Here is a 56549-nt window from a genome sequence, read left to right on the forward strand (position 1 = left end):
CCCCCGCCGCGCGGCCGGGCGGGGCCGTCCGGGCCCGGGGCCCCCCCCCCCGGGGGGGGGGCGGGGGGGGGGGGGGGGGGCCCGGGGGGGGGGGGGGGGGGGCCCCCGCCCCCCCCCGCGGGGCGGCTCACGGCCAGTCGATCTGCGGGGAGCGGGTGAACCCGATGCCCGCCGCCTCCCAGCGCGGTCCCTGCTGCGCCAGCCGCGCCCGGAACGACTCCCAGTCGTGGGTGGCCGCGGGCGACCAGCCCAGCTCGGCGATCGCGGGCAGCCGCGGGAACGCCATCAGCTCGACGTGCTCGGAGGTCTCCAGCGTCTCCGTCCACATCGGAGCCTCCACGCCGTGCACCGCCTCGGCGGGCACGCCCGGCAGGTGCGTCGCCGGGTCCCAGCCGTAGGCGTCGGCCACCTCGACGTACCCGGCCCAGCTCAGTCCCAGCTCGGTGGACTCGTCGTACTTCATGTCCAGGTACGACCGGTCCGCGGGCGACAGCAGGATCCGGTTGCCGCGCTCGGCGGCGGCGGCCATCAGCTCCGCGTCGGCGCCCTCGGTGCCCCAGTACTGCACGACCGACCCGGCGGCCGGTTCGGCCTTGGCGTACTCGTGCCAGCCCACCGCGGTCTTGCCGTACTTCGCCACGATCGGCAGCGCGCGGTCCATGAACGCGCGGTACTGCTCGTCGGTGGTGGCGTCCGCCTCGTCCCCGCCGATGTGCAGGTACGGGCCGGGGGTGAGGGCGGCGATCTCGCGGATCACGTCGTCCAGGAACTCGTAGGTCACGTCCTCGTCCACGCACAGCGAGCTGAACCCGACCTCGATGCCGGTGTACAGCGGCGGCGCCACCCCGTCGCAGTTGAGCTCCGCGTAGGAGGACAGCGCCGCGTTGGTGTGCCCCGGGGTGTCGATCTCCGGGATGAGGGTGATGTGCCGGGACTCGGCGTGCGCCACGATCTCCGAGTAGTCCTGCTGGGTGTAGAAGCCGCCGGGACCACCGCCGACCTCGGTGCTGCCGCCGTGCTCGGTCAGCCGCGGCCAATCGGTGATCTGGATCCGCCAGCCCTGGTCGTCGCTCAGGTGCAGGCGCAGGAAGTTCACCTTGTACCGCGCGAGCTGGTCGATGTAGCGCTTCACCGAGTCGACGTCGAAGAAGTGCCGGGCCACGTCGAGCCCGGCGGCGCGGTGCTCGTAGCGCGGCCGGTCGGTGATCTCCCCGCCGGGCACGGTCCACGGCACGTCCTGCACCTGCGGGCTCTCGATCTCGGCCGGGAGCAGCTGGCGCAGCGTCTGCACGCCGTGGAACAGGCCGGTGTCGGTGGCGGCGTGCAGCGTCACCGCGTCCGCGGTGACCTCCAGCCGGTAGCCCTCCGGCCCGGTCTCCGGCTCGTCGAGGCGCAGCGCGAGGTCGCCGCCGTCGCCGACCGCCAGCGGGAACCCGGTGGCGGGCCGCAGCACCTCGGCGACCAGGTCGGCCACCTCGGTCGCGCCGGGGTCGGCGGTGATCGCGCTGTCGGCGGTCAGCTCGAACGCGACGCCGGGGGCTTCCCGCACCGCTTCGGGAGCCGGGACGACCTGGTGCAGCCGCGCCTGCGGATCCGCGGCGGCGGCGGGGGTGAGGGTGCTCAGGACTCCGGCGGTGAGCACGCCGGTCAGCAGGGCCGCCGTCGCGGCGCGCACGGGGGTGAGGGGCATCGGCAACTCCCGGTCGGAAACGAGGTCCTAAAAGGTATAGACCACCCATCCGGCGCGGACAGCACCCGAACGGACCCAAAACGCCGCCTGCCCGCCCCCGATCAACGCCGGATGAACGGCCTGCCCGCCCGGGCGAACGGGCCGATCAACTCGGTCGCTGCCCGCGCAGCGCGCTTCGGAGGGCGTCGAGCACCGCCGGGTCCTCGATGGTCGAGGGCACCTTCGCCTCGCCGGTGTCGGCGATCTCCCGCATCGACTTGCGCAGCACCTTCCCCGACCGCGTCTTCGGCAGCCCGTCCACCACGTCCACGTCCCGGAACGCCGCGACCGGCCCGATCTGGTCCCGCACCGCGGCCACCAGCTCTGCCCGCAGCTCCGCCGGGTCGACCTCGACGCCGGACTTGAGCACCACGAAACCGCGCGGCACCTGGCCCTTGAGCGCGTCGTGCACGCCGATCACCGCGCACTCCGCCACCGCCGGGTGCGCCGCGAGCACCGCCTCCATCGATCCGGTGGACAACCGGTGCCCCGCCACGTTGATCACGTCATCGGTGCGGCCCATCACGAGCACGTAGCCGTCCTCGTCCACGTGCCCGCTGTCGCCGGTCAGGTAGTAGCCGGGGTACCGGGACAGGTAGGACTCGCGGAACCGCTCGTCGTCGCCCCACAGCGTCGGCAGCATCCCCGGCGGCAGCGGCTGCTTGATGCAGATCGCACCGTCCACTCCCGGCGGCACCTCCGCGCCCGCTTGGTCGAGCACCCGCACGTCGAACCCGGGCACCGGCACCGTCGGCGATCCCGGCTTGATCGGCATCGGTTCCAGGCCGCGCAGGTTCGCGCAGATCGGCCAGCCCGTCTCGGTCTGCCACCAGTGGTCCACCACCGGCACGCCGAGGGTGCGCACCGCCCACTGGTAGGTCTCCGGGTCCAGCCGCTCCCCGGCGAGGAACAGCGTGCGCAGCGAGGACAGGTCGTAGTGCGCGAGCTCGGCCGCCTCCGGATCGACCCGCTTGATCGCCCGGAAGGCGGTCGGCGCGGTGAACAGCGCCTTCACCCCGTGCTCGGCGATGACCCGCCAGAACGCTCCCGCGTCCGGGGTTCCCACCGGCTTGCCCTCGTAGACCACGGTGGTCGCCCCGGCCAGCAGCGGGCCGTAGACGATGTAGGAGTGCCCGACGACCCAGCCCACGTCGGAGGCGGTCCAGAACACCTCCCCGGGCCCGATGTCGTAGATGGCGCCCATCGACCAGCGCAGCGCCACCGCGTGCCCGCCGTGGTCGCGCACCACGCCCTTGGGGCGGCCGGTGGTGCCGGAGGTGTAGAGCACGTACAGCGGGTCGGTGGCCGCCACCGGCGCGCAGTCGGCGGGCTCGGCGGCCGCCAGCGCCTCGGCGGCGTCGGCGTCGTCCGGGCCGAGCTCGGCGCGCGCCCGGTCGCGCTGGAACACCAGCACGCCGCCGGCCGGGCGGTGCTCGGCCAGCCGCAGCGCCTCGTCGACGATCGGCTTGTACTCCACGACCCGGTTCGGCTCCAGCCCGCAGGAGGCGGCCACCACGATCGCCGGGAGGGCGTCGTCGATGCGGGCGGCGAGCTCCTTCGGCGCGAAGCCGCCGAAGACCACCGAGTGCACCGCGCCGATCCGCGCGCAGGCCAGCATCACCACCAGGGCTTCCGGGATCATCGGCAGGTAGACGATCACCCGGTCGCCCTTGCCGACGCCGCGCGCCCGCAGCGCCCCGGCGAAGCGGGCGGTGCGGTCCAGCAGCTCGCGGTAGGTCCAGCGGGACACCTCGCCGGTCATCGCCGAGTCCCAGATGACCGCGGCCTGCTCGCCCCGCCCGTCGCGCACGTGCCGGTCCAGCGCGTTGAAGCAGGTGTTGAGCACCCCGTCCGGGAACCAGCGCCCGGACTCGTCCAGCGCCCTGCTCGGCGCCCGGTCCCAGTCGATGCCGGTCGCGGCCTCCAGCCAGAACCCGTCGGGGTCGGCGAGGCTGCGCCGGTGCGCGTCGGCGTGGGCACCCATGGTCGAGACCTCCCGCGGTATGTGTGGGACGGATGCCGGTGGTCTACCCGAAGGGGGCCGTTCGCGCCAGCACCCACGCGGCGCCGGCGAGCGGTGGCGGCGACGCGCCGGGTCCGCGGACGTGGCGCCCGCGTGCCCGACAGTCCACAATGGTCGATCGACGGGAGGGGTGGTTTCCGGTGCGGCGACCGAAGATCGCGGGTTCCTGCGACGAGCGGTCGGTCGCGTTTCGGCCGCGCCGAACCCGTGCACTTTCAAGATCATCCATTCGGCGTCGGGTCGCTCCCGCTGGGCGCAGGCCAGGCGGATTCGGCGGAACTCCCGGTCGCCGGTCGAACACAATGCGTGGGGATGCGTGGGTGGGGAGGCGGTCGGTCGACGAAGGGGTCGGTCCGGCCGACGACCGTGATGGAGGTGTCAAGCTTTGACCAGCGTGGAGACGACTCACCGGGACGGCATCACCGACGGTGACGACGACGCGGCGGAACTGCCCACCACCCCGTGCAGCGTGGTGTGGAGCGGTGGGCACTCGTTCGTCCTCGAAGGCGTGGGCGGCCGCGCCCGCTGGGCCGGCGTGGACGACCGCGGCCGGGCCCGCTTCCTGACCGACGCCGAGATGCGGCGCCGCGGCTGGAGCCACGACCGCCGCTGACCGGCCGCGCACCCCTGGCCGCCCCGGCCACCGCGAGGGGGGTGTGGCACCCTGATCGGTGCGGGCGCCTCCGGGTGCCCCGGAGCCGCAGGCGCAGGTGAGCGCTTCGCGGCGGAACGCACAACCGCGTCAGGGGAGGGCTGTGGTGCAGGACGCCGACGGCACCACGGCCGGATCCGAAGGCCGAGGTGGAGCGGGCGATCCCGCGTCCCCGGAGCCGGACGGCCCGCGGATCGGCACCGGCGGGCAGCCCGGGACCGAACCGGCCGCGGAGCCCGCCGCGGGCCGGGGCGAGGACCCCGCCCAGCCGCCCGACCCGGGCATCGCCCGGATCAAGGAAGTCGCCGCGAGCGTCTGGGACGACCCGTGGCTCACCTGGCCCAACCTGCTGAGCGTCGTGCGGCTCGCCGGGGTCCCGCTGTTCCTCTGGCTGCTGCTCGGCCCGCAGTCCGACCTGCTGGCGCTGCTGGTGCTGGTGGTCAGCGGCGCGACCGACTGGCTCGACGGCAAGCTCGCCCGCTGGCTCGACCAGTACAGCCGCGTCGGCGAGCTGCTGGACCCGGCGGCCGACCGGCTCTACATCGTCGCCACCCTCGTCGCGTTCGTGCTCCGCGACGTGATCCCGTGGTGGGCCGCGGCCGCGCTCATCGGCCGCGACGTGGTCCTCACCCTGTGCCTGCCGGTGCTGCGCTGGCACGGGTTCGAGCCGCCGGAGGTGCACTACCTCGGCAAGGCCGCCACGTTCTGCCTGATGTACGCGTTCCCGCTGCTGCTGCTCGTGCAGGAGGACTTCGCGTTCGCGGGCGTGGCGCGGCCGATCGCCTACGCGTTCACCTGCTGGGGCGGCGCGCTGTACGTCTGGGCGGGGGCGCTGTACCTGGTGCAGGTGATCGCCGCGGTGCGCGCGGCCCGCACGCTGAAGACCTGATCGTTCCAGGTCCGGCCGGTGCCGATCCGATCACGCTCGGCCGCCTTGCGGCCGGGAGCGGCCCCGACCTAGGCTCGCCTGGCCCGTGGCGATCATCGCGCGGGTGCGGCGGCACCTCGCCCCGCCCACGGCACGACGAGGAAGGCGGGACCCCAGTGGCCCCGGACGGGATCAAGTACACCCAGGAGCACGAGTGGGTGCGGCGCACCGGCGACGACACCGCGCGCATCGGGATCACCGACTACGCCCAGCAGCAGCTCGGTGACGTGGTGTTCGTGCAGCTGCCCGAGGTGGGCGAGACCGTCGAGGCCGGTGGCGGCATCGGCGAGGTGGAGTCGACCAAGAGCGTCTCCGACATCTACGCCCCGCTGGCGGGGGAGATCGTCGCCCGCAACGACAAGCTCGACCAGGAGCCGGAGCTGGTCAACTCCGACCCGTTCGGCGACGGCTGGATGATCGAGATCAAGCTCTCGGACCCGGCCGCGATCGACGGACTGCTCAGCGAGAGCGACTACCAAGGCATCATCAACCAGGGATGATCGTTGATCTCGGGTTCGCGAACGGCGTGAGGTGGGAGTCCCGCGTCTGCGGCCTGCGACGGCACGGTACGTTTGAACGCACTTGCACGACCCATCCGCGCAGAGGAGAGCTCAGGTGAGCCAGAACGACGGGCCCGGCGGCGTTCCGCCGGAGCAGTCACCGGAGACCACCTCGGTCTTCAGGCCGTTCCTCTCGGAGCCGGAGAGCACCGAGAGTGCGACCCCGGAGCCAGCGGCCTCCGGGGCCGACGCGCTGCCCGCCGGGGCTGCCCTGCTGGTGGTCAAGCGCGGCCCGAACGCCGGGTCGCGGTTCCTGCTCGACAGGGAGACCACCAGCGCCGGACGCCACCCGGACAGCGACATCTTCCTCGACGACGTGACGGTGTCCCGTCGGCACGCCGAGTTCCGGCGAGAGGGCAACGACTTCGTCGTCGTCGACGTCGGCAGCCTCAACGGCACCTACGTCAACCGGGAACCGGTGGACACCTCGGTGCTGGCCAACGGCGACGAGGTGCAGATCGGGAAGTTCCGGTTGGTGTTCCTGACCGGTCCCATCGACGATCAGGGCCGCTGAGCCGGACGTTCCGCGGACAGAGCGCATCGGGGCGACGCCATCCGGCGCCGCCCCGATCGTTCTCGGCGGTGATCGTTGCGAGCGATCTTCGAGCCGGTGGTTCCCGCACTCCGGAACGGGTTCTGCGGGATGTGCTGCGGTGTATCGTGACGGGGGACATCGTTCGCGTCGCGAGCGGTCGGCGCCCTCCCGGGTGCCGGGCGCCCGGATCCGGGGCGGTCCGCGGCGGAAACGTCGCGGGAATCGCGTCCGGTGAGCACCTGCGGGTGCCGCGGAACCGGTGCGCAACGGCGTCAACGACCGCCCCGGCCCGGGGCGGACAACGGAAAGGCCCGGTACCGGCGACACCGTCGGTGCGAGGCCGGGAACGAGCCGGAAAAGCCGTCCACCGAGCGGAAAATCCGGGCGGGGACGACGGCCGGAGGTCGGCGTGTCCGCCGTATCGCGGGTAGCGTCAGAGGCGTCGGTGCGCGATCCTCGACCAAGGATGTCACGCTTCGGCGCGCTGGAGGAGGCGATGTGTCGATGAGCAGCGAAATGCGCGTCGTCGGCGTGCGAGTGGAACTACCAGCCAACCAGCCGATCCTGCTGCTGCGCGAGACCGAGGGCGAGCGGTACCTGCCGATCTGGATCGGATCGGTGGAGGCCACCGCGATCGCGCTGGAGCAGCAGGGGGTGCGACCCGCCAGACCCCTCACCCACGACCTGCTCAAGGACGTCATCGGCGCCCTCGGGCGGGACCTGGAGCAGGTGCGGATCACCGACCTGCAGGAGGGCACGTTCTTCGCCGAGCTCATCTTCGACGGGGACGTGCGGGTCTCGGCGCGGCCGAGCGACTCGGTGGCGCTGGCGTTGCGGATCGGGGTGCCGATCCACGCCGACGAATCGGTGCTGGACGAAGCCGGGTTGATCATCCCGGACGAGCAGGAGGACGAGGTCGAGAAGTTCCGGGAGTTCCTGGACTCGGTCTCGCCGGAGGACTTCCGCGGCGCGGACACCTGATCGCGGCGGGCGGGCGCACGACCCGCCCCGCCGCCCGCGTCGTCGTGAGGGGGCTCCTGGTGCAGCTCGCACCGGGAGTCCCTTTCGCATGTCGGGGCCCGCGCGGGTGCGGCTTCGGGTGCGGTGCGTGCGCGAAGGCGGGGCGTGCGTCACACCCGGGGTGGGCGGGCGTCCCCGCGCGTCGCGTTGACCCGCCCACCGGGCGGGCTTACCTTCGGAGTGCGCGAATCGCCCCGATGTGATTTTCCAGGTCGGGGAAGGTCAAACCCCCGGTTCCATGATCGTCCTCGCGCTCGGGTGGTGATCATGCGACGAGCCGGGTTCGGTGGTTCGCCGGCTTCGGCCGGGCGGAGGGAGGCAGGCGTGGTGGAGCGAGCACCTGGCGAGGATGCCGCCGCGGAGGGGTCGAAGCCGTTCCCGGAGACCGCGCTGCCGGACGAGCTCGTCGGCTACCGCGGCCCCGCGGCGTGCCAGATCGCCGGGATCACCTACCGGCAGCTGGACTACTGGGCGCGCACCAAGCTGGTCGGGCCGTCGATCCGCGGCGCCGCCGGTTCCGGGTCGCAGCGGCTGTACTCGTTCAAGGACATCCTGGTGCTCAAGGTCGTCAAGCGGCTGCTGGACACCGGGGTCTCGTTGCACAACATCCGGGTCGCGGTCGAGCACCTGCGCCACCGCGGGGTGGAGGACCTGGCCCGCATCACGCTGTTCAGCGACGGCACGACGGTCTACGAGTGCACCTCCGCCGAGGAGGTCGTGGACCTGCTGCAGGGTGGCCAGGGCGTGTTCGGCATCGCGGTCAGCGGTGCGATGCGCGAGATCACCGGCACCATCCACGAGTTCCCCGCCGAGCGCGCCGACGGTGCCGAGCCGGACGAGCCGGTCGCCGACGAGCTGTCGCGGCGCCGGGACCGCCGCATCGGCTGATCGCCGAGGCGCGCTAGGCCCGCCGTGGCCGCCGTGCCGTCCGGCGCGGGTCCGGCGGTCTTGCCGCCAGCAGGTGCGAGGGCCACCTATCGACCCGATCGGCCGCTCTCGCCGTGCGCGGGCCACCGTTCGGCCTGTTCTGGTCCCGCCCGTCGGGCGCAGGCGCCGATCGGTCTATCCGGTCCCGCTCGCCGTGCGCGGGCTGTCGGCGGATCCGGCCAGGCCGTCCTGGCGCCCGCGGCCGTCGGGTCACCGCCCGTCGATGTCACGCCCCGTGCCGCTGGGATGATCGGGCGGGATGAAGATCGCACCGTTCGGCCGTCACCGGATCGGGTAAGCTGCTGTGCATCGCCGACCCCGCGCGGGAGAGTTCGCCGTTGACCTGGTCAGCGGCGGCGCCGAAGGAGCAAACCCTCCCCGACAACCTCTCAGGCCTGCTGGACCGCACGGGCGAGATACCTCTGGAAAGCGGGACCACCGACGTGGTTCCCCGCCGACGGTGCAAGTCCGGTCCACGGACCGGGTGAAGCTCTCAGGCGTTCGCGTCGCGGACAGTGACAGAGGGGGAGAGCAGCACACGTGCTGCCGCCCTGTCCGTCGCGATGAATGAGGTGTGGCGATGACGACCGAAGACCGTATCCCGCTGGCCGCCCTGGAACACGGCACTCCGTTCGCCGACCGCCATGTCGGGCCGCTGCCCGCTGAGCTGGCCCGGATGCTCGACGTGATCGGCGTCGGCTCGCTGGAGGAGCTGGGGCAGTCGGCGGTGCCCGACGGCATCCGCGAGCGGGACCTGCAGCTGGCGTTGCCGGAACCGGCCACCGAAGCCGAGGCGCTCCAGCAGCTGCGCGACCTGGCCAGGCTGAACAGCCCGCACACCGAGATGATCGGCCTGGGCTACTACCCGACGATCACGCCGCCGGTGATCCGGCGCAACGTGCTGGAGAGCCCCGCCTGGTACACGGCGTACACGCCGTACCAGCCGGAGATCTCGCAGGGCAGGCTCGAAGCGCTGCTGAACTTCCAGACCATGGTGGCCGACCTGACCGGCGTGCCGGTCGCGAACTCGTCGATGCTCGACGAGGCCACCGCGGCGGCCGAGGGCATGACGCTGGTGCGCCGCGCGGGCCGGGCCAAGTCGCCGCGGTTCGTGGTGGACGCCGACGTGCTGCCGCAGACCCTCGCGGTGCTGCGCACGCGGGCGGAACCGCTGGGCATCGAGGTCGTGGTGGCGGACCTGTCCGCGGGCGCGTCGGCGCTGCCGGACGGCGAGTTCTTCGGGGCGCTGCTGGCCTACCCGGGTGCGTCCGGAGCGGTCCGCGACCACCAGGCGGTCATCGACGAGGTGCACGAGCGCGGCGGCATGGTGGTGGTCAGCGCCGACCTGCTCGCGCTGACGGTGCTGCGCGCTCCCGGTGAGCTGGGCGCGGACGTGGTGGTGGGCACGACGCAGCGCTTCGGCGTCCCGATGGGCTTCGGCGGCCCGCACGCCGGTTACATGGCGGTGCGCAAGGGCATCGAGCGGCAGCTGCCCGGCCGGCTGGTCGGGGTGAGCGTCGACGCGGACGGGAACCAGGCCTACCGGCTGGCGCTGCAGACCCGCGAGCAGCACATCCGCCGGGAGAAGGCCACCAGCAACATCTGCACCGCCCAGGTGCTGCTCGCCGTGGTGGCGGGCATGTACGGCGTGTACCACGGTCCCGCCGGGCTGCGGGCCATCGCGAAGCGGGCGCACCGGATGGCGGCGGTGCTGGCCGAGCGGCTGCGCCGCGGCGGGGTGCGCATCGTGCACGCCGAGTTCTTCGACACCCTCGTCGCCGAGGTCCCCGGCCGGGCCGCCGAGGTGGTCCGCGCCGCGCGGGACGGCGGCATCAACCTGCGCCACATCGACGACGACCACGTCGGCGTCAGCTGCGACGAGACCACCACCCGGGAAGCGCTGGTGCGGGTCGCGGAGGCGTTCGGCATCGCCGGGGGTTCGCTGGCCGGCATCGACGAGCTGGACGCCGAGACCGACGACGCGCTGCCGACCGCGCTGCTGCGCACCTCCGAGTACATGACGCACCCGGTGTTCCACGCGCACCGCTCGGAGACCTCGCTGCTGCGCTACCTGCGCAGCCTGTCCGATTCGGACGTGGCGCTGGACCGCAGCATGATCCCGCTGGGCTCCTGCACGATGAAGCTCAACGCGACCGCGGAGATGGAGCCGATCACCTGGCCGGAGTTCGCCGAGCTCCACCCGTTCGCGCCCGCCCAGGACGCCACCGGCCTGCTGGAGATCGTGCACGACCTGGAGCGCTGGCTGGCCGAGATCACCGGGTACCACTCGGTGAGCCTGCAGCCGAACGCGGGCAGCCAGGGCGAGTTCGCCGGGCTGCTGGCCATCCGCGCCTACCACCACAGCCGTGGTGCGGCGGCGCGGGACGTGTGCCTGATCCCGGCGAGCGCGCACGGCACCAACGCGGCCAGCGCCGTGATGGCCGGGCTGCGCGTGGTCGTGGTGCGCTGCGACGACCAGGGCAACATCGAGCTCGACCACCTGCGCGAAGTCGTCGACCAGCACCGCGACGACCTCGCCGCCATCATGATCACCTATCCGTCCACGCACGGCGTGTACGAGGACACCGTGGAACAGGTGTGCGGGCTGGTGCACGAGGCGGGCGGCCAGGTCTACGTGGACGGCGCGAACTTGAACGCGCTCATCGGCCTGGCGCGGATGGGCGAGTTCGGCTCCGACGTCTCGCACCTGAACCTGCACAAGACGTTCTGCATCCCGCACGGCGGTGGCGGTCCCGGCGTCGGCCCGATCGGGGTGCGCGAGCACCTGGCGCCGTTCCTGCCGAACCACCCGCTGCAGCCCGCCGCGGGGCCGGAGACCGGGGTCGGGCCGATCAGCGCCGCGCCGTGGGGCAGCGCCTCGATCCTGCCGATCTCCTGGGCCTACGTGCGGATGATGGGCTCCGACGGGCTGCGGCGGGCGACGCTGACGGCCGTCGCCGCGGCGAACTACGTGGCGCGGCGGCTCGACGAGCACTTCCCGGTGCTCTACACCGGCTCCGGCGGGTTCGTCGCCCACGAGTGCATCCTGGACCTGCGGCCGCTCACCAAGGCCTCCGGCGTCACCGTGGACGACGTGGCCAAACGGCTCGCCGACTACGGGCTGCACGCGCCGACGATGTCGTTCCCGGTGGCGGGCACGCTGATGGTGGAGCCGACCGAGAGCGAGAACCTCGCCGAGCTGGACCGGTTCTGCGACGCGATGATCGCCATCAAGGGCGAGATCGACAAGGTCGCCGGCGGCCACTGGCCGGCCGACGACAACCCGCTCGTGCACGCTCCGCACACGGCGGCCTCGCTGGCCGGGCCGTGGGAGCACCCCTACAGCCGGGCGGAGGCGGCTTACCCGATGGGCACCGGGGCGCCGAAGGTGTGGCCCGCGGTGCGCCGGATCGACGGGGCACGCGGGGACCGGAACCTGGTGTGCTCGTGCCCTCCGCTTTCGGCCTACGAGGGCTGACCGCGGCGCGGGGGTGAGCGGGAGCCGCCGCCGATGCACTACGGTGGGCGACTCCATCCGATCGCCTCCGAGAGGAGTGCAGCAATGCTCACGATCAGCGAGAGCGCAGCCGAGGTCATCAAGGTCGTGTTGGCCGGCGGTGACTCGCCCGAAGGATCGGGGCTGCGCATCGCCCCGGTCGCGGACGAGGCCGGGCAGGCCGAGTTGCAGGCGTCGATCGCCAGCGAGCCGCAGGGAGACGACCAGGTGTTGGAGGAATCCGGTGCCCGGGTCTTCCTCGAACCGCAGGCGGCGTCGCTGCTGGGCGACAAGGTGCTCGACGCCGAGCGCGACGACAACGGCGAGCTGAACCTGGCCGTCCGGGACTGAGCCGCAGCGACCCGCCGCGCGCGGGTCACCGAGCCGACGACAGCGCCGGCCGGGAGCGGGGGAGCGACCTTCCCCGGCCTGGTCGGCGCTGCCGCGTTCCGGGCTCAGCCCACCGGCTGCGAAACGGCCAGCAGCCGTTCGCAGTGTTCCACCAGCCGGTCCCGCAGCGGCGCGGCCCGCTCGGCGAACTCGCGCTGCGCGCGCACGTAGGCGGCGCGGCCCTCGGGCGTCTCCACCGCGACCGGCGGGTAGCCGAGGGCGGCGAGGTCGTAGGGGCTGGCGCGCATGTCCAGCTCGCGGATGTCCACCGCCAGTTCGAAGCAGTCGGCGACGAGTTCGGCGGGCACCAGCGGATCCAGTTTGTAGGCCCACTTGAACAGGTCCATGTTGCCGTGGAGGCATCCCGGCTGTTCCAGGGCGACCTGGTCCTCGCGGGCCGGTTGCAGCGCGTTCAACGGCCGCGCGGGCGGGGTGAAGAACCGGAAGGCGTCGTGGTGGGTGCACTTGATGGGCATCGACTCGACGACCGCGTCGGTGCCCGCGTGCCCGAGCCGCAGCGGCCAGGACTCGTGGCGCACGTCGCCGGGGGAGGTGCGGTAGACCATCGCCCACTCGTGCAGCCCGAAGCAGCCCAGCTGCGGGCTGCGGGAGCGCACCGCGGTGAGCAGCCCGTGCACGAAGCGCACCGACTCGCGGCGCTTCGCGGTGAGCACCGCCGGGTCCAGCGCCACGCCCTCGGGGACGCGCCGGTAGCCGCGGCGCTCCAGGAACTCGGCGCCGCCTTCGAGCGCGACGCCGAAACCGGGCTGCCAGCGCTCCAGCAGCGACGGGCGGTGCGAGTAGTAGGTGAACAGGAAGTCCATCACCGGGTGCTTCTCCCCGGCGCGCTGCCTGCGCCGGTGCGGTCCGGTCCAGCGCTCCACCCGCTCCCGGTGCGCGTTCGCGCGGTCCCGCCATTCCTGTTCGCCCAGCACTCGCATAGTGCCGCCAGGATAGGTCAGCCCTCGTCGGGGCCGGTCCGGCCGGGGCGCAGCTGCGCGATCAGCTCCCGCAGCCGCGGCGGGACCGGTGCCTTGGCGCCTTCCGGGTCGTGGCAGGCGAAGGTCATCCGGCCGTGGACGACGAGCTCGTCGTCCCGGGTGAACTCGAAGCCCAGCGAGTAGGAGGTGGTGCCGACCCGGTCCTGCACCACCTCGCAGGCCAGTTCGTCGAACACCCGCACCGGCGCCAGGTAGGTGGCCGCCGAGCGCACCCCGACCGTCCCGGTGCCCAGCTGCGCGGCCAGCTCCGCCGAGCGCAGCCCGCGGGCGTGCAGCCAGCTGCTGTAGGCCCGCTCCATCCACGGGTAGTAGATCGCGAAGTACGCGATGCCGAGCGCGTCGCAGTCCCCGTAGGAAAGCCGGAAGCGCTGCACCTGGTCCACCGCCATCACCCTCCGATGTGGACGGACGCGGTGCCGGAGAGCACCGGATCGCCGCCGAGCACGTCGAGTCCGACCGCGCAGGACGCCACCAGGACACCGTCCTGTTCGGACACGCCGGTCACCGTGCCGTGCGCGCGCAACCGGTCCCCGGCGAACACCGCGCCGAGGTGGCGCAACCGCAGCTCCCGGATCCGGTGCGCCCCGCCCGCCCAGCGCGCCAGCATCGACACCACGTACGCCTGGTTCAGCGGCCCCTGGTTCACCACCCGATCGCCGAGCCCGAGGGCGCGCACCGCGGCCGGGTCGAAGTGGATCGGGTTGGCGTCCCGCATCAGGGCGGCCATCGTCTTCATCTTCTCCGCGCTGACCGGGCCGACCTGGTGGTCGGGCAGCACGTCCCCTGGCCGCACGCCGCTCATCGGGGCCGCCGCGGGAACAGGATCGAGCTGGTGCAGGACGCGGCCGCCGACCCGTCCGGTTCGTGCAGGTCCAGCCGGTACTCGACCAGGTCGAACACGCCGGTGCGAGCGCCGCGCTTGCGCCGTGCCGACTCGATCCGGCCCCGCACCGCGTAGGTGGTGCCGACCCGCAGCGGGCGGTGCAGCACGGTGTGCACCTCCCCGGCCATCGGGCCGTCCGACTCGCGGGCGCCGAACCAGCCCCAGAACCGCTCCCAGCTCACCCCCATCGCCGAGGTCGCGGCGAGGAACGCGAACACCGGGCTGCCGGCCCCGTCGTCCGGATCGGCGAGCGCGCAGTCGTTGACCAGCCGCACCCACCACGGCTCCACGGTGAACTCCCCGCCGGGGAACTCGGTGCCGACGAGCTCGGCCAGCGCCGCCTCGTCGGGTACGGCTGAGGTCATGTCCGCTCCTGATCCGCCCAGTAGGGGGCGCGCAGCTCGCGCTTGATCACTTTCCCGGTCGGCGCCTTGGGCAGGCTCGCGACGAAGTCCACCGACTTCGGCTTCTGGTAGGACGGCAGCCGCTGCCGGGCGGCGGCGATGATCTCGGCTTCGGTGGCGGTGGTGCCGGGTTTGAGCACCACGACGGCCTTCACGTTCTCGCCCCACTCCGGATCGGGCACGCCGATGACCGCGCACTCCAGCACCGCGGGGTGGGCCGCGACGGCCTCCTCGACGGCGACGCTGTAGATGTTCTCCCCGCCCGAGATGATCATGTCCTTGGCGCGGTCGACCACGTAGACGTAACGGTCCTCGTCCCAGGTCGCCACATCCCCGGTCCACAACCACCCGTCGCGCAGCGTGCGCGCGGTCAGCTCGGGCCGGTTCCAGTAGCGGGCCATGTTCGCCTCCGAGCGCACCACGATCTGGCCCGGCGTGCGGCCGTCCCGCGGCACCTCGGCACCCGAGTCGTCCAGCACCCGCAGCCGGGCCCCGAAGCCCTCCCGCCCGCAGGAGCGCAACCGGTGCGGGTGGTGCCCGGCGATCGCTGCCGCGTGGTCCTCCTGGGACAGGAACGCCATGCCCGGGCCCTCGGTCTGCCCGTAGCCCTGGATCAGCGAGCACGGGAACGACTCCAGCGCGGCCCGCACCACCGAGGTGGGCATCGGCCCGCCGCCGTACTGGATGTTGCGCAGGCTGCGCAGGTCGTAGCGGTCGAACCCCGGCACCGCGAGCATCCAGTTCAGCATCGTGGTGATGCCGAGGAACGCCGAGACCCGCTCCTGCTCGATGACCCGCAACGCCTGCTCGGCCGCGAAGTCCACCAGCACCAGCGGACAGCCGTGCCGCAGGTAGTTCATCGCCAGCACGATCGGGATGTGGAACATCTGCCCGGTCAGCAGGTACACGTCGCCCGGCACGATCCGCTCGGCGACGGTCTGGTGCACGCCGCCCGCCTCGGCGCTGCGGTGGGTGTGCAGCGCGCCCTTGCTGCGGCCGGTGGTGCCGCCGGTGTGGAGGATGAAGAACGGGTCGTGATCGCCGACGTGCTCGCTACCGGGCGGTTCGGCGGCGGAGGCGGCGGCCAGCAGCTCCTCGTAGCCGCCGTCACCGCCGAACTCCAGCCAGTGCGCCAGGTCGCAGGTCCGCCGCAGCTCCGCGGCCTGCGCGGACCACTCGGCGGCGGTGATCAGCGCCCGCGGCGTCGCGTCCCGCAGCAGCCGGGCCAGCTCCGCGGTGTCGAGCCGCCAGTTCAGCGGTTGCAGCACCAGCCCGGCCCGGCCGCAGGCGAAGTACAGCTCCAGCAGCTCCACCCGGTTCCGGGACAGCGCCGCCACCCGGTCGCCGCGGCGCAACCCGAGCCCGAGCAGTCCGTTGGCGAGCCGCCGCACCCGCTCGTCCAGCTCAGCCCAGCGCACCCGCCGTCCGGTCGGCACGTCGTGCACGGCGAGCGCGCGCGGCGCCAGCGCCGCCCACTTCGCCGGGATGAGGCCCTGGTTGAGCGTCACGAGAACGGCAGGTCCAGCTCGACCCGCAGGTTGCTGATCCGCCAGCCCCCGGCTCCGTCCGGCGCTCCGCGCAGCTCGGCGAGGTAGCGGCCGGTGGTGACCGCGCGCAGCGCGCCGTCCGCCACCGCGAACAGGGTCAGGTAGTTGCGCGCCCGTGCCCGGTCACCGGCGTGCTCCAGCACCAGGTTGCTCAGCACGTGCCTGCGCCGGTCCCGCTGCGAACGCGCCGTCCCCCGGACCAGCTCGACGATGGCGTCGCGGCCGCGGACCGGGCCCGTCACCGCGCCGTCCGCCACGTGCACCGACAGCTCGGCGTCGGCGGTGAAGCAGTCCGCGAGCAGCTCCAGATCGCCCTCGTCGTAGCCGAGCGCGTAGCGCGCCAGCACGTCCTCGACGGCGGAGCGGACCGCCGCGCTCACCGGACGCCGACCCCGGCGTCGACGGGGAACGCCGCGCCGGTCACGAACCGCGCCTCGTCGCCCGCGAGGAACGCGACCGCGTCGCTGACGTCGGACTCGCGCACCCACGGCGTCGGCAGCACGTGCATCGCCCGCATCGCCGGTTCCGCGTTCTCCAGCGTCGGTTCCGCGCCGGGCGGGCTGAACATCCCGTAGAAGGTCGGGTGCTGGATCATCGGCGTGCTCACGTTCGTCGGGTGGATCGTGTTGACCCGGATGCCGTGCTCGCCGAGCTCACCGGCGAGGCTCTGCATCAACCCGACCACGCCCTGCTTGGCGGCCGAATAGTGCGCCAGCCCGCCGCGGCCCTTCAACCCGGCGACCGAGGAGATGAGCAGCAGGCAGCCGCCGTCGCCCTGCTCGATCATCGTCGGGATCGCGGCCTTCGCAGTGTGGAAGACCCCGGTGAGGTTCACGTCGATCATGTCCTGCCACTGCTCGGCGGTCAGCTCCCAGCTGCGGCCGAAGGAGACGATGCCCGCGTTGGCGATGACGACGTCGACCCTGCCGAGCTCGGCCACGCCCGAGTCGAACGCGGCCTGCAGCCCGTCGAAGTCGCGCACGTCGGCGATCCGGGCCACCGCGCGCCTGCCCAGTTCCTCGACGCGGCGGGCGGTCTCGGCCAGGTCGTGCTCGGTGGGCATCGAGTAGACCGGCGCGACCGAGTCGATCTCGGCGCACCGGTCGACGGCGATGACGTCGGCGCCCTCGGCGGCCAGCCGCAGCGCGTGAGAACGTCCCTGCCCCCGTGCCGCCCCGGTGATGAACGCGACCTTGCCGGCCATCCGATCGGCCATCCGTCCGCCCTTCTTCGCGCGCCCCGCGGTGCGCGTGCTGCCGGGAGCCCGCGGCCCCGGTCCGGAGCCCCGGCTCCGTAGCGGAGTATGGCCGTGCCGATCTTGCTGTCAAGGCACCGGAAACCGCTCCTGAACAGCCCCCGCGGCCCGCGCCGGACCGGTCGCCGGGGCCGTTCGCTGCGCAGTTGCGGCGATCGCGCACGGTGTTGCAGGCATCACCGCGCGTGCCCGGGAGTCGCGAATTCACGCGTTCGGCGCAGGACAGCCCCGCCGCGCTCGTCACCCGTTCGGCGGGAGACCGGGCGGGAAGACGGCGACGCGGGCCGCCCCCGAGGGGACGACCCGCGTCGATCGAGCTCCGCGCCGGTCAGGCGGTGACGTGCGTGCCGTCCCGGACGGTGCCCACGTACTCCTCCACCAGGTCCTCCAACGCGACCACGCCGTGCGAGGCGCCGTCCGAATCGACCGCGACCGCCAGGTGGCTGCGCGCCCGCCGCAGCGAGGTCAGCGCCTGGTCCAGCCGGGCCGTCACCGGAACCGACGGCAACCTGCGGATGCGGGTGGACGCGATCGGGGTGGACGGTTCGCCGCCGGCCTGGTCCAGCACGTCCTTCACGTGCAGGTAGCCGAGCAGCTCGCCGGAGTCCGCGCGCACCGGGAAGCGGGAGAACCCGGTGCTGGAGACCGCGTGCTCCACGTCGCCCAGCGTCGGCGCGCCGGGCAGGCTGGTCACCTGGTCCAGCGGCACCAGCACGTCGGCGACGGTGTGCTCCACCGACGACAGCGTCTGCGCGAGCCTGCGGTGCTCGGACTGCTCCAGCAGGCCCTCCCGCCGCGACTCCACCAGCAGCTCGGCCAGCTCGGAGGACGTGTACGCCGTGTCCAGCTCGTCCTTCGGCTCCACCTTCAGCGCCTTGAGCACGCCGTTCGCCATCATGTTGAACAGCGCGATCAGCGGCCGCGCCAGCTTCACGAACGCCACCAGCGCGGGCACCAGCCACAGCGCGAGCCGCTCCGGGTCCGCCAGCGCCAGGTTCTTCGGCACCATCTCGCCGATCAGCACGTGCAGCACCACCACGATCGCCAGCGCGATCGTGAAGCCCAGCGCGTGCACCACGGGCGCGGGCACCGAGAACGGCTGGATGAGCAGCTCCAGCCGGTGCGCCACGGCCGGTTCGCCGAGCCGGCCCAGGCCCAGCGAGCACAGCGTGATGCCCAGCTGGGCGCTGGTGAGCATCAGCGAACCCTCCTGGCTCGCCTTGATCACGGTGCGGGCCCGGCTCACGCCCTGGTCCAGCAGCGCCTCCAGCCGGTCCCGGCGGGAGGACAGCAGCGAGAACTCCGCGCCCACGAAGAACGCGTTGAGCAGCAGCAGCAGGACGCCGAGCAGGATCGCCACGGTGTCGCTCATCGGGTTCCCCCAGAGGTGCCGGTGGAGTCGGCCGGGCGGTGCGCCCGGGTCAGGCGCAGCTCGGCTATGCGGTGGCGGTCCATGCTCGCGACGGTGAGCCGCCACGGGCCCACCTCGACCTGGTCGCCGTAGGCCGGGATGCGGCCCAGCCGCGCCAGCACCAGACCGGCGACGGTCTCGTACTCGCCCTCGGGCATCTCGAAGCCGGTGGCCTCCTCGATCTCGTCGGCGCGCAGCAGCCCGGAGACGATCCAGGTGCCTTCGGTCAGCGGGCGCACCGCGGCGGTCTCCCGCCGGTCGTGCTCGTCGCGGACGTCACCGATGATCTCCTCGACCACGTCCTCCAAGCTCACCAGGCCCGCGGTGCCGCCGTACTCGTCGACGACCAGGGCCAGCTGCAGCCCGGAACCGCGCAGCCGGTTCAGCAGCGAATCGCCGTCCAGCGTCTCCGGCACCGTCGGCACCGGGCGGGCCAGCGACCCGACCCGGGTGCTGTCGCGCTGGTCGGCGGGCACGCCGAACGCCTGCTTCACGTGCACGACGCCCTGCACGCCGTCCAGGTCGTGGTCGTGCACCGGGAACCGGGAGAACCCGGTGCGCCGGGCCAGCGTCAGCAGGTCCAGCACCGACGCGTCCGAGGACAGCGACTCGACCTTCACCCGCGGCGTCATCAGCTCGTCCGCGGAGCGGTCGCCGAAGCGCAGCGAGCGGTCCATCAGGACCGCGGTGGACTCGTCGAGCGTGCCGTGCTCGGCGCTGGAGCGGACGATCGAGCCGAGCTCGTCTGGGGAGCGCGCCGAACGCAGCTCCTCCTGCGGCTCGATGCCGAAGCGGCGCACCGCCCAGTTCGCGCTGTTGTTCATGCTGTCGATCAACCAGCGGAACACCTGCGAGAAGCGGGAGTGGTAGCCGGAGACGGCGCGGGCGGTCGGCAGCGGGCGCGCGATGGCCAGGTTCTTCGGCACCATCTCGCCGAACACCATCGACAGCGTGGTGGCCAGCAGGATCGCCACCACCAGCGAGATCGGCGCCGCCACCGCGTTCGGCAGGCCGACGGCCAGGAACGCCGGGCGCAGCAGCTCACCGATCAGCGGTTCGGCCACGTAACCCGTGATCAGGGTGGTCAGGGTGATGGCGACCTGCGCGCCGGAGAGCTGGAACGAGAGGGTGCGGTGCGCGCGCTGCACCGCTTTCGCCCGGCGGTCGCCGACCTGGCTGACGTGGGCGTCGACGGTGCTGCGTTCCAGCGAGGTCAGGGAGAATTCCGCGGCCACGGCGAGCGCGGTGCCCAAGGTGAGCACGGCGACGAACAGGAGTCCGAGGACGGAGAGCACGATGGCCATCAGCGATCACCTCGCCGCAGGCCGGTAGTGAGCGGAAAGCCGGGACCACATCCCGGCTCGGTACTTCCTTCAGGGGACTGTGCCGTGGGCACCGAACGTGTCACTCCTCGGGAGGAAATCGGAAATAAGCGACCCGAGTATATCCCGATCGGAGCACCGGAACCGCGCATCGTGACTCCGGCGACGCGCGGAGGGGTGGCGGAGCCGGGCGGTGCGACGGCGCCGCCACCCGCGGTCACGCCGCCGCGTCCGCCGCCGCGACCTGTCGGAGGGACGCGGCGGGAAGGGCCGCGGGGAGCGGTGGATGCGGTGGGTTGCGTCCGATCGGCGGTAGCGCGACCGCGCCGAGTGCTCGCGGAACAGCGCTGCGTACGCCGCTGCGGATGATCACCCCACCGATTTTCACCGTATTTCCAGGTTGCGGTTCACACCATTTGGGCAAGGCGTAACCTCTGCGCAGTTCCGCACGCGGCCACCCGCCGCATCCAGCACCAGAGAGGTCGTGATCGTGAGTACCCCCACGGTTGCGGACGCGCCGCAGCAGGGCTTCTTCGGCCAGCCACGGGCACTGTCCACGCTGTTCTTCACCGAGATGTGGGAGCGGTTCTCCTACTACGGGATGCGCGGGATCCTCGCGCTCTACCTGTACACGGCCGTGCAGGACGGTGGTCTCGGGCTCCCGGAGACCACCGCCACCTCGCTCGTCTCCGCCTACGGCGCCTCGGTGTACCTGACCGGTGTCGCGGGTGGCTGGATCGCCGACCGGATCTTCGGTGCTCGCCGCGCCGTGTTCTGGGGCGGCGTCCTGATCATGTTCGGGCACATCGCGATGGCGGTGCCCGGCGGGCTGGCCACCACCGGCATCGGCATCGTGCTGATCATCGCCGGTACCGGCTTGCTCAAGCCGAACGTCTCGAAGATGGTCGGCGACCTCTACGCGCAGCAGGACAAGCGCCGCGACGCCGGTTTCTCGATCTTCTACATGGGGATCAACCTCGGCGGGTTCGCCGGGCCGCTGATCGCCGGGTTCCTCCAGTCCGAGATCGGCTTCCACTGGGGCTTCGGCGCCGCCGCGGTCGGCATGGCGCTGGGCCTGGTGCAGTACGTGCTGGGCAGGCGCAACCTCTCCAGCGTCAGCGAGGTGCCCGGCAACCCGCTGCCCGCCGAGCACAAGGGCGCCGTGCTGGGCCGGGCCGGCGGTATCGCCGCGGTGTTCGTGATCGGGCTGGTGGCGCTGGTCGGCACCGGGGTCATCGGCCTCGCCGGCCTGGTCAACGTGGTCACGGTGATCTCGGCCGTGCTGCCGATCGCCTACTTCGCGGTGATGCTCAGCAGCAAGCAGATCAACAAGGTGGAGCGGGAGCGGCTCGTCGCCTACATCCCGCTGTTCCTGGCGACCGCGCTGTTCTTCATGCTCTTCGAGCAGCAGGCCAGCACCCTGGTGATCGTCACCGACATGCAGACCACCCACGAGGTGTTCGGCTGGGAGTTCCCGGTCAGCTGGTTCCAGTCGATCAACTCGCTGGCGATCATCGTCCTGGCACCGGTGTTCGCCGCGCTGTGGCTGAAGTTGGGCGACCGGCAGCCGAGCACGCCGATCAAGTTCGTCGGCGGTCTGGTGTTCGTCGGGCTGGGCTTCCTGTGGGTCGTGGTGTCCGGGTTCATCACCGACTCCAGCGGCAAGCAGCTGGCGCTGGTGGTGGCGCTGGTGTTCGTCATCCTCACCATCGGTGAGCTGATGATCTCGCCGGTGGGCCTGTCGGTGACCACGAAGCTGGCGCCGCCGGTGTTCTCCTCGCAGACGATGGGCCTGTACTTCCTGGCCCCGGCGCTCGGGCAGGGCATCGGTGCGCAGGTGGTGAAGCTCTACGACCCGGCGAACCAGACGCTGTACTTCGGCGTGATCGGGTTGGCGACCATCGCCTGCGGCGGGCTGCTCGCGCTGGGCGCGCCGAAGATCAAGAAGTTGATGCACGGGGTTCCGTGATCGAGTTCCTCGGCGGCGGGCGGTCCGGTTCGGGTCGCCCGCCGCGTCATGCCGGGGCCCGTTCCGGGGTGCTGCCGAGCCCGGTCTCCTCGGCGAGGTCGTCCAGCAGCCCCCGCAGCCGGTCCAGGGTGGCGAGCGTGCGGTGCAGCGACGTCGGGTCCTGCGGCAGCGACTCGGCCAGGTCGCGCAGGTCGTCGGCCCAGGACTGCGCGGACTCGCGGGCCTCCCGGAGGCCCTGGGTGGCCTCCGCGGTCATCGACGCCGCCGTCTCGGCCATCGCCCACAGCAGCTCGGCCAGCCGGTCCCGGGTGTCCTCGTCGAGCATGTCCACGGTCGGCGGCAGCACCGCCGCCAGGTTGCGGGTGGCGTAGGCGCAGCCGGTGAGCACCGTGAGGGACCGGTCCAGCGCGCTGCGCCGCGACGGCATCCGGTAGGCCACCAGCGGCCGGGCGCTGGAGAGCGCGCTGTGCAGCGCGTCGTCGACCTCCCGGACAGCTTCGCGCAGGCCGTCGCCGCAGTCGCCCGCGCCGACCGCGGTGCCGGTGGAGCGCAGCAGGTCCCGCAGCCGCAGCAGGAAGTCCTCGGTGTTGTCCCGCAGCAGCCGCCGGGTGCGGGTGGGCAGCACCACGGTCGCCGCCAGCACGCCCGCGCTCGCACCGATCGCGGTCTCGGCCAGGCGCACGCCCAGCACGTTCACGTCGAACGTGCCCAGCACGCCGTAGAGCGCCCCGAGCATCGTGGTGATGAAGAACGTCATCCCGGCGTAGGACACCCCCGCCAGGTAGAACGCGGCGAACACGCAGCACAGGATCATCAGCAGCTCCGCCGTGGCGTCACCGGTGATGCGGGAGGCGACCAGCACCCCGGCCACCACCCCGAGCATGGTGCCCGCGGTGCGCTGCCAGGCGCGCACCAGCAGTTCGCCGCGGCTGTTGGCGCTGATGAACACCACGAACGCCGTGATCACCGCCCAGTACCAGCGGTTCGGCGAGACCAGCTGGCCGAGCACGATCGCCATCGCCGCGGCGCAGGTGACCTGCACGGCGGCGCGCAGCTCGGGACGGCGCAGCCCGGTCTCCTCGCGGTCGGTCCGGTCCTCGTCGGGTTCGCGCTCGTCGCCGGAGCGCTGCCCGGTGCCCTCGTCATCGGTGTCGTCGGTGCGCGGCCCGACGCGGCCGAGGTCTCCGTACGCGGTGGTGAGCTCGGCGAGCGCGGCGCCGAGCCTGCGGATCGCCATCGCCAGCTCCACTGAACCGTCCCGCCGCCGCGGCCGGGACGCGCCGTCGTCCGGCTGCCCGGCGGCGCGCACCCCGTCGCGTTCGATGCGGTCGGCGAGCGAACGCGCTGCCGCCCGCACCTCGGAGGCGTCGCTGCGCACCACGGCCAGCAGGCCGGCCACCGCCTGCGGCACCGCCGTCCCGCCGCTGGGGTGGTCGAGCACCCGCATCAGCGGGTTCAGCAGGTTCTCCGCGGTCAGCTCGACGCTGAGGATGCGTCGCCGCAGCAGTTCCCGGCCCGCCTCGTCCAGCCCGTCGAGCTCGGCGACGGTGCCCTCCAGCATCCGGGCGGTCTCGTTGAGCCGCACCGAGCGGTGCCGCAGCCGCTTGCGGTGCCGCTCGGCCTCCGGCTGCTGGGCCAGCGCGCGCACCTCGTGCAGCAGGCCCTGCACCTGGGCGCGCAGCGTGCGCCGCCCCCGCTCCAGCACGCCGCGCGGGTCGTCGCGCAGCACCACGAACCGCAGGAGGAACGCGCTGCCCGCCCCGCACACCGCGGCCCACAGCAGGTCCGGCAGCTGCGGCAGCTGCGGGCGCAGGAACATCGCGAAGAAGTACCCCATGAACGCGACCATCCCGAACGCGAAGTACCGCGGGCCGAACCGCCGGATGTAGGTCGCCGCGAACACCACGGGGAGGAACAGCGCCACGTGCAGCACCGGCGCGCTCGCCGTGGCGGTGGCCAGGGTCAGCGAGAGCGCGGCGGGCACCGGCATCAGCAGCGTGGTGCGGCGGCGCTCCCGGTCGGTGGGGTCGTTCACCGCGGTGATCGAGTTGATCGCCACCACCGCGGCGACCATTCCGCTGGTCACCGGGCGGTGCAGCAGCACCAGCACGCCCATCGCGGCGCCGATCGCGCAGGCCGTGGCCAGCGTGACGCGGGTGGCGTTGCGCAGCCGGCGCAGCGCCGGGTCGGACGCGAGGAAGCGGTTCCACCACTCGCTGACCACGTGCGCTCGCTCCTTCCCGCCGCTCGCCGCGGCCGCCGCCGCGACCCTACGCCGCGCGTCCCCCGGACGGGCGGGGCGCGCCGGGCCGGCGGGGGAGCGGTCAGGCGCGGCGGTGGCGGCGCACGCTCTCCTCGACGACGTCGAGCACGGGGCCCAGGTCGTCGGCGGGCAGTCCCATCGCCAGGTGCGAGACGAGTCCTTCGAGGACCAGTTCGAGGTAGGCGGTGAGCACGTCCACGTCCACGTCGTCGCGCAGGTTCCCACCGTCGCGCTGCCACTGCAGGCGGGCCTTGGTGGCGGCGGTGAGCTGTTCGGAGCGCTGCGCCCAGCGGGCCCGGAACTCGGCGTCGGTGCGCAGCCGCCGGGACACCTCCAGCCGGGTGCCCAGCCACTCGGCCTCCGGTTCGCTGCCGCCGCCGGGGGTGCGGTCGGCGAGCAGGTCGCGCATCACCTGCACCAGGCCCTGCTCGGCGACCACGTCGGCCATCCGGGCGGCGTCGTCCTCGGCGAGCGCCAGGAACAGGGATTCCTTGTCCTTGAAGTGGTGGAAGATCGCGCCGCGGGACAGCCCGGTGGCCTCTTCGAGCCTGCGGACGGTGGCGCCTTCGTAGCCGTTGCGGGCGAAGCAGCTGCGGGCACCGTCGAGGATCTGGCGGCGCCTGGCCTGGAGGTGATCCTGACTGACCCTGGGCATGGGTTGATCGTCCCAGCTCCGTCGCGCCGCATGCAATCCGTACGTACGTATTGTTGGCAACCGTCCACCTGTTGGGGAATTATCGCGCAGAGGCACTGGACTTTTCCGCACACCTGCGCACCGAATTCGACCCGCCCGCGCACTTCGCCCGATTCCGGGCGTTCCCGCCGGCTCCGGTCGGGCAGGCACCGCGCCCGGACGGTCCCGGCGGCCCCGCGACGGGCCCCGGTGACGCCGGTGCCCCATCCAGGTGGTGATGATCCGCATGACCGCTTCGATCGATTCCCCCACGGCGGCGCACCCGCCCGCCGAGGTCCCCAGCTCCCGCATCCGCACCCGCGCCGAGGCGGAGGCCTACGTGGCCTCGGTCTGCTTCAAGCACGGCCCTCCCCGGCTGCTCGGCGTCGAACTCGAATGGACCGTCCACCACGCGGCCGACCCGCGACGACCGCTCGATGCCGAGGCGCTGATCGCCGCGCTCGGCCCGCACGCCCCGCGCTCCCTGGTCCCGGACAGCCCGCAGCGCCCGCTGCCGAACGGCTCCGCGCTCACCGTCGAACCCGGTGGCCAGGTCGAGGTCTCCAGCCTGCCGTCCCCTTCGCTGCGCACCCTGCTCGACTCCACCGCCGCCGACGCCGCGCACGTCCGGAGCCGGCTCGCCGACGGCGGACTGCTGCTCGGCGAGCGCGGCACCGACCCGTGGCGCGTCCCGCACCGGCTGCTCGACGTCCCGCGCTACGCGGCGATGGAGTGCGCGTTCGACCGCATCGGCATCGGCGGCCGCCTCATGATGTGCAGCACCGCCGGGGTGCAGGTGTGCCTGGACGCCGGTGAACCGCACCGGATCGCGGCGCGCTGGGCGGCGCTGCACGCGCTCGGGCCGGTGTTCATCGCCGCGTTCGCGAACTCCCCGCAGCTGTTCGGCGACCCCACCGGCTGGGCGTCGGTGCGCACCCGCTCGCTGCTGCGTACCGACATCCCGCGGATGCGGCCCGGACCGGCGACGGCCGACCCTGCCGCGGACTGGGCGCGCCGGGTGCTGGACACCGCGCTGCTGTGCCTGCGCCGGGACGGCACCGACTGGCGGGCGCCCGGCGGGGTGACCTTCGCCGAGTGGATCTGCGGCGCGCTGCCGTGGCCACCGACCTTCGACGACCTCGACTACCACCTGAGCACCCTGTTCCCCCCGGTGCGCCCGCGCGGGTACTTCGAGGTCCGCTACCTGGACGCGCAGCACGGCGACGACTGGATGCTGCCCACCGCCGCGCTCGTCGCCCTGTTCGCCGACGAGTCCACCGTGGACCGGGTGCTGGAACTCGCCGTCCCCGCCGGCGGCCGCTGGGTCGACGCCGCTCGGCACGGCCTCGCCGACCCGGCGCTGGCCCGCACCGCGGCGGCCGTGCTGGAGCTGGCCTGCGGCGAGCTCGACCGGCTGGACGAGACCCCGGAACTGGTGGAGCCGCTCGCCGACGTGGTGCCCCGGCGGCTCACCGAAGCCCGCTGATCGGCGCGCAGTCGTCCCGCGCGCCGCGGCGGCGGCCCGGCGCGCCCGTTCCCGCGATCATGGAGGTGACCCGGTGACCACCAGGTCCCAGGCAGGTACCGAATCCCAGGACGCCCCGCGGCCCGGCCGCGGTGACCTCGCCGAACTCGGCGTCGAAGGGCTGCGCTCGCGCGTGGCCGAAGAACTCGTCCGCACCCGCGAGCGCAGCGAGGTGCTCACCGGCAGCGTCGACGACGACGACCTGACCCGGCAGCACTCGCCGCTGATGTCGCCGCTGGTCTGGGACCTCGCGCACATCGGCAGCCAGGAGGAGCTGTGGCTGGTGCGCGACGTCGGCGGGGCCGAGGCGATCCGCCCCGACATCGACGACCTCTACGACGCGTTCCAGCACCCGCGCCGCGACCGGCCGCAGCTGCCGCTGCTGGGCCCGGCCGAGGCCCGCTCCTACGTGGGGGAGGTGCGCACCAAGGTGCTCGACCTGCTCGACCGCACCCCGCTGGAGGGCAGGCGGCTGGTGGAGCAGGCTTTCGCCTTCGGCATGATCGTGCAGCACGAGCAGCAGCACGACGAGACGATGCTGGCCACCCACCAGCTGCGGAAGGGCCCGCCGGTGCTCACCGCCGACGACCCGCCCGCGGCCAGGGCGGAGGCGCTCCCGGCGGAGGTCCTGGTGCCGGGCGGGCCGTTCACGATGGGCACCTCCACCGAACCGTGGGCGCTGGACAACGAGCGCCCCGCTCACCCGGTGCACGTGCCGGATTTCCTCATCGACACCACCCCGGTCACCAACGCCGCCTACCGCCGCTTCGTCGAGGGCGGCGGCTACGACCAGCCCCGCTGGTGGAGCGAGGAGGGCTGGGCGTACCGGCAGCACGCGGAGCTCACCGCGCCCCGGTTCTGGCGCCGCGACGGCGACGGCTGGCTGCGCCGCCGCTTCGGGCACGTGGAACCGCTGCCGCCGGACGAACCGGTGCTGCACGTCAGCTTCCACGAGGCCGAGGCCTACGCGCGGTGGGCCGGCAAGCGGCTGCCCACCGAGCAGGAGTGGGAGAAGGCCGCCCGCCACGACCCGCGCACCGGCCGCTCGCTGCGCTACCCGTGGGGCGACGGGGACCCGGGGCCCGAGCACGCGAACCTCGGGCAGCGGCACCTGCGGCCTGCGGCGGCGGGCGCCTACCCGCTCGGTGCCGCGCCGTGCGGCGCGCGCCAGCTCATCGGGGACGTGTGGGAGTGGACTTCCTCGGACTTCCTGCCGTACCCGGGTTTCGGCGCCTTCCCGTACCGGGAGTACTCGGAGGTGTTCTTCGGGCCGGGGCACAAGGTGCTGCGCGGCGGCTCGTTCGGCACCGACGCGGCGGCCTGCCGCGGCACCTTCCGCAACTGGGACCTGCCGATCCGGCGGCAGATCTTCAGCGGTTTCCGCTGCGCGCGCACCCCGCGCCCGGGCGAGCTCGGCTGAGCGCGGGATGTGCAGGCACCTGGGATACCTCGGGCCACCGCTGCCGCTGGCGGAACTGCTGCTGGACCCGCCGCACTCGCTGCTGCAGCAGACGTGGGCGCCGCGGGACATGCGCGGCGGCGGCACCGTCAACGTCGACGGGTTCGGCGCCGGCTGGTACGAGGACGGCGGCGAACCCGCCCGGCACCGGCGCGCCGTTCCGATGTGGACGGACCGCTCGTTCGCCGAGCTCGCCCGCAGGCAGCGCTCCGGCGCGGTGCTGGCGGCGGTGCGCTCGGCCACGGTCGGCATGCCGGTGAGCGAGGCGGCGTGCGCCCCGTTCACCGACGGGCGGTGGCTGTTCAGCCACAACGGCGTCGTCGCGGGCTGGCCCGAGTCGCTGGCGAAGGCCGCGGCCGACCTGGACGTCGTGGACCTGATGACCTTGGAGGCGCCGACGGACTCCGCGGTGCTGTGGGCGCTACTGCGGCACCGGCTGCACCGCGGCGAGGACCCGGCGCGGGCGGTGCGCGCCGTGGTCGGGCAGGTGGTGCGCACCCGGCCCGAATCGCGGCTGAACCTGCTGCTCACCGACGGTTCCGCGCTGGTCGCCAGCACCTGGGGCCACGCGCTGTCGGTGCGCCGCACCGCCGACTCGGTGCTGCTGTCCTCCGAACCGTTCGGCGACGACGCGCGGTGGGAGCCGGTCCCGGGGCGGCACCTGGGCGTCGCCCGGCCCGGATCCGTGCACGTCGCACCACTACTCGACGAGGGGGAAACGCCGTGACCGAACCCGAACTGGTCGTGCACTTCACCGAGCAGGACGCGGCCCGCGAACTGCGCGCCGACGTCCGCGCCGGTCTGACCGACCGGCCGAAGTGGCTGCCGCCGAAGTGGCTCTACGACGCGGCGGGCAGCGAGCTGTTCGAGCGGATCACCGCGCTGCCGGAGTACTACCAGACCCGCGCCGAGCACGGCATCCTCAGCAGGCACGCCGTGGACGTCGCCGAGCTCACCGGGGCGGGCACCCTCGTCGAGCTCGGCTCCGGCTCCTCGGAGAAGACCCGGCTGCTGCTGGACGCGCTGCGCAAGACCGCGACGCTGCGGCGGTTCGTGCCGCTGGACGTCTCGGAGTCCGCGCTGCGCCAGGCGATCACCGCGATCGCCGTGGACTACCCGGAGCTGCCGGTGCGGGGCATCGTCGGCGACTTCACCACCGAGCTCGCCGCGGTGCCCGCGGGCAGCGGGCGGCTGGTGGCGTTCCTCGGCGGCACCATCGGCAACTTCCCGCCCGCCGAGCGCGCCCGGTTCCTCGCCGCGGTGCGCGCCGCGCTGCGGCCGGGGGAGTGGTTGCTGCTGGGCACCGACCTGGTGAAGGACCCGGACCGGCTGGTGCGGGCCTACGACGACGCCCAGGGCGTGACGGCCGAGTTCGACCGCAACGTGCTGCGGGTGCTCAACCGGGAGCTGCGCGCCGGGTTCGACCCGGACGCGTTCTCGCACGTGGCCCGGTGGGACGCCGAGCAGGAGTGGATCGAGATGCGGTTGCGGGCGAGCCGGGCGATGCGGGTGCCGATCGAGGATCTAGGCCTGACCGTGGAGCTCGCCGCAGGCGAGGAGATCCGCACCGAGGTGTCGGCGAAGTTCCGCCGCACCCGCGTCGAGGGCGAACTCGCCGACGCCGGGTTCGAGCTCACCCGCTGGTGGCTCGACGACGCGGGCGACTTCGCGCTGTCCCTGGCCACCGCGGTCTGAACCCCGCCCGCACCGTGGCCGCGATCACGACCGCGGGTCGCGGCCGCGGTGCGGTGTGACAGGGTTGGCCGGGTGAGCGGCATGATCAAGGTTGCGCAGTGGCTGGGTCGCAAGCAGTGGTTCGCCTCGGCGGGCCGGAAGCTGGTGCCCGTCGACCTCGCCGTGCAGCGGCGTACCGGTGGCCGGCTCGGCCTGGCGCGGCTGGCCGGGTTGTCCTCGATGCTGCTCACCACCACCGGGCGGCGCAGCGGCCTGCCGCGGGAGGTGCCGCTGCTGTACGTGCCGCACGGCGACGACTTCCTGGTGGTCGGCTCGAACTGGGGCCAGGCGTCGCACCCGGCCTGGTCGGCGAACCTGCTCGCGCACCCGGAGGCCGAGGTGGACGTGATCTCCCGCCGGGTTCCGGTGCGCGCGGTGCTGCTCACCGGCGAGGAGCGGGAACGGCTGTGGCACGAGGTGGTCCTGCCGTTCTGGCCCGCCTACGCGGACTACGCCCGCCGCGCCGGCGGCCGCGAACTGCGCGTCTTCCGCCTCACCCCGCGCTGAGGCGAGCGGGTCCTCAGCGGCGTTCGCCGATGAGGACCGACCAGCCGAGCGACCCGCGTTCCCGGGTCAGGTAGTCGTTGCGGAACCGGCGCGAGTCGCCCAGCATCCGCTCCCGGTCGGGGTGCTCGGGGTTGCGCCTGGCCCAGGTGTGGGCGTTCTTCCACTGCCCGGACTCGTAGCGGTCCCAGTCGTCGAGCGAAGCCGACACCAGGCCGGTGACCTCCACGTCGAACTCCTCGGCGACGTGCACCAGCTCGATCAGCGACGGCAGCTCCTCGGTGGAGGAACCGTCGACGGAGTGCACGTCGCCGATCGCGAACCGGCCGTGCTCCACCAGCGCCGCGACCATCCACTCCATCGACGCGCGGAACCCGCCGAGCGCGAAGCTCGCGCCCAGGCAGGTCGCGACCGTGTACCCGCCGGGCTCCGGCTCGAACTCCAGCGCGGGCCCGTGCACGTGCCGCACCCGGTCGGTCAGCCCGGAGGCCGCGGCGCGGTCCCGCGCGGCCCGCACGAACTCCTCGTTGTTCTCCAGCCCCACCACTTCGGCGCCCATCGCGGCGAGTTCGGCGGCCCACCAACCGCGCCCGGCCCCGACGTCGAGCACCCGGTCACCGGCGCCGATCTCGAGGTGTTCGGCGACCTCGCGGAGCTTCGCGGGGCTGATCGGGTTCTGCACGTCGTGGGTGGATTCGACGATGGAGAAGTAGTCGCTGTCGCTCATCGGCGGCAAGGGTAGCGGACCCGGAGATCACCCCCGCCCGGTGTTTCGTCCCCCGGCTGCGGCGGGCGGAACTGCCGGGATGGATCTTGGGCGCGCCCCGGGACCGGAGCAGAGTTGCGGCCGTGCGCGCAGTCGGACCGCGAGGAGGGCCGATGACCCGTGCGAGCCGACCCGGCTTCGGGGGAGGCCGCCCCGCGTGGCGCAACCCGACCGGCCGTCGCGGGAGCCGCACGGGGACGAGTGCCCGGCGGGCGGTGATCACGTGCTGATCCCCGAGCAAGGGGGCCGGATGGTGTGCGTCAAGTGCGACCAGGTCCGCCGAGCACCGCCCGCAGGCGGCCCGTGTCAGGCGCGGCCGGGTGCGGGGAGACCGACGAGGCAGCGCAGGCACGGCATGCCCGCCGGTCCCGGCGAGACCTCGGCGACGTCGGCGGGGATCAGCTCGCCGCACGCGGTCGTCCAGCGCACGACGTCCGCCACCGGCCCGTCGGCTTCGGCCAGGTGCGCCTGTCGGCGGGATTCGGCGACGGCGCCCGGCGCGTAGCGGACGGCCACGACCCGGGTGGTGCGGGCGGGTGTTCGTTGGCCACCGGACGGGGCGTTCTCCGATGCGTCGGGCAAGCCGGTTCACCTCCGGGGGTGGGACGCGGCCGCCGACGCGGGTGACGCGGGGTAGGCGGCGCCGCTACCCGAGCAGGGTAACGACAGCGGGCGGAGGGCGGAACCTCCGATCCGCGGGCGGGTTCGGCGCAGCGGACGGTGACCGCGGCCGGACGTTCCCGGTGCTGCGCGCGGGTGTTCGGCGGAACGGAGCACGTCCGCCGATGCGGCAGTGGGCCGTCGGCGCACGGCTGAACGGGGCAGCCGCGGCTAGCCTGACCAGCGGTCCGCGCAATCCAGGGGGTGGCTCGTTGGGTCGAGAATCACGCGCGTTCGACGCGCCGCGGCTGCCGCACCGGTCGCGGGCTTCGACGGTGGCCCGGGTCGGTGCGGCCCTGCTGTCGGCGGCGGTGCGCGCGGTGACCGGCTACGGCTGGGCGAACTACGGCGACCTGCGGTGGGCGCTGAGCACCAGCGCCGCCACCGAGGGCGCGACGGCCGACGGGGCCACCGACATCCTGCTGGTGGGCTTGGACAGCCGCACCGACGCGCAGGGGCGGCCGCTGCCGGACGACGTGCTGCGCCGGCTGGGGGCCGGGCGGAACCCGGCGAGCCTGACCGACACGCTGATCCTGGTGCACGTGCCGGAGGACGGGTCGCGGGCCACCGCGTTCTCCATCCCGCGCGACACGTACACGACCATCCCGGGGCACGGCGAGCACAAGATCAATTCGGCGTACGGGCGGGGGAAGGCGGCGGCCGCGGCGCGCCTGGTCGGGCTCGACCCGGCGGAGCGGGAACGGCGTTCCGCCGACGCGGGCCGATCGCTGGTCACCGACTCGGTGCAGCGGCTGACCGGGGTGCAGGTCGACCACTACGCGGAGGTGAACCTGCTGGGCTTCGCGCGGCTCACCGAGGCCGTCGGCGGGGTGCCGGTGTGCTTGAAGCGGCCGGTGCGCGATTCCTACTCGGGGGCGGAGTTCGCCGCGGGGCACCAGCGGATCGCCGGTGCGGAGGCGCTGGCGTTCGTGCGCCAGCGCCACGGCCTGCCCCGCGGGGACCTGGACCGGATGGTGCGCCAGCAGGCGTTCCTGGCCGGGCTGGTGCGGACCGCGACCTCCGGCGGGGTGCTCGCGCAGCCCGCGCGGCTGAGCGAGCTGATCGACTCGGCGCGGCAGTCGATCGTGCTGGACCGGGAGTGGGACGTGCTGACCTTCGCCCAGCGGATGCAGGGGCTCACCGCGGGGGCCGTCGAGTTCTCCACCATCCCGATCCGGGACGCGAACTTCGACACCCGCGACGGCCAGGCGGTGCGGGTCGATCCGGTCGAGGTCGGTCGCGCCGTGCAGGGCGCCGCGCACGGCAGGCCGGTGCCGCGCCAGGCCGATCCCACGGGCGCGCGCTCCACCGGGGAGCACACCGCGGAGACCGGCCGGTCGACGTCCACCCGCAGCACCCGGGAGGCCGACGAGACCGGCGCGTCCACGAGCTCGCCGCGAACCTCGACGACCCGCACGTCCCGGTCGAGCGAGGAGACCACGAGCCCCTCCAGCAGCACCCGCTCGTCGAGCACCCGCTCCACGACCTCGGAGACCACGCGGACCTCGGAGCCGACGACGAGCCGCACGGGCACTTCGGCGCCCCGCCAGGAGCAGCCCATCGCCCCGGAACCGCTCACCGCCGACGGCATCAACTGCATCAACTGACCCGGAACGCGCGACGGCCCCCGCACGCTTGTGACGTGCCGGCCCCGCCGATCAGCTACCTGCCGGATCGGCAGGTGATCAGGAGCGGATCATCTTGCGCAGCACGTACTGCAGGATGCCGCCGTTGCGGTAGTAGTCCGCCTCACCGGGGGTGTCGATGCGCACCTTGGCGTCGAACTCGACGGTGGAACCGTCGCCCTTGGTGGCCACGACCTTGACCGTCTGCGGGGTCTCGCCGTCGTTGAGCGCGGTGATGCCCGACAGGTCGAAGGTCTCGGTGCCGTCCAGGCCCAGCGACTTCGCCGAGGAGCCCTCGGGGAACTGCAGCGGGATGACGCCCATGCCGATCAGGTTCGAGCGGTGGATGCGCTCGAAGGACTCGGCGATGACCGCCCGCACGCCCAGCAGGCTGGTGCCCTTCGCGGCCCAGTCGCGGGAGGAACCGGAGCCGTACTCCTTGCCACCCAGCACGACCAGCGGGGTGCCCTGCGCGGCGTAGTTCTGCGCGGCGTCGTAGATGAACGCCTGCGGAGCGCCGTCCTGGGTGAAGTCCCGCGTGTAGCCGCCCTGCACGTCGTCCAGCAGCAGGTTCCGCAGCCGGATGTTCGCGAAGGTACCGCGGATCATGACCTCGTGGTTGCCGCGGCGCGACCCGTAGGAGTTGAAGTCCTTGCGGTCGATGCCGTGGTCGCTGAGGTACTTGCCCGCGGGGGAGTCCGGCTTGATCGCACCGGCCGGGGAGATGTGGTCGGTGGTGACCGAGTCGCCCAGCAGCGCCAGCACGCGGGCACCGGAGATGTCGGTGACCGGGCTCGGCTCCATGCCCATGCCCTCGAAGTACGGGGGCTTGCGCACGTAGGTGGACTCGGAGTCCCACTCGAAGGTCTCGCCCTCCGGCGTGGGCAGCGAACGCCAGCGCTCGTCGCCCTTGAACACGTCGGAGTAGTCCTTGGTGAACATCTCCTGGGTGATCGCGTAGTCGATGGTCTCCTGGACCTCCTGCGGCGAGGGCCACAGGTCGCGCAGGAACACCGGCTCGCCCTCGGTGTCGTGACCGAGCGGGTCGGTCTCGAAGTCGAAGTCCATGGTGCCCGCGAGCGCGTAGGCGATGACCAGCGGCGGCGAGGCCAGGTAGTTCATCTTGACGTCGGGGTTGATCCGGCCCTCGAAGTTCCGGTTGCCCGACAGCACCGAGGTGACCGACAGGTCGTTCTGCTGCACCGCGGCGGAGATCTCCTCCGGCAGCGGGCCGGAGTTGCCGATGCAGGTGGTGCAGCCGTAGCCGACCAGGTGGAAGCCCAGCTTCTCCAGGTACGGCCAGAGACCGGCCTTCTCGTAGTAGTCGGTGACGACCTGCGAACCCGGCGCCATCGAGGTCTTCACCCAGGGCTTGCGGGTGAGGCCCTTGTCCACGGCGTTGCGGGCCAGCAGCGCGGCACCCAGCATCACCGAGGGGTTCGAGGTGTTGGTGCAGGAGGTGATCGAGGCGATCACCACGGCACCGTGGTCGAGCTCGAACTCGCCGTACTCGTCCGAGGACACCTTGATCGGGTTCGTCGGGCGGCCGGAGGCGCCGTCGGCGGCCGAGACCAGCCGCGGCTTGTCGCCCTCGCCGTGGTGGGTCACCGACACCGGGTCGCTGGCGGGGAAGGACTCCTCGCCGGCCTCGTCGAGCGCCGCGTCGTCGGTGTTCTGTACCTGCACGTAGTCGGTGAGCGACTTGCGGAACGACGGCTTGGCGTCGGAGACCTCGATGCGGTCCTGCGGGCGCTTCGGCCCGGCGATGGACGGCACGACCGTGGACAGGTCGAGCTCCAGCAGCTCCGAGTACTCCGGCTCGTGGTCCGCGTCGTGCCAGAGGCCCTGCTCCTTGGCGTAGGCCTCCACCAGCGCGACCTGGTCGGCCGGGCGGCCGGTGAGCTTGAGGTACCGGATCGTCTCGTCGTCGATCGGGAAGATCGCGGCGGTCGAGCCGAACTCGGGGCTCATGTTGCCGATGGTGGCGCGGTTGGCCAGCGGCACCGAGGCGACGCCCGAACCGTAGAACTCGACGAACTTGCCGACGACGCCGTGCTTGCGCAGCATCTCGGTGATCGTGAGGACCACGTCGGTGGCGGTGGCACCGGCGGGGATCTCCCCGGTCAGCTTGAAGCCGACCACGCGCGGGATGAGCATCGAGACCGGCTGGCCCAGCATCGCGGCCTCAGCCTCGATGCCGCCGACGCCCCAGCCCAGCACGCCCAGGCCGTTGACCATGGTGGTGTGCGAGTCGGTGCCGACGCACGAGTCCGGGTAGGCCTGGCCGTTGCGGGCCATCACGGTGCGGGCCAGGTGCTCGATGTTGACCTGGTGCACGATGCCGGTGCCCGGGGGGACGACCTTGAACTCGTCGAAGGCGCCCTGGCCCCAGCGCAGGAACTGGTAGCGCTCCTTGTTGCGGCCGTACTCGAACTCGACGTTGCGCTCGAAGGCGTCCGGCTTGCCGAACACGTCGATGATCACCGAGTGGTCGATGACCAGCTCGGCGGGGGCCAGCGGGTTCACCTTGGAGGTGTCGCCGCCGAGGTCGGCGACGGCCTCGCGCATGGTGGCCAGGTCGACCACGCAGGGGACTCCGGTGAAGTCCTGCATGATGACCCGCGCGGGGGTGAACTGGATCTCCGTCGACGGCTCGGCCTTGGCATCCCAGCTCGCCAGGGCGCGCACGTGGTCGGCGGTGATGTTCGCACCGTCCTCGGTGCGCAGCAGGTTCTCCAGCAGGATCTTGAGGCTGTAGGGCAGCCGCGCCGCGCCGTCGACCGCGTTCAGCCGGAACACCTCGTAGGAGGCGTCACCGACCTTCAGCGTGCCGCGGGCACCGAAGCTGTCCTTGCTCGCAGGTGCAGTCACGTTCAACTCCATCTCGCGACGGGCGCAAGTCAGTTCAGGGAACGACCGCGAGTCTCGCGCACGTCGGCCGAGCATGCGCGCAGCCCCGGCGGTCTGATGGTCATAACAGTACGCTTGTCCTGTAATCCGGCTCAAGGCCGGGTCCGCCCGAATCGGCCGTCCGATGTTCCGGTTCGTGCACAACCCCGTTTTTTCCGGCGGAATCCCGTCCGGAACGCCGCGGAACGGTGCGGGAGATCACGTTTCGCCCCGGACGCGTCCCGCCCGCCTCGGCGCCGCGCGCCCACCGGGCCGCGGACTTACGCTCGACGCGGCAGACCGCCCGGGCGGAACGGTGCCGTCCGGCGCTCCAGCGCAGGGGGGAACCATGGCCACACGGGAGCGGTCCCGCAGCGGGCTCGGCGGCGAGCTGGCGGCGGAATTCCTCGGCACCTTCGTGCTCATCCTGCTGGGCTGCGGCTCGGTGGCCGTCGCGCTCGCCGGGCTTCCCGGTTCCGGCCGCCAGGAGGACGCGTTCGGCGCGGGCAACTGGCTCATCATCGCCTTCGGCTGGGGCTTCGCCGTCGTGTTCGGCGTCTACATCGCGGGCGGCGTCAGCGGCGCGCACATCAACCCCGCCGTCACCCTGGCCTTCGCCGTCCGGCGGAGCTTCCCGTGGCGCAAGGTCGTGCCCTACGTGGCCGCCCAGGTGGTCGGGGCCTTCCTCGCCGCAGGCGTCGTGCACGCCTGCTACCGGTGGGCCATCGACGCCTACAACGCGAAGGCCGGGGTCACCCGCCCGGAAGCGCTGGACACGTTCTCGATCTTCGCGACGTTCCCGGCGAAGTACTTCGGCGACTCCTGGTTCGGCCCGCTGCTGGACCAGGTCGTGGGCACCGCGATCCTCGTCGCGCTGATCTGCGCGCTCATCGACCTGCGCAACACCGCGCCCGCCTCGAACCTCGGCCCGTTCCTGATCGGGATGGTGGTGACCGCCATCGGGCTGAGCTTCGGCACCAACGCGGGGTACGCGATCAACCCGGCGCGCGACTTCGGGCCGCGGCTGTGGACCTACCTGGCCGGGTGGGACGAGATCGCGCTGCCCGGCAGCTACCAGTACTTCAGCTGGTACTTCTGGATCCCGATCGTCGGGCCGCTGGTGGGCGGGGTGCTCGGCGCGGTCGTCTACGACCTGTTCATCGGCCGGGTGCTCGCCGCGCGCGACACGGCGCCCGAACCCGGCCGGAGCGGCGACTAGACCGGACGGTCCGCCCTCGATCCGAGCGGGTCGACCGGTCGGGGGGAACCGCGGAGGTGCGGTGCTCCGGGTGGTGCCGGGACTCGGAGCGGCGGGCCCGGCGCCTGTGCTTCGATGACCTGCGTGCGCACCCTGCTCGCCGCTCCCAAGTCCGCCGGCGTGACCGCCGCGGTCCTCTCCGCGCTCTGCTTCGGCGGCTCGGGCCCGTTCGCGAAACCGCTGATCACCGTCGGTTTCACCCCGCTGCAGGTGGCGTGGATGCGGCTGGCGGGCGGGGCGCTGCTGATGCTGCCGTTCGCGGTGCGCCACGCCGGAGCGCTGCGGCGGGCGCCGTGGCTGCTGCTGGGCTACGGGCTGTTCGCCATCGCCGGGGTGCAGACCTGCTACTTCGCGGCCATCGCCTCGATCCCGGTGGCGGTGGCGCTGCTCATCGAGTTCCTGGGGCCGGTGCTGGTCCTCGGCTGGATCCGGTTCGTGCGCCGCGCCCCGGTGACCAGGCAGGCCGCGATCGGCACCGCGCTCGCGCTGGTCGGGCTGGCGTGCGTCGTGGAGGTCGCCGCCGGGCTGCGCTTCGACCCGGCCGGGCTGCTGCTCGCGCTGGCCGCGGGCGGGTGCCAGGCCGGGTACTTCCTGCTCTCGGACAGCTCCGCCGAGGTGGATCCGCGGGCGCTGGTCTCCTACGGCCTGCTCGTCGGTGCCGCCGTCGTCACGCTGGTCGCGCGGCCGTGGGAGCTGGACTGGGCGCTGCTGGCGCGGCCGGTGCAGCTGTCCGGCACGCCGTTCCCGGCGCTGCTCGTCGTCGGATGGGTCGTGCTGGTGAGCACCGTGCTCGCCTACCTCACCGGCATCCTGGCGGTGCGGCGGCTGTCGCCGCCGGTCGCGGGCGCGGTGGCGTTCCTGGAGCCGGTGGTGGCCACCGTGCTGGCCTGGCTGCTGCTCGGCGAGCACGTCGGCCCGTGGCAGCTCGCCGGGGGAGCGCTGGTGCTCGCCGGTGCCTTCATCGCCCAGCGGTCCGCCCCCGCGGTCGAACCCACCGCCCGGCCCGTCGAGGTCCGAGCAACGCCGGAGCGCTGATCGGTCAGGCCGCGCGGGTGCGGGACATGCGCTGGTAGGCGGTCTTGGCGGCGTGGACGATGAGCCCCTCCAGGAGGGCCACGGCCACGCTGGTCAGCAGGGTCGCCAGGAAGTTCATGGTGGGCGTGCTTTCTGCCGTCGGATTCCTGCTCGTACGCCCCGACGGTCCCGGTGCGGGGTGAGGGCCGGGTTGGTTCCGGGTGACGGGCAGGTGAAGCGGCGGGGAAAATCCGCCGTTCCACCAGGTGAGGGGATCTCCCGGGCCGCGTGCGACCGGTCGCCCGAGGTGCTGCGCGCCGCTCACCCGGGTGTCGTGGCGAGCGGCGCGGACCCGGTGGGGATGCCGCGGTCGGCGCCGTTGCGGGCGGCGCGCGGAGGCGGGAGCACCTCGCCGTCCACGACCGGACCGTCCGCACCCTCGGTGATCTCGTCCGGGGCGGGTTCGGCCGGTTCCTCCTCCGCCGCGGGCAGCGCGCGCGGTTCGGCGGGGGAGGAATCCGCAGGTGGGCGCTGCCACAGCACCACGGCCGTGGTGGTTCCGATCGCCGAGCCCACCGCGATGCACCACTGGTGTGGTAGTAGCGGACTGCTACCGAAGAACCGGCTCAATCCCGGCACCTGCACCACCCCGAACAGCACCACCAGCGACACCGCGCCCGAGGCGAGCACCAGCCGCGTGCGCCCGCGCACGGCGAGGGTCTGGGCGAGCTGCGCGGCCACCAGCGCCACCAGGCCGGTGGTGCGGGCCTGCGCCGCGGTGGACACCGGGCGGGCCAGCGCCCAGGCGAGTCCGGCCGCGCCCGCCGTGGCCGCCGCGCGCAGGTACACGGCCTCCGTGAGCGCCTTGCCGAGCGAGGCGTCCGGCCCTTCGGCGAGCAACCGCTCCGGGGTGGCGTGCGGCGGCGGCCGCACCGCGCTCGCGATCGCGGGCAGCACGTCGGTCAGCATGTTCACCACCAGCAGCTGGCGGGCGTTGAGCCCGGCGTCCCCGCCGAAGAACCCGGACCCGACCGCGTAGCCGATCTCCCCGAGGTTGCCGCCGAGCAGCATCGACAGCGCGTCGTGCACCGAAGCCCACATTCCGCGGCCCTCCACGATGCCGTCGGTGATGGTCTCGATCCGGTCGTCGGCCACCACGAGGTCCGCCGACTCCCGCGCGGCCGGGGTCGCGCGCGAACCCAGCGCGATGCCGACGTGCGCGAGCTTGATCGCGGGCACGTCGTTGGCGCCGTCGCCGGTCATCGCCACGGTGCGGCCGTCGGCGCGCAGCAACCGCACGATGCGGGCTTTCTGCGCCGGGCTGACCCGGGCGAACACCGAGACGGCGGGGAGTTCGGCGGCCAGCTCCTCGTCGTCGAGCTCGTCGAGCTCCGCGCCGTGCAGCACCCGCTTGCCGCCGAGCATGCCGAGCTCCGCGGCGATGGCCTCGGCGGTGCTCGGATGATCGCCGGTGATCATGATGACGTCGACTCCGGCCCGCCGCAGCCGGCTGACCGCTTCGGCGGCGGTGGGGTGCACCGGGTCGGCCAGGCCGAGCAGCCCGACGAAGTTCAGCCCGTACACCTCGGCGTCGTCCAGTTCGGACCCGGTGTCGTCCGGCGCGGCCTTCTCGGCGACGGCCAGCAGCCGGTAGCCGAGCAGCGCGAGCCGCTCGATCTCGCGCTCCACCTCGGCGCGGGCCGGCGCGTCGAACTCGGCGCCCCGCCACCGCGTGCAGCGCTCCAGCACGACCTCGGGCGCGCCTTTGACGTGCAGTTCGACCCCGTCGGGTCCGCGGGTGCGGGTGGCGTGGAAGCTGCGGGACGGTTCGAACGGCAGGTCCGCCAGCACCTCGCGGTCGTTCGGGTCGATGCCGGCGGCCAGCGCGCCCTCCAGCACGGCCCGGTCGGTGAGGTGCGGCAGCGGCTGGTCGCCCTCGGCCTGCGGGTTCGCCCGCACCGCGGCCTCGACCACGGCGCGCCCGGCGGCGTCGAGCCGGTCCGGGGTGCTGCTGCGCGTGCCGTCGGAGACCTGCCCGAGGGTGATGCGCCCCTGGGTGAGGGTGCCGGTCTTGTCGAAGCACAGCGCGTCCACCCGGCCCAGCGCCTCGATGGTGGCCGGGCTGCGCACCAGCACGCCGCGGCGGGCCAGGCGCCGCGCCGCGGCCAGCTCGGCGAGGGTCGCCACGAACGGCAGCCCTTCCGGGACGGCGGCGACCGCGAGGCCGACCGCGCGGCCGACGGTGGCCCGCAGCGGGGTGCCGCGCAGCAGGTCCACGGCCAGCAGCGCGCCGCCCGCGCCGACGGACAGCGGCAGGATCTGCCGGGTCAGTTCGGCGAGCCGGGCCTCCACCCCGCCCGCGGCACCGGTGGGGTGCCCGTCCTCGCCGGTGGTGCGCCCGACCTCGGTGGCGGCGCCGGTGGCGACGACGACGGCGGTCGCGGTGCCGGTGGCCACGGTGGTGCCCTGGTAGAGCATCCCGGTGCGGTCGCCGAGCGCCGCCGCCGAGGTCGCCTCCGGCGTCTTGACCACCAGGGCCGACTCGCCGGTGAGGCTGGACTCGTCGACCTCCAGGTACTCGGCCGCCAGCACCCGGCAGTCGGCGGGCACCCCGTCGCCGGAGCGCAGTTCCACCACGTCTCCCGGCACCAGCTGGTCGGCGGGCACCGTGGAGGTGGTGCCGTCGCGGCGCACGTGCGCGGGCAGCTGCCCGGCGTCGAGCAGCCTGGCGAGCTCGCGGTCGGTGGCGATGCGCTGCACCCCGTCGATGAGCGCGCTGATCCCGAGCACCCCGGTGATCAGCACCGCGTCCACCGCGGATCCCAGCCCGGCGGACACGACCGCGCCGGCGACCAGCACCGGGGTCATCGGGTTGACCAGCCCTTCCAGCGTGGCGCCGACGACCCCGATCCCGCGGTCGGCGCGTTGCGGCTGGGCGCGGCGCCAGCGGCGCGCGACGGCGGCGCTGAGGCCGTCGACCGAGCTGTCCAGCAGTCCCAGCACGGCCCTGCCGGGCAGCGCGTGCCACGGGGTCCGCTGGTGCGGCGCGGGCGGTGGTCGCTCGCCCGCCTGGAACCCGGCCAGGGTCCCGGTGCCGAGCGCGAAGAGGTTCGCGGCGTGCACCGGCAGCCCGGCGCGCGCCGGCGCGCCCGCCGACGGTCCGAGCGCGCCGAACAGCACGCCGAGGCACGCCCCGCCCGCGCACAGCGCCGCGGCGTGCTTGCTGGCGGTGCGGGCTTCGGCGACGGCGCACAGCGTGCTGTGCGCCTCGGACCGGTTCGGGGACAGCAGGTCGGCGCCCCACGGCATCGGCTGGTCGTCCTCGGCGATCCCGATGCCGACGTCGGCGGCGGCCAACGCGGCGTGCGCGCGGGTGGACAGCACCGCCACCACCCGGCCGTCCTGCTGCAGCCGCCGCACGGAGGCGGCGAGCCGGGTGCCGCCGTGCACCACGTCGTCGACGGTGATCCGGCGGTTCAGCTTGCTGCCGATCCCGGCGAGCACCGCGGTCCCCGCGGCCCGGGCGGCCTCGGCGAGCGCTTCGGCCAGCGGGTCGAGCTCGTCGATGACGACCACCACGGCGACGGCCTCGTCGTTCCGGCGCAGCTCCAGCAGTACCGCACCCCGGTCGCGGTGCGCGCGCAGCTCGGCCTGCACTCGCCCGGGCAGTTGCGCGGCGCGGCCGTCGAGCGGCGCGCAGGACCACTTCCCGCGGCTGCGGCGGGCCTTCGGGCGCTGCGGGTCGACGAGCTCGGCGGCGTGCGCGAACAACCGGGTGGCGTCGGCGTCGCTGTCCAGCGGCAGCACCTCGTCCACGACGCGCCTGCCGGTCAGCAGCGCCGGGGCGTCCAGCACGACGGTGTCCACTCGGTCCAGCTTGCGCAGCGCCTTCGGTTCGAGGACGAGGGTGCCGCGGGCGGACAGCGCGGTGGTCAGCTGCGCGGCGAACCCCTCGCGGCCGGTCTTCGCCGGTTTCGGGATCGCGGCGAGCATGGTGGCGAGCGCGCGCCGCTGATCGCGGGTGGCGGCGAGCACCGTGCCGTAGCCGCCGAGGGCGAACGCGCCCGCGAGGTTCGAGATCTGCTCGACCGGCCCGTCCGGCAGCTCGACCGGCCGCGGCTCGGTGCTGATCGCGGTGGATTCGTGCGCGCCCGGCGGGGTGGTCTCCTCCCACCGGCGCCACGCCTGCTGGCGGGCGATGCCCTCGCGGGCGGAGCAGAAGCGGGCGGACAGGTCGCTGAACACCGCCAGCGGGTTCTGCGAGAGGCCCTGGGTGACGGCCCCGCCCACCGCGAGCGCCGCTTCGGCACCGGTGCGCCCGAGGGTGCGTTCGGCTCCTTCGCGCAGCCACGGCACCGCGTCCGCCAGCGACACCGCGGCCGGGATCAGCGGGGACGCGGGACGGAACGGCAGCAGTCCGGCGACGGCCGAGTAGCCGAGGCCGAGCACGCTCAGCCCGAACGCGCCGACGTCGCGCATCAGCGCGTCGGGGTTGCCGGGGTGCGCGACGCCAGCGGGGGAGCTGCCGAGGCCGGCCAGGTCGTGGTCGCGCTCGACGGCGTCGACGACCTCGGCCAGCACCGCGCATCCGACCTGCTCGGCGTCGTGGTGCACCAGCACCCGGCCGAGCACGGCGTTCACCTCGACCGACGCCACGCCGTCCACTTCGGACAGCCGCGCGCGCAGGTCCCGCGCGGCTCCGGCGGACTCGGGCAGGTGCAGGCCGCGCACTTCCAGGTGGGTGCGGCCCTGCCGGGAGTAGGTGCGGCGGTTCAACGGTGGGGAACCGGTGTTGCGCACGGCGTCGAGCACCGGCGCGGCGAGGTGGGCGACTCGGGACAGCAGGGCGCCGAACGGCATGGATCCCCTCTCCAGGCGTGCGTCCCGTCGGCGGACGCGGTGGGCGGGACGCGAGGTTCCGAGTGCGGCGCGCACCGCCCCGGCCCGGGACGCGGGTCCGGGGGCCGGGGCGGTGCGGTGCGCGGTCGCCCGGCACCGCGGTGCGGCTACTCGTGCCGCTCGCGGCCGATGACGGCGGTGCCGACGCCGATGGCCAGCGCGACCGGCCATTCGAGCAGGCTCAGCGCGACGCCCGCGGCGAGACCGCCGTAGAACAGGGCCTGGCCGGGTTCGGGCAGCTGCGCGCGGACCGCTTCGGTCGCGGAGGCGAGTTCGTGCTTGCCCGGCAGGTGTACGTCGGGCTTGTGGAACTGGGCCGTGACGAACGGCAGGTGCACGGTGGCTTCCTGCGCCTTCGACGAGGTGGCGGCGGTCCGCGAGGTGCCGCTCGTCCCGGTGCTGGTGGTGCCGGTGCTCGTGGTGCCGCGGCTGCCTGCGGTGCGGCGCCCGGTCGTGGCGGGGCGCGACGTGCCGCTGGTGCTGCGCGAGGTTCCGGCGCTGCGCGTGGTCCCGCTGCTGCTGCGCGAGCTCCGGGAAGTGCTGGATCCGGTGCGCGAACCGCGGGCCGTGCTGGAGCCGGAGCCGCTCGACGTGCGCGACGATCCGGTGCTGCTCGACGTGGTGCTCGTCCCGGACGTACCGGTGCTCTGCCGGGTGCTGCTGGAGCGGGAACCGCCGGAGCGCGAGCCGGACCCGGAGGAGCCGGATCCGCGCCCCCGGACGCTGCCGCCGGACGTGCGCCGACCGGAACCTGATTTCGCTCCGGAACTGGTTGCGCTGGTCATGTGTGCCTCCCCGCTGACGACGCAAGAAATGTCCACCGTAAGCGGGGCTGAACGAGCTATGAATCGAACGAACGCCAAGTCCCCACGAAGGAGTCAGGTCGGAGGACCCGGCTTCACCGCGGGTGGCTCGGCCCGGCCCGGACGGGGTCGAACACCTCCCGGCAGGCGGACCGGTAGCGGCGCAGCACCAGGTCCACCACCAGCGGGTGCGCCCCGATCGGGGCCGCCGCGCGCACCGGCAGCGCCGCGAGCCCGCGGTGGAACCTCCCCGGCGCCAGCAGGTACGGCGCGACGAACCGCTCCGGCCCGGGATCGGCGCACACCTCCGCGGTGCGCGGCGCCGCGGTCGTGACGTAACTCGGCCGCAGCACCTGCCCGCAGCGCGCGCCGAGCAGCCGCGCGGCGGTCCGCACGTCGGCGAGCGCCCGCGGATCCGTCGAACCGGCGGCGGCGAACACCACCGCCGCGCCCGGCCGCCACCCCGCGGCCCGCAACCGCCGCAGCATCACCTCGGCGAGCGTCGGGTCCGGCCCCAGCGGCGCGCTCGTCGTCACGTCCTCGCGTCCCGCGGCGGCCAGTTGCGCGGGCAGGTCGACCCGCACGTGGTAACCGGCGGCGAGGAACGCGGGCACCGCCACCACCGGCCCGTCCAGCCCGTCCAGCGCCTCGGCGACGGTCGGTCCGATGACGTCGACGTAGGCGGTGCGCACCGCGATCCCGGCGCGCTCGGCGACGGCGTCGGCGATCCGATCCACGACCGGCGGCCCGGCCGGGTCGCGGGTGCCGTGCGCGACCAGCAGCAGCGGGGGAGTCACGCGCCCTCCAGCGGCAGCCGGTAGCCGCGCTTGATCACCGTCTGCACCAGTTCCGGGGCGCCGAGCGCGGACCGCAGCCGTGCCACGGCCTGCTCCACGGCGTGCGCGTCGGCGGACGGCGACCGCCTCGGCGCCAGGGCGGTGGCGAGCTCCTCGCGGGCGACGACCTCGCCGGGCCGGGCCAGCAACACCCGCAGCAGCGCCTTGCCGCCCGGCGACAGGGGCCGCGGTACCCCGTCGACGGCGGCCGCGTGCCCGCGCAGCTGCAGGGTGCGCCCGGCGACGGGCAGCGACGGGTAACGCCCGGGCAACCGCTCGCACAGCTCCCGCACCAGCGCGCCGAGCCGGGCGCGCCGCGGCCGCCCCGCGGGCACGTCCACCTCGGCCAGCGGCGCGTGCGTCACCGGGCCGACGCATGCCGCCAGCACCGGCCCGCGCAGCGCGGCGAGCAGTTCACGGCGGCACCCCTGCTCGGTGGCGCGAGCCAGCAGTCCGGCCGCGGCGGGCGCGCTGGTGAACGTGACGGCGTCGAGCTCGCGGGCGCACACCGCGTCGACCAGCGCCGCCAGCGCGGCGGTGTCGGCCGGCGGGCACCAGCGGTACACCGGGACCTCGACGACCTCGGCGCCCGCGGACCGCAGCACGGCGGTGAACTCCGGCAGTGATCTGCCGTGCAGCTGCACCGCGACCCGCACCCCGGCCAACGGTGCGGACAGCAGGTGCGCCAGCAGTTCCGCGGACGACTCGGACTCGGGCGACCAGGTGTCCGGCAACCCGGCGGCGCGGACCGCGCCGCGCGCCTTCGGCCCCCGCGCCAGCAGGCGGGCCGAGCCGAGCGCGCTGAGCAGGTCCGCCCCGAGCCCCCAGCCCTCGGCGGCCTCCACCCAGCCGCGGAACCCGATCCCCGTGGTGGCCACCACCACCGATGGCGGGGCCTCGACGCACCGCTCGGTGGCGGCGCGCAGCCGCGCGTCGTCGGCGACCGGCACGATCCGCAGCGCCGCCCCGGGCAGCACCCGCGCCCCGCACCGCGCCAGCAGCGCGGTCTGCTCGTCGACGCGGCGCGCGGCGGTGACACCGACGGTGAACCCGGCCAGCGGCATCGGTGGTTCGCGCAACGTCACCACCTCCCCGCACCGGTCGCGACGAGCTCGGGAACCGGTGGGCGGGCCGGGGCGTCGGCTCGGCGCCGGAACGAAGACGGGCAGCACGCGTTCACGGCAGCCCGACCTCCACCACTCCGCCGCGCCGCCGCACCGGGAAGGTCGGCAGCCGGGCGGCCGGATCGTCCAGGCACGCACCGGTCCGCAGCGAGAACACCTGCTTGAGCATCGGCGAGGCCACGGTCGGTTCGCCGCCGCGATCGCCGACGATGCCGCGGCTGATCACCCCCGCCCCGCAGAACGGGTCGACGCCGCCCACCGCGTACAGCTCGTCGTCGGAGGTGCGGAACAGCGCGACCGGCCCGGCGGCCAGCAGCGCGGGCACGCCGCAGGCGGGCGGCAGCGCCTCCCACGGGCAGATCGGGTACCAGGTCGTCATGCGGGGACCTCCGCGGAACCGGGCCGGATCGACGGCGCGGGCAGCGGGACCGGGCCGGTGCCAGGCCGGTCTCGATCGGGCAGGAAACCGACCGTCGGGTCGGGCGCGTCGGGGGCGTTGACGAAGGACACGAACCGGGCCAGCTTCGCCGGGTCGGCCAGGACCCCGGCCCACTCGTCGGCGTAGCCCGCGACGTGCTCGGCCATCGCGGCCTCCAGGTCGGCGGCGATGCCCAGCGAGTCCTCGACGACGACCTCCCGCACGTGGTCCAGGCCGCCGTCGAGGGATTCGATCCACGCGGCGGTGCGCTGCAACCGGTCGGCGGTGCGCACGTAGAACATCAGGAACCGGTCCACGAGCCGGATCAGCTGCTCGTCGTCCAGGTCGGCGGCGAGCAGCTCCGCGTGCCGCGGGCTGAACCCGCCGTTGCCGCCGACGTGCAGGTTCCAGCCCTGGTCGGTGGCGATGACGCCGAAGTCCTTCGATCGGGCCTCCGCGCACTCGCGCGCGCAGCCCGACACCCCCGACTTCAGCTTGTGCGGCGCCCGCAGCCCGCGGTAGCGAAGTTCGAGCCGGACCGCCATCGCCACCGAGTCCTGCACGCCGTAGCGGCACCAGTCGGTGCCCACGCAGGACTTCACGGTGCGCAGCGCCTTGCCGTAGGCGTGCCCCGATTCGAACCCGGCGTCCACCAGCCGCCGCCAGATCGCGGGGAGCTGCTCGACGCGGGCGCCGAACAGGTCGATCCGCTGCCCGCCGGTGATCTTCGTGTAGAGCCCGAACTCGCGGGCCACCTCACCGAGCACGATGAGCCCGTCCGCGCTGATCTCCCCGCCCGGCACCCGCGGCACCACCGAATAGGTGCCGTTGCGCTGCAGGTTGGCCAGGAACCGGTCGTTGGTGTCCTGCAGCCCGGCGTGCTCGGCGTCGAGCACGTGCCCGCGCCCGAGGCTCGCCAGGATCGAGGCCACCACCGGTTTGCACACGTCGCAGCCGCGACCGCGGCCGTGGGCGCGGACCAGTTCGGAGAACGTGGCGATTCCGGTGGCCCGGACGATCTCGAACAGCTCGGCGCGGGAGTGGGCGAAGTGCTCGCACAGCGCGCGGGAGGGCGCGACGCCGCAGTCGGCGAGCAGCCTGCCGAGCATCGGCACGCACGATCCGCAGCTCGTCCCCGCCCGGGTGCACGCCTTGATCCCGGCCACATCGGACAGCCCGGAGCCGCCGATCGCCGCGGTGATGTCCCCTTTGGACACGTTGTTGCAGGAGCACACCACCGCGTCGTCCGGCAGCGCCCCCGCGTCCGGCGCGGGGCCGGCGGGCAGCAGCAGTCGCTCCGGCGGGGCGGGCAGCGCGCGGCCCACCAGCGGCCGCAGCGAGGCGTAGGCGCTCGCGTCGCCGACGAGCACCCCGCCCAGCAGCACCTGCGCGTCGTCGCTGAGCACGAGCTTCGCGTAGGTGCCCGCCGCGTGGTTGGCGTGCACCACCTCCAGCGCGCCGTCCGCGGTCGCGTGCGCGTCGCCGAAGCTGGCCACGTCCACTCCGAGCAGCTTCAGCTTCGTCGACATGTCGGCACCGGTGAACGCGTCGCCGTCGAGCCCCAGCAGCTGGCGCACCACCACTTCGGCCATCGCGTAGCCGGGGGCGACCAGCCCGTAGCAGCGGCCCTCGACGGCGGCGCACTCGCCGACCGCCCAGACGTGCTCGTCGGAAGTGCGGCAGCGCCCGTCCACCAGCACCCCGCCGCGGTCGGCGCGCGCCAGACCGGACCGCTCGGCGAGCTCGTCGCGCGGGCGCACTCCCGCGGAGAACACCACCAGCTCGGCCGCGATGCTGTCGCCGTCGCCGAGGGTCACCCCGGCTACGCGCCCGTCCGGCCCGGCGTCGATCGAGGCGGTAGCCGTCCCGCAGCGCACCGCCAGCCCCAGGTCCTCGACCAGCCGCGCCAGCACCCGCCCGCCGCCGTCGTCGACCTGCAGCGGCAGCAGCCGGGGCGCCCGCTCCACCACGTGCGGGCGCATCCCCAGCAGCCGCAGCGCGTTCGCCGCCTCCAGCCCGAGCAGCCCGCCACCGATGACGACCCCGGGCGCGCCCGCCACCGCCGCGTCCCGGATGCCGTCCAGGTCGTCGAGCGTGCGGTACACGTGGCAGCCGGCCAGGTCGTGACCGGGCACCGGCGGCACGAACGGCCGGGACCCGGTGGCCAGCACCAGCGCGTCGTAGCGGAACTCGGCGCCGCCGGTGGTGCGCACGGTCCGCGCCGCGCGGTCGACGCTCGTGACGGCGTGGTCCAGGTGCAGCCGCACCAGCGGGTCGGCGAAGAATCCCGGCCCGGCCAGGCCGAGGTCCGCGGCGCTGCTGCCGTCCAGGTAGGACGACAAGGCCACCCGGTCGTAGGCCGCGCGGGGTTCCTCGGCGAGGACCTCCACCCGCCAGCGGTCCGCGTCGTCGCGGGCGCGCAGCTCCTCGACGAGGCGGTGGCCGACCATCCCGTGGCCGATCACGACAAGGGTTCGGGTCATGCGACGCCCTCCTGTTCGGGTTCGTCGGCTCCGGTCGGTCCGTCGGCGCGCAGCGCGGCGCACAGGCCGCGCACCTCGTCGGCGCAGCCGCCGCAGCCGGTGGTGGCCCGGGTGGTCCGGGCCAGCGAGCCGAGGTCGCGGGCACCGGCGTGCCACGCGTCCTCCAGCCGCCGCTTGCTCACGTCGTTGCAGCGGCACAGCACCGCGTCCGCGGGCAGCTCGGCCGGTGCGGCGGCGGGCGCGGCGCCCAGCAGCAGGCCCAGCCGGTCCACCGGCAGCGGCAGGCCCCGGTCGTGCAGCTGGGCGAGGGTGGCGGCGGCCTGCGGGAACCCGATCAGCACCCCTGCGGCGAGGCGCTCGGCGCGGACCGCGAGCTTCGCGTACCGGCCGCGCGCCGGGTCCGAGAGCACCACCTGCTCCACCTCGGGGGACGCCAGCAGCGCCACGTCGCCCAGCGAGGCCACGTCGATGCCGCGCGCCTTGAGCCGGGTCGCGGTCGCTCCGGCGCGGTACCGCGCCGCACCGTCGGCGAGCCGCCGCGCCAGCACCTCCGCCTGCTCCCAGGCCGGTGCGATCAGCCCGGGCACCCGCCCGTCGTGCTCGGCGCAGTCACCGAGGGCGTGCACGTGCGGATCCGAGGTCATCAGGTGGTCGTCCACCAGCACGCCGCGGCCCACCCGCAGCCCCGCCTCGCGGGCGAGCCCCGCTTCCGGGACCACACCGGTGCACAGCACCACCACGTCCGCGGCCAGCACCTCGCCGTCGTCGAGCACCAGCTCACCCGGCCGGTGCGCGGCGGCGCGGCGGCCGAACCGGGTGCGCACGCCCGCCTCCCGCAGGTGCTCGGCCAGCAGCGTCCCGCCCGCCGCGTCGAGCTGCCGGTCCATCGGGTGCGGATTCGGGTGCACCAGCACCACGTCCAGGCCGCGGCCGAGCAGCCCGCGCGCGGTCTCCACGCCGAGCACCCCGCCGCCGAGCACCACCGCGCGCCGCGCCCCGGCCGGAAACCGCGCGCAGTCCGCGAGGGTCCGCAGCGCCGTGACACCGGCCGCGAGCGTCCCGTCCGCCGCGCGCAGCCCCGGCACCGCGGGCACCGCCGCCCGCGCCCCGGTCGCCAGCACCAGCTCGTCGTACCGGTGCACCACCCCGGCGTCCGTGCGCACCAGCCGCCGTGCGGGATCGACGGCGGTCGCGGTGACTCCGGTCCGCACCTCGGCGTCGAGCTCCGGCAGCTCCACCGCGTCCGGCGGCAACGCCCCGTCCAGCACCGAGGCCAGCAGCACCCGGTTGTAGGCGGGCCGGTCCTCCGCGCCCAGCACCGTGATCGGGCCGTCGTGGCCGTGCCCGCGCAGTCGCTCCACCAGGCGGTGCGCGGCGGGACCGTTCCCGGCGATCAGCACGTGGTTCACGCGAACACCTCCGCCGCGTCCCCGGCGGGCGGCGCCGCGTCGGCGGGCAGCGGATCGAGCCGGGCCGCGGCCACCTTGAACTCCGGCATCCGGCTGCGCGGGTCCAGCGCCGGGTTCGTGAGCAGGTTCGCCCGCCCCGCGCCGGGGAAGTGGAACGGCAGGAACACGGTGTCCACCCGCATCGAGTCCACCAGCCGCACCCGCGCGGCGGTCCGGCCGCGCGCCGAGCTCACCAGCGCCAGGTCCCCGTCGGCGAGCCCCGCGCGCCGCGCCGTGTCCGGGTGCACCTCGACGAACGCCTCCGGCGCTGCGGCCGCCAGCTCCGGGATCCGGCGGGTCTGGGCACCGGACTGGTAGTGGGCCAGCACCCGGCCGGTGGTGGCCTGCAGCGGGAACTCGGCGGACACCTGCTCCGCCGCCGGGCGGTGCTCCACCGCGGCGAACCGGGCGCGGCCGTCGGGGTGGGCGAACCGGTCGAGGAACAGCCGGGGCGTGCCCGGGTGGTCCTCGGCGGGGCACGGCCAGTGCAGCGCCTCCCCGGCGTCGAGCCGCTCGTAGCTGATCCCCGCGTAGTCGGCCGCGCCGCCCGCCGACGCGCGGCGCAGCTCCTCGAACACCTCGCGCGGCGCGGTGGGGTAGCGGTGGCCGGGTTCGCCGAGCCGCCGCGCCAGCCCGTGCAGCACCTCCAGGTCGCTGCGCGCGTGCCCCGGCGGCACCCGCAACCGGCGGCGGCGCAGCACCCGGCCTTCGAGGTTCGTCACGGTGCCGTCCTCCTCGGCCCACTGCGCCACCGGCAGCACCACGTCCGCCGCGCGCGCCGTCTCCGAGGGGACGAAGTCCGCCACCACCAGCAGGTCCAGCGCCGCCAGCCGCTCGGCGACGTGCCCGGCGCGCGGCGCGGAGACCACCGGGTTCGACCCGAACACCAGCAGCCCGCGCACCCCGCCCGGCGCGCCCGCCGTATCCAGCAGCTCGTAGGCGCTGATCCCCGGCCCGGGCAGCGATTCCGGCGGCACGCCCCACACCTCGGCGACGTGCTCGCGCGCCGCGGGGTCGGTGATCGAGCGGTAGCCGGGCAGCTGGTCGGCCTTCTGCCCGTGCTCCCGGCCGCCCTGCCCGTTGCCCTGCCCGGTGAGGCACCCGTACCCGCTGCCCTCGCGGCCGGGTAGCCCGAGCACGAGGGCGAGGTCGATGAACCCGGCGACGGTGTCGGTGCCCTTCGCGTGCTGCTCGGCGCCGCGCCCGGTCAGCACGTAGGCCCGGTCGGCGTGCGCGAGCATCCGCACCGCCGCCCGCTGCGCGCGCACCGGTACGCCGGTGATCCGCTCCACCCGCTCCGGCCACCAGCTCATCGCGCGCTGCCGGGCCGCGTCGAAACCGGTGGTGCGGTCCCGGACGTAGTCGCCGTCCACCCAGCCGTCGACGACCGCGATGTGCAGCATCCCCAGCACCAGCGCCAGATCGGTGCCCGGCGCGGGCTGCAGGTGCAGGGCGGCGCGCTGCGCGGTGGCGCTGCGCCGCGGGTCGATGACGACCAGCTCCGGCGCGGTGAGGTGCCGCAGCAGCGGCGGCATCGTCTCGGCCGGGTTCGCCCCGGCCAGCAGCACCACGTCCGCCCGGCCGAGGTCGGTCACCGGGAACGGCAGCCCCCGGTCCGAGCCGAACGCGGCGGTCCCGGCCGCGGCCGCCGAGGACATGCAGAACCGGCCGTTGTAGTCGACGCGGCTGGTGCCCAGCGCGAGCCGCGCGAACTTCCCCAGCAGGTACGACTTCTCGTTCGTCAGCCCGCCGCCGCCGAACACGCCGACCGCGTCCGAGCCGTGCTCGGCCTGGAGCTCCCGCACCCGGTCGGCGACGGTGCGCAGCGCGGTGTCCCAGTCCACGGCCCGCAGCCGGCCGCCGCGCCGCACCATCGGGTGCAGCAGCCGATCGGGGACGTCGAGCAGCGCGGGCGCGGTCCAGCCCTTCTGGCACAGCCCGCCCCGGTTCACCGGGAAGTCCGTCGGCTCGACCACGACGCCGGTGCGCTCCCGGGTCAACCGGGTGCCGCACTGCAACGCGCAGTAGGGGCAGTGGGTGGTCGTGGTGCGGGGTTCAGGCACGGCCGGGACCTCCCGCGATCGCGGGCCGCGCCGCGGCGTGCCGCGGCCGCAGGTACACCGCCCAGGTCACCAGCACGCACACCAGGTAGCAGCCGAGGAACGTGGCCAGCGCGGCGTCCCCGCTGGCGGCCGCCCCGCCGAACGAGGCGCGGAACGCCAGGTTGATGAACACCCCGCCGAGCGCCCCGACCGCGCCGGCCACGCCCATCAGCGCCCCGGAGGACCTGCGGGCCCGCGCGAACGCGTCCGCGGGTGCCCCGCCCCCGGCGATCTCCCGGCGCGCCCGGTCCGCGAACACCGCCGGGATCATCTTGTAGACCGAGCCGTTGCCGATCCCGCTGAGCACGAACAGCACCACGAACGACCCCAGGTACAGCGGGAACGAGTCCAGCCCGGAGGCCACCAGCAACACCCCGGTCCCCGCGGCCATCGCCAGGAAGTTCCAGCACGTCACCCGCGCCCCGCCGCACCGGTCGGCCAGCAGCCCGCCGACCGGCCGCGCCAGCGAACCCAGCAGCGGCCCCAGGAACGTCCAGGTCGCGGCCTGCAGCGGGGTGAAGCCGAACTCGCTCTGCAGCACGAGCCCGAACGCGAACCCGTAGCCGATGAACGACCCGAACGTCCCGACGTAGAGCAGCGAGAGCCACCAGGCGTGCGAGCTGCGCAGCACCTCCCGCTGCGCGCCCGGTGCGGTGACGGCCGCGTCGATGTCGTCCATCCGCAGCGCCGCCAGCAGCGCGACCAGCACGATCAGCGGCAGGTAGATCCCGGCGACCAGCGCCGGGCTCGTCCCGCCCGCGGTGGCCACCACGAGCAGCCCCACCACCTGCACGACGGCGACGCCGATGTTCCCGCCACCGGCGTTCAACCCCAGCGCCCAACCCTGCTCCCGCTGCGGGAAGAAGCTCGTGATGTTGGTCATCGAGGAGGCGAAGTTGCCGCCGCCGAGCCCGGTCAGCGCGCCCAGCACCAGGAACACGCCCAGCGGCGTCCCCGGCTGCTGCACGAAGTAGCAGATCAGCCCGGTCGGCACCAGCAGCACCGAGGTGGCGAACACCGTCCACCTCCGCCCGCCGAAGCGGGTCACCGCGTAGCTGTAGGGCAGCCGCAGCAGCGCCCCCACCAGCGTCGGCACCGTGGTCAGCAGGAACTTCTCGGCGGCGTCGAAGTCCAGGCCGATCTCCGGGGACATGAACAGCACCAGGACCGACCAGATGCTCCACACCGAGAACCCGACGTGCTCGGACAGGATCGACAGCCGCAGGTTGCGGTGCGCGACCCGCCGGCCGGTGCGCTGCCAGAACGCCTCGTCCTCCGGGTCCCAGCCGTCGATCCGGCGGCCGGGCCTGCTGTGCGGGGTGGTGGTCACCGCGCCTCCTCTCGTCGGGCAGGGCCGACGCTAGGAACCGGGTGTTTCCGCCGATCGACGCCGCGCGTTACCGCGAGGCAAAGCCGCCATCACACCCGCGCGGCCGCCGGGCGTGAACTGCGCCGACGCCCGGATTCGGGGTGGCTGCGGCCACGTGGCACCGTGGTGGGGTGACAGCACGCGGCAGCGATCCCGGCACCGAGCACGCCCGCGCCCGGGAGTTGTTCGGCTCGGCCCGGCGCATCACGGCGCTGACCGGGGCGGGGGTGTCCACCGCCTCGGGCATCCCGGACTTCCGCGGCCCGAACGGGGTGTGGACGCGGGATCCGCGGGCCCAGCGGCTCACCGACCTCGACTCGTACGTGGCCGACCCGGAGGTGCGCAGGCTCGCCTGGCGCGGCCGAGCCGAGCACCCGGCGTGGGAGGCGGTGCCGAACCCGGCGCACCGCGCGTTCGCCGACCTGGCCGCGCAGGGCCGGCTGACCTCGCTGCTCACCCAGAACATCGACGGACTGCACCAGCGGGCGGGGCTCCCGGCCGGGCTGGTGCTGGAGCTGCACGGTTCGGTGTTCGGCGTGGTCTGCCTGGACTGCGGTGCGACCGGGTCGATGCGGGCGGCGCTGGAGCGCGTCGCCGACGGCGAGGAGGACCCGCCGTGCCGTTCCTGCGGCGGGATCCTGAAGTCCACCACCATCTCGTTCGGCCAGAACCTCGACCCGGACGTGATCCGCGCCGCGCAGCGGGCCGCCCTGGACTGCGATCTGTTCGTCGCGGCCGGGACGTCGCTGACGGTGCACCCGGCGGCGGGGCTGGCGGAGCTCGCGGTGCGCGCCGGTGCGCGGCTGGTGATCTGCAACGCCGAGCCGACGCCGTACGACGAGCTCGCCGCCGCGGTGCTGCGCGAGCCGCTGGCCGGGGTGCTGCCGGAGCTGGCCGCGGTGCCGCTCGCCGAGTCCGGTGAGCCGCTGCGCACCTGGGGCGACCCGAGCACCTGGGGCTGAACCGGCCCTCGCACCCCGCAAGCACCCGAGAGCGTCTCGACGGTCTCGGGTCGATTCCTTGCTCGCCTGCGCGGCTTGAGCGGTTCAGCGCGCCCGAAAAGTCCCGTTCAAGCCCTGAAGTACGACTTGTGGTGCAAGTGGTTCGTGCGACGAATTGCGAGTAGTGGGGTCACGATGCACAGTTGTGCTCGTCCTGTGCGCTGAATGGCGCAACACTGCAAGTCCGAACGGCCTAGTTCGGTGCCTGGAGGTGGCGGTCGTGCGGCGACCTCGACTACTGCCCGGCGGTCTGGTGCTCGCCTCCGCGTTCGCCCTCGCGCTCCCGCTGGCCGCGGCCGGCGCGCCGGACCCCCCGGCGCGACCTGACGACGGCGAGATCCAAACACAGCGCGACCGGGTCGGCGACCGGGCGGACCGCGTCGGCGAGCTCACCCAACGCCTCTCCGAAGCCGAGACCCGGCTGACCGAGCTGAGCGCGCGGGTGGAACTGGCGATGGAGGACGCCAACAAGGCGCGCGTCGACCTGGACCGCGCCGAACTCGCCCGCTCCCGCGCGGAGCAGACCGCGGCCGGCGCCCAGGGCCAGGCCAACGCGGCCGCCGACGAGGTGGAGCGCCAGCGCGCCCGGCTCGACGAGTTCGCGGCGGGCAGCTACCGGCAGGGCAGCAAGCTCGGCTCGCTCACCGCGTACGTGGGCGCCCGCGGGCCGGACGAGCTGCTGGAGCGCGCCGAACTCCTCGACACCGTCGGGCGCACCCAGCTCGACGTGCTCGACGACCTGGAGCGGTCCCGCATCGACCGGGTCAACAAGGACTCCCTCGCGCGCGAAGCCCTGCAGGAAGCGGCCGCGGCCCGCGCCACCGCCGCCGAGGCGAAGGGGCGCGCCGACACGGCGCAGCAGGCCGCGATCGCCGCCCGCGCCTCGCAGGCGAGCACCTCCGCGAGGCTGGAGGCCGAACGCTCCGGCGTCCAGCAGGAGCTCACCGCCGCCCGCGCCGCCGTGCGCGGGCTGGAATCCCAGCGCGACCGCTACGAGGAGTGGCTCAAGGCGAGCCAGGCGGCGCAGGCCCAGCAAGCGGCCGAGGCGCAGGCCGCCGCCGGGAACGCGCAGGGCAGCCCCGCGCCGGACTCCGACGACGACACCGAGGTCGCCACCGGTTCGGTGGAGACCGTCGTGCGGCGGGCGCTCTCCCAGCTCGGCATGCCCTACGCGTGGGGCGGCGGCAACTCCAGCGGCCCGACCCGCGGCATCCGCGACGGGGGAGTGGCCGACTCGTACGGCGATTACCAGAAGATCGGGTTCGACTGCTCCGGGCTGATGATCTACGCGTTCGCCGGGGCGGGCGTGCAGCTCGACCACTACAGCGGCTACCAGTACCAGTCCGGCACCCAGGTGCCGCTGTCCTCGATGCAGCGCGGGGACATGCTGTTCTGGCGCAGCGGGGGACGGGTGCACCACGTGGCGCTGTACTTGGGCGGTGGCCGGATGGTGGAGGCGCCGTACTCGGGTTCGAAGGTGCGGGTCACCTCGGTGCGGTACGCGGGCATCGCGCCCTACGCGGTCCGCCTCCTCTGATCGGTTCCGGCGGCGGGGGGGGCGGGGGGGGGCCCCCCCCCCCCCCCCCCCCCCCGGGGGGCGGGGGGGGGGGGCGCCCCCCCCGCGGCGGGGGGGCGGGGGGGGGC

Annotated in this window: 44 protein-coding genes and 1 riboswitch; of the genes, 19 read left to right on the forward strand and 25 right to left on the reverse strand. The window is 74.0% G+C overall.

Translation table 11 applies throughout. The annotated features are described in order from the left end of the window. Positions 1-127 precede the first annotated feature (127 nt). Positions 128-1690 (reverse strand): beta-N-acetylhexosaminidase, encoded by a 1563-nt coding sequence (locus tag LCD31_RS09515; RefSeq protein WP_304614536.1) that lies wholly within the window; start codon positions 1688-1690, stop codon positions 128-130. A 145-nt stretch (positions 1691-1835) separates the two neighbouring features. Then, the gene (locus LCD31_RS09520; protein WP_224957381.1) at positions 1836-3713 is read right to left on the reverse strand and encodes a propionyl-CoA synthetase; all 1878 of its coding nucleotides are present in this window, start codon (positions 3711-3713) and stop codon (positions 1836-1838) included. A 433-nt stretch (positions 3714-4146) separates the two neighbouring features. Here LCD31_RS09520 and LCD31_RS09525 point away from each other — a divergent pair, with 433 nt between their 5' ends. The 8 genes from LCD31_RS09525 to LCD31_RS09560 all read left to right on the forward strand — a co-directional run bounded on the left by LCD31_RS09525 (position 4147) and on the right by LCD31_RS09560 (position 12221). After that, positions 4147-4365, forward strand: coding sequence for a hypothetical protein (locus LCD31_RS09525; RefSeq protein ID WP_224957459.1), 219 nt, complete (start codon positions 4147-4149; stop codon positions 4363-4365). Positions 4366-4687: 322 nt separating this feature from the next. Next, complete coding sequence (locus tag LCD31_RS09530) at positions 4688-5293, forward strand: CDP-alcohol phosphatidyltransferase family protein (RefSeq protein WP_224957460.1); 606 nt, start codon at positions 4688-4690, stop codon at positions 5291-5293. Positions 5294-5448: 155 nt separating this feature from the next. Then, positions 5449-5832 carry a glycine cleavage system protein GcvH gene (gene gcvH, locus LCD31_RS09535; protein ID WP_224957382.1) on the forward strand — a complete coding sequence of 128 codons (384 nt, stop codon included), beginning with the start codon at positions 5449-5451 and terminating at the stop codon, positions 5830-5832. 115 nt (positions 5833-5947) lie between these two features. Further along, entirely contained in the window at positions 5948-6406 is a 459-nt protein-coding gene (gene garA, locus LCD31_RS09540; protein ID WP_224957384.1) for a glycogen accumulation regulator GarA, read from the forward strand. A gap of 525 nt (positions 6407-6931) precedes the next feature. Next, positions 6932-7408, forward strand: a complete 477-nt coding sequence (locus tag LCD31_RS09545; RefSeq protein WP_224957385.1) for a bifunctional nuclease family protein — start codon at positions 6932-6934, stop codon at positions 7406-7408. A gap of 306 nt (positions 7409-7714) precedes the next feature. Next, complete coding sequence (locus LCD31_RS09550; protein ID WP_255614343.1) at positions 7715-8335, forward strand: MerR family transcriptional regulator; 621 nt, start codon at positions 7715-7717, stop codon at positions 8333-8335. Positions 8336-8687: 352 nt separating this feature from the next. Further along, positions 8688-8790: riboswitch (glycine riboswitch) on the forward strand. 164 nt (positions 8791-8954) lie between these two features. Then, positions 8955-11852, forward strand: coding sequence for an aminomethyl-transferring glycine dehydrogenase (gene gcvP / locus LCD31_RS09555; protein ID WP_224957387.1), 2898 nt, complete (start codon positions 8955-8957; stop codon positions 11850-11852). Positions 11853-11936: 84 nt separating this feature from the next. Next, the gene (locus LCD31_RS09560; RefSeq protein WP_224957388.1) at positions 11937-12221 is read left to right on the forward strand and encodes a HesB/YadR/YfhF-family protein; all 285 of its coding nucleotides are present in this window, start codon (positions 11937-11939) and stop codon (positions 12219-12221) included. Between the two features lie 104 nt (positions 12222-12325). Here the strand turns inward: LCD31_RS09560 and LCD31_RS09565 are convergent, their stop codons facing one another. The 9 genes from LCD31_RS09565 to LCD31_RS09605 all read right to left on the reverse strand — a co-directional run bounded on the left by LCD31_RS09565 (position 12326) and on the right by LCD31_RS09605 (position 20065). Then, complete coding sequence (locus LCD31_RS09565) at positions 12326-13201, reverse strand: 3-methyladenine DNA glycosylase (RefSeq protein ID WP_224957389.1); 876 nt, start codon at positions 13199-13201, stop codon at positions 12326-12328. Between the two features lie 17 nt (positions 13202-13218). Further along, a complete protein-coding gene (locus tag LCD31_RS09570) occupies positions 13219-13644 on the reverse strand; it encodes a thioesterase family protein (protein WP_224957390.1) in 426 nt (141 codons plus the stop codon). Between the two features lie 5 nt (positions 13645-13649). After that, complete coding sequence (locus tag LCD31_RS09575; protein ID WP_374201646.1) at positions 13650-14054, reverse strand: MaoC family dehydratase; 405 nt, start codon at positions 14052-14054, stop codon at positions 13650-13652. A gap of 5 nt (positions 14055-14059) precedes the next feature. Next, positions 14060-14509 carry a hypothetical protein gene (locus tag LCD31_RS09580; RefSeq protein ID WP_224957392.1) on the reverse strand — a complete coding sequence of 150 codons (450 nt, stop codon included), beginning with the start codon at positions 14507-14509 and terminating at the stop codon, positions 14060-14062. Continuing rightward, positions 14506-16056, reverse strand: coding sequence for an AMP-binding protein (locus tag LCD31_RS09585; RefSeq protein ID WP_224957394.1), 1551 nt, complete (start codon positions 16054-16056; stop codon positions 14506-14508). Before LCD31_RS09585 ends, LCD31_RS09580 begins: the two co-directional genes overlap by 4 nt. Continuing rightward, positions 16053-16475, reverse strand: a complete 423-nt coding sequence (locus LCD31_RS09590; RefSeq protein WP_224957396.1) for a nuclear transport factor 2 family protein — start codon at positions 16473-16475, stop codon at positions 16053-16055. The genes LCD31_RS09585 and LCD31_RS09590 overlap by 4 nt, the downstream gene beginning before the upstream one ends. Beyond that, entirely contained in the window at positions 16472-17311 is an 840-nt protein-coding gene (locus tag LCD31_RS09595) for a mycofactocin-coupled SDR family oxidoreductase (protein ID WP_224957399.1), read from the reverse strand. The genes LCD31_RS09590 and LCD31_RS09595 overlap by 4 nt, the downstream gene beginning before the upstream one ends. Before the next feature lie 367 nt (positions 17312-17678). After that, positions 17679-18722: a hemolysin family protein gene (locus LCD31_RS09600; protein ID WP_224957401.1), complete on the reverse strand. Its 1044-nt coding sequence runs from the start codon at positions 18720-18722 to the stop codon at positions 17679-17681. Next, positions 18719-20065 (reverse strand): hemolysin family protein, encoded by a 1347-nt coding sequence (locus LCD31_RS09605; RefSeq protein WP_224957403.1) that lies wholly within the window; start codon positions 20063-20065, stop codon positions 18719-18721. The genes LCD31_RS09600 and LCD31_RS09605 overlap by 4 nt, the downstream gene beginning before the upstream one ends. Positions 20066-20573: 508 nt before the next feature. On the opposite strand from LCD31_RS09605, the gene LCD31_RS09610 reads away from it, so the two are divergent. Continuing rightward, the gene (locus LCD31_RS09610) at positions 20574-22052 is read left to right on the forward strand and encodes a peptide MFS transporter (RefSeq protein WP_308011277.1); all 1479 of its coding nucleotides are present in this window, start codon (positions 20574-20576) and stop codon (positions 22050-22052) included. 46 nt (positions 22053-22098) lie between these two features. Here LCD31_RS09610 and LCD31_RS09615 read toward each other — a convergent pair whose 3' ends face one another. Continuing rightward, a complete protein-coding gene (locus LCD31_RS09615) occupies positions 22099-24276 on the reverse strand; it encodes an FUSC family protein (RefSeq protein ID WP_224957404.1) in 2178 nt (725 codons plus the stop codon). Positions 24277-24376: 100 nt separating this feature from the next. After that, on the reverse strand, positions 24377-24970 hold the full coding sequence (locus LCD31_RS09620) for a TetR/AcrR family transcriptional regulator (RefSeq protein ID WP_224957405.1): 594 nt from the start codon (positions 24968-24970) through the stop codon (positions 24377-24379). A gap of 256 nt (positions 24971-25226) precedes the next feature. Here LCD31_RS09620 and egtA point away from each other — a divergent pair, with 256 nt between their 5' ends. From egtA to LCD31_RS09645, 5 genes are all read left to right on the forward strand, one after another. Further along, positions 25227-26474, forward strand: a complete 1248-nt coding sequence (gene egtA / locus LCD31_RS09625) for an ergothioneine biosynthesis glutamate--cysteine ligase EgtA (protein ID WP_374201647.1) — start codon at positions 25227-25229, stop codon at positions 26472-26474. A gap of 160 nt (positions 26475-26634) precedes the next feature. Beyond that, a complete protein-coding gene (egtB, locus tag LCD31_RS09630) occupies positions 26635-27933 on the forward strand; it encodes an ergothioneine biosynthesis protein EgtB (RefSeq protein WP_224957464.1) in 1299 nt (432 codons plus the stop codon). Positions 27934-27940: 7 nt separating this feature from the next. Beyond that, positions 27941-28699, forward strand: a complete 759-nt coding sequence (egtC, locus tag LCD31_RS09635; protein WP_224957407.1) for an ergothioneine biosynthesis protein EgtC — start codon at positions 27941-27943, stop codon at positions 28697-28699. Beyond that, on the forward strand, positions 28696-29667 hold the full coding sequence (gene egtD, locus LCD31_RS09640; protein ID WP_224957408.1) for an L-histidine N(alpha)-methyltransferase: 972 nt from the start codon (positions 28696-28698) through the stop codon (positions 29665-29667). Before egtC ends, egtD begins: the two co-directional genes overlap by 4 nt. Positions 29668-29748: 81 nt before the next feature. Further along, positions 29749-30213 carry a nitroreductase/quinone reductase family protein gene (locus LCD31_RS09645; protein ID WP_224957409.1) on the forward strand — a complete coding sequence of 155 codons (465 nt, stop codon included), beginning with the start codon at positions 29749-29751 and terminating at the stop codon, positions 30211-30213. Positions 30214-30226: 13 nt separating this feature from the next. On the opposite strand, the gene LCD31_RS09650 is transcribed toward LCD31_RS09645, so the two are convergent. Both LCD31_RS09650 and LCD31_RS09655 read right to left on the reverse strand, forming a co-directional pair. Next, positions 30227-30937, reverse strand: coding sequence for a cyclopropane-fatty-acyl-phospholipid synthase family protein (locus tag LCD31_RS09650; RefSeq protein ID WP_224957410.1), 711 nt, complete (start codon positions 30935-30937; stop codon positions 30227-30229). 345 nt (positions 30938-31282) lie between these two features. Further along, positions 31283-31558, reverse strand: a complete 276-nt coding sequence (locus LCD31_RS09655) for a hypothetical protein (RefSeq protein WP_224957412.1) — start codon at positions 31556-31558, stop codon at positions 31283-31285. Positions 31559-31848: 290 nt separating this feature from the next. On the opposite strand from LCD31_RS09655, the gene LCD31_RS09660 reads away from it, so the two are divergent. After that, positions 31849-33243, forward strand: a complete 1395-nt coding sequence (locus LCD31_RS09660; protein WP_224957415.1) for an LCP family protein — start codon at positions 31849-31851, stop codon at positions 33241-33243. 78 nt (positions 33244-33321) lie between these two features. Here LCD31_RS09660 and LCD31_RS09665 read toward each other — a convergent pair whose 3' ends face one another. Further along, positions 33322-36132: an aconitate hydratase gene (locus LCD31_RS09665; protein ID WP_224957417.1), complete on the reverse strand. Its 2811-nt coding sequence runs from the start codon at positions 36130-36132 to the stop codon at positions 33322-33324. A 367-nt stretch (positions 36133-36499) separates the two neighbouring features. Here LCD31_RS09665 and LCD31_RS09670 point away from each other — a divergent pair, with 367 nt between their 5' ends. Then, positions 36500-37369, forward strand: coding sequence for an MIP/aquaporin family protein (locus LCD31_RS09670; RefSeq protein ID WP_224957418.1), 870 nt, complete (start codon positions 36500-36502; stop codon positions 37367-37369). Positions 37370-37483: 114 nt separating this feature from the next. Beyond that, positions 37484-38443, forward strand: a complete 960-nt coding sequence (locus tag LCD31_RS09675; RefSeq protein WP_224957419.1) for a DMT family transporter — start codon at positions 37484-37486, stop codon at positions 38441-38443. 300 nt (positions 38444-38743) lie between these two features. Here LCD31_RS09675 and LCD31_RS09680 read toward each other — a convergent pair whose 3' ends face one another. The 9 genes from LCD31_RS09680 to LCD31_RS09720 form a co-directional block, all read right to left on the reverse strand. After that, positions 38744-43282: a cation-translocating P-type ATPase gene (locus LCD31_RS09680; RefSeq protein WP_224957420.1), complete on the reverse strand. Its 4539-nt coding sequence runs from the start codon at positions 43280-43282 to the stop codon at positions 38744-38746. A 146-nt stretch (positions 43283-43428) separates the two neighbouring features. Then, positions 43429-44106, reverse strand: a complete 678-nt coding sequence (locus tag LCD31_RS09685; RefSeq protein ID WP_224957421.1) for a hypothetical protein — start codon at positions 44104-44106, stop codon at positions 43429-43431. Between the two features lie 113 nt (positions 44107-44219). Continuing rightward, entirely contained in the window at positions 44220-44921 is a 702-nt protein-coding gene (locus LCD31_RS09690; RefSeq protein WP_224957422.1) for a sirohydrochlorin chelatase, read from the reverse strand. Further along, the gene (locus tag LCD31_RS09695) at positions 44918-46024 is read right to left on the reverse strand and encodes a uroporphyrinogen-III synthase (RefSeq protein WP_224957465.1); all 1107 of its coding nucleotides are present in this window, start codon (positions 46022-46024) and stop codon (positions 44918-44920) included. The genes LCD31_RS09690 and LCD31_RS09695 overlap by 4 nt, the downstream gene beginning before the upstream one ends. Positions 46025-46136: 112 nt before the next feature. Next, complete coding sequence (nirD, locus tag LCD31_RS09700; RefSeq protein WP_224957423.1) at positions 46137-46463, reverse strand: nitrite reductase small subunit NirD; 327 nt, start codon at positions 46461-46463, stop codon at positions 46137-46139. After that, the gene (gene nirB, locus LCD31_RS09705) at positions 46460-48985 is read right to left on the reverse strand and encodes a nitrite reductase large subunit NirB (protein WP_224957424.1); all 2526 of its coding nucleotides are present in this window, start codon (positions 48983-48985) and stop codon (positions 46460-46462) included. Before nirB ends, nirD begins: the two co-directional genes overlap by 4 nt. Beyond that, a complete protein-coding gene (locus LCD31_RS09710) occupies positions 48982-50394 on the reverse strand; it encodes an FAD-dependent oxidoreductase (protein WP_224957425.1) in 1413 nt (470 codons plus the stop codon). Before LCD31_RS09710 ends, nirB begins: the two co-directional genes overlap by 4 nt. Further along, complete coding sequence (locus tag LCD31_RS09715; RefSeq protein WP_224957426.1) at positions 50391-52496, reverse strand: molybdopterin oxidoreductase family protein; 2106 nt, start codon at positions 52494-52496, stop codon at positions 50391-50393. Before LCD31_RS09715 ends, LCD31_RS09710 begins: the two co-directional genes overlap by 4 nt. Next, a complete protein-coding gene (locus tag LCD31_RS09720) occupies positions 52489-53865 on the reverse strand; it encodes an MFS transporter (RefSeq protein ID WP_224957427.1) in 1377 nt (458 codons plus the stop codon). The genes LCD31_RS09715 and LCD31_RS09720 overlap by 8 nt, the downstream gene beginning before the upstream one ends. 170 nt (positions 53866-54035) lie before the next feature. Here LCD31_RS09720 and LCD31_RS09725 point away from each other — a divergent pair, with 170 nt between their 5' ends. After that, positions 54036-54866 (forward strand): NAD-dependent deacetylase, encoded by an 831-nt coding sequence (locus LCD31_RS09725; protein WP_374108038.1) that lies wholly within the window; start codon positions 54036-54038, stop codon positions 54864-54866. A gap of 259 nt (positions 54867-55125) precedes the next feature. Beyond that, a complete protein-coding gene (locus LCD31_RS09730; protein ID WP_224957428.1) occupies positions 55126-56442 on the forward strand; it encodes an NlpC/P60 family protein in 1317 nt (438 codons plus the stop codon). The last annotated feature ends 107 nt before the right edge of the window (positions 56443-56549 follow it).

It is taken from the genome of Saccharopolyspora sp. 6M, from assembly GCF_020176775.1.
Lineage (GTDB): Bacteria > Actinomycetota > Actinomycetes > Mycobacteriales > Pseudonocardiaceae > Saccharopolyspora_C > Saccharopolyspora_C gregorii.

Bases quoted from the DNA above. Each gene is read 5' to 3' on its own strand.
- LCD31_RS09595 (WP_224957399.1), bottom strand. From the start codon at position 17,311: ATGGCCGATCGGATGGCCGGCAAGGTCGCGTTCATCACCGGGGCGGCA.
- LCD31_RS09580 (WP_224957392.1), bottom strand. From the start codon at position 14,509: ATGACCTCAGCCGTACCCGACGAGGCGGCGCTGGCCGAGCTCGTCGGC.
- LCD31_RS09675 (WP_224957419.1), top strand. From the start codon at position 37,484: ATGACCTGCGTGCGCACCCTGCTCGCCGCTCCCAAGTCCGCCGGCGTG.
- LCD31_RS09520 (WP_224957381.1), bottom strand. From the start codon at position 3,713: ATGGGTGCCCACGCCGACGCGCACCGGCGCAGCCTCGCCGACCCCGAC.
- LCD31_RS09620 (WP_224957405.1), bottom strand. From the start codon at position 24,970: ATGCCCAGGGTCAGTCAGGATCACCTCCAGGCCAGGCGCCGCCAGATC.
- LCD31_RS09685 (WP_224957421.1), bottom strand. From the start codon at position 44,106: ATGACCAGCGCAACCAGTTCCGGAGCGAAATCAGGTTCCGGTCGGCGC.
- egtC (WP_224957407.1), top strand. From the start codon at position 27,941: ATGTGCAGGCACCTGGGATACCTCGGGCCACCGCTGCCGCTGGCGGAA.
- LCD31_RS09560 (WP_224957388.1), top strand. From the start codon at position 11,937: ATGCTCACGATCAGCGAGAGCGCAGCCGAGGTCATCAAGGTCGTGTTG.
- LCD31_RS09565 (WP_224957389.1), bottom strand. From the start codon at position 13,201: ATGCGAGTGCTGGGCGAACAGGAATGGCGGGACCGCGCGAACGCGCAC.
- LCD31_RS09645 (WP_224957409.1), top strand. From the start codon at position 29,749: ATGATCAAGGTTGCGCAGTGGCTGGGTCGCAAGCAGTGGTTCGCCTCG.
- LCD31_RS09650 (WP_224957410.1), bottom strand. From the start codon at position 30,937: ATGAGCGACAGCGACTACTTCTCCATCGTCGAATCCACCCACGACGTG.
- LCD31_RS09695 (WP_224957465.1), bottom strand. From the start codon at position 46,024: ATGCCGCTGGCCGGGTTCACCGTCGGTGTCACCGCCGCGCGCCGCGTC.
- LCD31_RS09600 (WP_224957401.1), bottom strand. From the start codon at position 18,722: ATGAGCGACACCGTGGCGATCCTGCTCGGCGTCCTGCTGCTGCTGCTC.
- egtA (WP_374201647.1), top strand. From the start codon at position 25,227: ATGATCCGCATGACCGCTTCGATCGATTCCCCCACGGCGGCGCACCCG.
- gcvP (WP_224957387.1), top strand. From the start codon at position 8,955: ATGACGACCGAAGACCGTATCCCGCTGGCCGCCCTGGAACACGGCACT.
- LCD31_RS09680 (WP_224957420.1), bottom strand. From the start codon at position 43,282: ATGCCGTTCGGCGCCCTGCTGTCCCGAGTCGCCCACCTCGCCGCGCCG.
- LCD31_RS09515 (WP_304614536.1), bottom strand. From the start codon at position 1,690: ATGCCCCTCACCCCCGTGCGCGCCGCGACGGCGGCCCTGCTGACCGGC.
- LCD31_RS09550 (WP_255614343.1), top strand. From the start codon at position 7,715: ATGCGACGAGCCGGGTTCGGTGGTTCGCCGGCTTCGGCCGGGCGGAGG.
- LCD31_RS09605 (WP_224957403.1), bottom strand. From the start codon at position 20,065: ATGGCCATCGTGCTCTCCGTCCTCGGACTCCTGTTCGTCGCCGTGCTC.
- nirB (WP_224957424.1), bottom strand. From the start codon at position 48,985: ATGACCCGAACCCTTGTCGTGATCGGCCACGGGATGGTCGGCCACCGC.
- nirD (WP_224957423.1), bottom strand. From the start codon at position 46,463: ATGACGACCTGGTACCCGATCTGCCCGTGGGAGGCGCTGCCGCCCGCC.
- LCD31_RS09545 (WP_224957385.1), top strand. From the start codon at position 6,932: ATGAGCAGCGAAATGCGCGTCGTCGGCGTGCGAGTGGAACTACCAGCC.
- LCD31_RS09670 (WP_224957418.1), top strand. From the start codon at position 36,500: ATGGCCACACGGGAGCGGTCCCGCAGCGGGCTCGGCGGCGAGCTGGCG.